The sequence below is a fragment of the Natronogracilivirga saccharolytica genome (assembly GCF_017921895.1).
Lineage (GTDB): Bacteria > Bacteroidota > Rhodothermia > Balneolales > Natronogracilivirgulaceae > Natronogracilivirga > Natronogracilivirga saccharolytica.
Window position 1 is genome coordinate 173,015 of sequence record NZ_JAFIDN010000006.1, and the last position, 49,716, is coordinate 222,730.

A 49,716-nucleotide genomic window follows, 5' to 3' on the forward strand; every position below is an offset into this window, starting at 1 on the left:
AAGCCTGCTGATCGACATTCCGGTCACTGTACAGCGACTGAACCATGGCATCCTTGAACATCGTGTGGAACCAGTCGTCACCGGATGAGCGCAATATCAGCCGCTTGTATTTGTCCGGAGGCTGATCGGAGCCGGTTTTCGTGTTGCCGGGAAACAGAGGCCAGGTAATATCGGGATTCCAGTCATAATCGCTGCGGGAATAGATTCGTATGGATTTCTGCGGGTATCGCCGTGTTGCGCCGCCGTGAATTCGGATACCGATATTTTGTGAAAATCCGTACGTGCCGGAATCATTGTCCGGCGTGCCGTCAATAAACGTTAGATGTGCCGGCCGTTCCCATTCCCGGCCCCGTTCGTTATAATTGCCGCTGCCAACCGGGTTATCCGGATCGTATTTGTCACCGGGTACAAACAATCCCGTTTCGTCACTGAAAAGATGGACCGAGTCGGTCACGATGGACAGAACCGGGAAGCTGTAGCGGTCAGCACCAGCGGGATCCACAAACCATGTCCCTGAAACCGGATCGCTTTGGCGGTACCCGTCCCGCACGGCAATGGCCCGGACAACATTCCCTTTGAAGACCGGTCCGTCAGGTGGCTGCCAGTGTGCCGGAGCTTCCGGCGGCCCCGGACTTGTTGGTATGGTTGACAAACGGTTTGGCTCCCCTTCCCGTGATTCAATGAGGATGGAGTCGCCGTATACCGGCGAGTCTGTTGTCGGTTCCGATCCGTCGAGTGTGTAATGAATGCGCGCATGCGGATCCTCGGTTTCTATCGACAAATGAAACGCGTCTGTATAAAATCCCGGATCCCGGGAAAAAGCGGGACCGGATGTGATTCCCTCATACGGTGATGTCGTGTTTGGTGCCCCCGGAGTTGGCTCAGGGAATAGAAACCAGTTTTCGGTTCCGTCCGGGTAACGGCCGAAAGAATAGTCAGACGGGATCGGGGTCGGCTCCAGTTCGTCGATGACGGGAGTGTTGCGGCCGGGAAGATTCGTGAAATAGCTCAGTATAACCTCTTCGCCTTCAGATTGTATGCTGAATCCGGCATGAAGCGGCGCTTCGGGATCACGCCGATCCTTGCCGGATGCCCAGACCAGCAGAAATTCATCCGGACCGATGTGGCTTCCTTCAGGGAAGACCCACCGGTAAAGGTTATCATAATCGTCGGAGAGGCCAAAGCCGCCAAGCCAGACGGTATCGGAACCCGGGTTGTACAGCTCCACCCAGTCCTCATAATCGCCGTCCTCATCTGCGATAGTTTCGTTGTTGGAAGCCTGGACCTCATTGATTACGACGGGTATCATGTTCGACTCTGGCTCTTCTTGCGGAGTCTGCGATTCTGCACGGGCGGACAGAAACGTGAAAAAAAACGGGATCAGCAGGGAGATGAGGGCTGCGCGGGGCATCGGGGAGATCGTCATCCCGAAAACTAACGAGTTATAAGCCGCATATCAACAATTTCGCCGGGCATCAGGTCCAGCTCCCGGTTGATGCGGATGCGCACCGGCAGACCGGTGGTTTCGAATGGTTGTTCGGGAAACAGCTGGCTTAACTCTTCAATCGTCTCCATTTGCACACCGACCTGATCCACCACCATTATAGCCTCTTCACGATCGCGGGTCTGTTTTCTGACCAGCACCTCCATTCCGGGCTCCGGTTTCACAAATACCGGATGACGAACATGGCCAATAATATAATCCGGAGTGGGTGACTGGATGTTCATAACGATATCGCCCTGTTCTACGAATTCGCCGTTACTTTTCAGCACCTCGGAAACCTGTCCGCTCACCGGCGCCTCCAGCGTAACAGGCATCATTTCGGCTTCAATTTTTTCGATAGTCCGCTGGTGTACCTTGATTGCCGCTGCACGCGGATCATCTTCTTTCCAAAGTTCGGGGACTCTGTCAAGGTCAATAGCCTCAAGGCGTTCATCCAGCCGGTCAACCAGCTGCGCAATCACTTCAACCTCCTGCTCCAGTGACCGGAATTCGGTCCTGGCCTCATCCACAGCTTCGTCGGTAGTCAGACCAAGCTCATCGAGCCGCTCCACTCTCTGCAGTTCCCGTTCGGCCTGCTGCTTCTGTATGGTGGCCATAGCCAGGCGTGCGCGGTTTTCCATCAGATCCATCTGCATGGATTCATAGTTCAGAATGTTTCGCTGCTGATCGGCGAAGGGATCCATGGACAGGCGCGTCAGCTCAAGTTCGGCCAGGACGACGGCGAGCTCGGCTTCCATGATCTTTGGATCGGTTGTTATAAGCCTGCCGACCGGATCACCGGCTGAAACGGAATCAAAATCCTGTACTGTAATTTCCGATAGCGCGCCGGCCTGCGGGCTGCGAACTTCTGCCTGTTGCCCGACAACGCGTCCGACCATGGTAGTGGCGTCCATACGGTCTTGCCAGAGCCAGGCAACTACACCGGCTACGACTACAAAAACTGCGAAGGGGATGATGCGAACCCGGATTTCTCTCCAGCGTTGGGATGGAGGCACCGGTATTTTTTCGTGATTATTTGCCATGGTGGTAATGCGGTCAGACTTCCGATTCTTCTTCGGCTTTCATTGTGGTTACACGGGAAACAGCGGTATTGGCCTGCAGCTCATTAAGCAGATCCTGGATGCGGGACGGATCGCGGAGCAGCAGCCTGTAGGACAGGTCGGCCCCTTCGTCATCTCTCACGGAGCGCTGGCTTGCCATATGCACCTTCAGGGAGTGGCGCTCCAGCAACTGCTGCAGTTCGCTGAGTTTTTTCAGTGATTCGGACCAGTGCAGATTCAGTATGAGATCATAGCGTTGCCGGCTCCCGAAAGATGTAAACCAGATATAGATCAGCACGGATGAAGCAATTAACGTCCCGATCAGTGCGGTTGAAAATTTCTGGGTCCCGCAGGCCATGCCGATAACGATCAGGCTGAGAATATAGACCGTATCAAGAGTATCACGTACGATATTACGAAAGCGTACGATGGCAAAGACGGCCATCAGACTGAATGCGGTGACCAGGTTGTTGTCCAGCACCATCATGACCAGTGCAACGGTAATAGGTATGAGTATAAGTGAACTCACATACGTGCGGGAGTATGAGAGTCCGGAATGGGTGTACATGTACACCCAGGCCAGAAGCTGTCCGCACAAAAAGGCGAGCAACAGCGCCATGATGAGCGCCGAAAAGTCGGTAGGGAGCGGCGCTACATCGCCGAGGTAAATCCAGTCTGACATAATTACGGTTTAAAACTTTATGCGGGCGATGTGTTACACATACGCCCTGAAAAATTGTTGTTCTCCCATGTTCTCGATGCCGTCCACGTACTTCGCTGCGCTGCCGGCACGCAATCCGAACACCTGTACCAGGTCTTTGAACCAGTTGGGAAAACGATTAGTGAATTTGAGTTCCAGTACCAGGTTGTTACCGAAGACATATCTCGGGTTTTTCAACCGGGATGAAAATGTGATTTGATTTTCCGGCTCGCTGCGGACCTTGCGGTCGATGGTAACCCTGATCTTGTTGGAACCGTCGGCAACCCAGGCCTCGCGGTAGTAGGCCACATGAACTTTGGGCCCGGCATTCAGATGGTAAACAAGCCGGGTGAAATCGTGCAGCGCATCAAGCTGTTCTGCTGTCGGATTCACCAGGCTGTCCCTGTCCGGAATGAACCCCCGCGTCATATCATAAGCGGCTTCCCGGTGGACAATAGCCCGTTTTTTTGCAATTACCTTGTCATGCCGCCGCTTTATCTCAAAATAAACCGGTGAATCATCTGTTTTTTCGTAAAATCGAATCCGCAGCTTGTAACGGTTCCGGTCACCATTAATGGTTTCCTGATAGGTACGCAGATCGGGCGAGTCCAGATAGAGACTGTGCACGGGATACGAAAGATTGGGTTGCGTCGCTCCGTAGCTGTCCAGGTCCAGATACGACGAAACAAAGTCACGTATCCCGAGTGCAACATCTTCATTTATGATGTACTTGTGCTCGAAACGTTGTCTTTGCAGTCTGTCGACACCCATGATTTCCTGCGCTATACTATCTCTGTGTTTATATAAGTAAATAATATCAAAGCAATATGCTGTATAAAAACCGTTGCTAAGCAACCACAGCAAAAGTAAACTTTAAGAGCCCGATCCGATGCAACCTTCATGACGGTGTTGCCCTTATGAAAAATTGTTGCATAATCAAGCATTAAAAAATAACAAAAAAATAACATAGACTCCATAACTCACGATAACCAAAAATATGTACCCTTGAAATCAGACTCTTGCTGCAGATTTGCGTCGGCCTGCATGCTTTGGCTGCCTTCTTTTTCCTGATAACGGCTTGCTTTATCTGTTAACTATTTACTTTATCATGATATTTGTCAGGGAATCGGGCTTCAGAATTTCTGACCGGATTTATTTATATTGAAAGGTTATACCGTCTTAATACGGAAGACGGTCTTACCTCCGGCACGATTCCGGATCATTTTGCGTTTATGTGATACGAAATCACATATCTGTGCTGATCTGGACTGATCAAATTACTCATACTTAAGACTTCTACTATGCGACGAACTGTCGGCGTTGTTGCGCTTTTAATACTGGTCATTGCTGGTTTTAAACTGGCCTCCTCCACGGAAAGCAGCCAGCCGGAATCTGCTGATGCTACGGAGATTCTGCAAAATGCTGTATTCACCGACCTTGACGGAGGTGAGGTGACCATCCATGATTTTGAGGGAAAAACCGTGCTCATCGACATCTGGGAAACCTGGTGTACACCGTGCATCCGAAGCATGCCCACACTGCAGGAGCTGATGGATGACTATCCGGACGATTTTGTCGTTCTTGCCGTTTCACCCGGTTATATGGACTCCGAAGAGCAGGTCAGGGAGTTTGTCGCAAACAATGACTATGATTTTGCATTTGTATTCGGGGAACAGCTGGCAGAGGATTTTAATGTGCAAAGCATTCCCTACAAAGTTTATGTGAGCCCGGGCGGCGAGTACATTGAGTCCGTCCTTGGTACGCAGGGACCGGAACTCGATTATGAGAAAACACGCGAAATTATTGAAAAACATCTATAAACCTAATACTGAGATTTTATGACGACGACTGTAAAAGAGAAGAAGTTGCCTTACAAAGTTGCAGATATTTCCCTGCACGAATACGGCCGGAAGGAGATCCGGCTTGCAGAAGCCGAAATGCCCGGCCTTATGGCCCTGAGGGAGGAATTTGGCCCGCAGAAACCATTGAAAGGAGCACGCATTGCCGGATGTCTGCACATGACGATCCAGACCGCAGTGCTCATCGAAACACTCGTTGAACTCGGCGCAGATGTCCAGTGGTCATCATGCAACATTTACTCGACCCAGGACCATGCAGCGGCAGCAATAGCCAAAGCCGGGGTACCGGTGTACGCATGGAAGGGCATGACCGAGGAAGAGTACGACTGGTGCATTGAACAGACCCTTTACTTCAGGGATGGCCAGCCGCTCAATTTGATTCTGGATGATGGCGGCGACCTCACCAATATGGTTCTGGACAATTACCCCGAACTGGCAAGCAAACTCAACGGTATTTCCGAAGAGACCACGACAGGTGTACTGAGACTGTATGATCGCATGAAGGCCGGAACGCTGCCTGTGCCGGCTATTAATGTCAACGACTCCGTAACCAAGTCCAAGTTTGACAATAAATACGGTTGCAAAGAATCCTGTGTGGATGCCATCCGTCGTGCCACCGATGTGATGATGGCCGGCAAAGTCGCCGTTGTAGCAGGTTACGGTGATGTCGGCAAAGGCTCGGCTGCCTCCCTGCGCGGTGCTGGAGCCCGCGTTATCGTCACTGAAATAGATCCGATCTGTGCACTGCAGGCTGCCATGGACGGCTACGAAGTCAAAAAGATGGCCGATGCCGTGGAAGAGGCCGATGTGGTCATTACCGCAACCGGCAACAAGGATATCCTGACCGATGTTCACTTCCGGAGCATGAAAGACAAAGCTATTGTCGGAAACATCGGTCACTTTGACAACGAAATCGACGTCAAATGGCTGAAAGACAATGCCGAAGAGATCAACATCAAGCCCCAGGTTGACCTGTTCCGTTTTGATGACGGACGCGAAATCATCCTTCTGTCACAGGGCCGGCTCATGAATCTGGGCAACGCTACCGGTCATCCGAGTTTCGTGATGAGCAACAGCTTCACCAATCAAACACTGGCTCAGATGGCACTCTGGCAGCGTCCCGATGACTTCGAAGTTGGTGTGCATGTCCTGCCGAAAGACCTGGATGAAAAAGTAGCGCGTCTCCACCTGAAGAAAATCGGCGTGGAGCTTGACGAACTGAATGATGGGCAGGCGCAATACATCGGAGTCCCGAAAGAGGGCCCGTACAAATCCGAAATGTACCGTTACTAAGAATACACTGACGGCAATTTGCAATAAGGGCTGACCGGGGGAGACACATTCCGGCTCAGCCCTTTATTGTGTTATTCTCAAAAACCTCTTATCTTTGAATTCTCGGCAAAAATGCGCACGTAGCTCAGCTGGATAGAGCGTCTGACTACGGATCAGAAGGTCGGGGGTTCGAATCCTCCCGTGCGTACCCGAATACAAAGCCCTGTGTTGCAATACATTATAGCAATGCAGGGCTTTTGTTATTTTGGGACGAAAAATGACATTTTTTTAACCTTGATATTCTGAACAAGCTGATTGGATTTTGCAACTTCCCGGATTGTGACACTTGCATGTTAATCGATACATTTTAAAGACCCGTTGACGGTACTTGGGGTGGTGCTGCTTGCCGGATAAGCATGCATGAAATAAAATACAGGGGAGTCAGCCTTTTGCAAAGGTGTGCCTTGTAATACGATATTTTGCAGGATTCATGAGTCCTGGCTAAGAGCAATGCGTGTTACACTCCCAGTTCAACCGTAATGAGTCCACATACGAATCACTTTTACAATTTTTTCTTTCTCGAGTACCTGGTAGACCAATCGGTGCCGGATATTTATACGCCTGGAGTACGCCCCCTCTAATTTCCCAATAAGTTTTTCATAAGGAGGATATTCTTCAAAAGGATTCTCTTTAATTATTTCCAATAACTCTTTAATCTTGGGCTTTAACCCTGAAGAAGCCGCTTTTCCGGCATCTTTTTTTGCTTGTTTTGTGTAAACGAGTTTGTATTTACTCACCAGTCAAGCTCTTCATCGGTTTCTTCAACAGGGGTCTGCAGTCCTTCAATTATGGATTCCTGCATTCCAGGAATGGAAGACAGATAGAGTGTTTCCTGAATCGAACGCCAGTCATCCTCGCTGATAAGTACCGCATTGGTTCTCTTACCTGTAATTTGAATTGGCTCATGAGTTTCAGAAGCCTCATCCAATAGCCGGTAAATCTCTTTACGAGCCTGGGTCGCAGTTAATGTCTTCATAATAGTGTGGACTTAATTATGTTATCCATCATAATCAATAACGTACGTTAATCCGTACTTGTTGTCAAGCTTTAGAAGTAAGGTAGCAAAATGACCCATCCGGGCTGTCCCATCACCTCATGATGATAGTAGTCCTTATCCGCCTTACGGGGTTATCACCATCTTGCCCCTGGTATGCAGTAATTCGACCTGCTCCAGCGCCTTGCCCGCTTCTTCCAGGCGGAATGCCTTTGTCACCGGCGCTTTCAGTTCGCCGTTGTCCGCCAATTCACTTATCTGCTCCAGCTGACGCGCATTCGGCTCAACAAACACATACTGAAACCGGATGTCGGACCGCCTGTCCGGGTTGCTGTTCGTGATGGATACGAGCCTGCCATTTTTTATCAGCGTATCCATACTCTGCGCCAGTGCCTCGCCTCTTGAGCAGTCAAAGATCATATCCACACCGGCCGGGACAATTTTCTCCACAGCTTCCCCTACGTGTCCCTCTTTATAGTCCACCGTATCATCAGCACCAAGCTCCTTCAGGTAGTCGTGGTTTTTGCTGCTTGCCACACCGATCACCCGCGCCCCATTCCATTTCGCAAACTGGACCGCGAACGTGCCTACGCCTCCGGATGCTCCGAGGATCAGAACCGTATCTCCTTTCTGCACCTTGCCGGCATCAAACAGTGACTGCCAGGCCGTAAGTCCGGCCAGCGGAATACCCCCGGCTTCTTCCGTGGTGAGATTTGTCGGGCTGTGCGCCAGGTAGCTTTCGGGCAGCGAGATGTATTCGGCAAAGGCTCCGTGCTGAATCAACGGTCTCCGCGCATATGCATATACCGCGTCTCCTTCGCTGAAACGCCGTGCAGCATGTCCGCGCGCTTCCACAACCCCCGCCACATCCCATCCTGGAATCAGCGGAAATTCCGAAGGAATAAAATCTTTCAGCATTCCACGGACTATTGCGCTGTCAACCGGGTTCACGCCTGCCGATTTCACACGGACAAGTACTTCTCCCTCCCCGGGTTCCGGCCGGTCCAGTTCTCCGGTTGTAACCGAATCCGGTCCGCCAAACGCTGCTATGTAGGACGCCTTCATTTTTTTACTCATAATCGTCTTGTTTAATGTTGATCGTTAATGGATATCGTTTATGGCATCTATCGGTAAAACAGTTGCCGGAGAGCATACGTTTCGAGACGGCATTGATCGATCATATCCCGACGCAATCGACCGCAACACCGAACTCGCACCGCTTGATTGGGTGCGGCAGCTGCCCTGGATTTTTTTGATGTCGGATAAACAGCCAAATAAACTGAGGTATCGGTGTGTACTGCCCCTGCTCCGAGATGCACCATAACTGGAATGGCGGATGATTGCCATAGCCAAACGTTTGATCATCCGGGTTCAGGGAACGCAATATTTTCTATGGCCGTCCAATAGACCTTGGGCCGGTGAGTGCCGGAATCGTTCCGGACACGTCAACCGTTGAGCCTCTATATATGTTTGGTGCAGTCACATGAACTGTAAAACCGATTCTGAAAATTGTTTGCAGTACAAAACTGTTAAAAGACAGCGGAATCGCTTAGGCCGGAAAGGATTCTTTACTGGTCAGGGATGAATATTGCCTGTTGACAATGGAGGCCATATATATGTTACAGAGCTGATTAAGGATGGGCTTCTAATTTCAGGAATCTTATTTTTGGATATTATTTACTGCGAACCGAATGTTTTTGCCTTCTTTGCCGGAAATAGTCCAGAATTTCTTTGGCAGACTTTCCCTTCGTATCGGCCGCGATCCGATCACGCTCTTTACGGACTGTTTTTACACAATCAAATTTTTTTTCAGTTGTCGTCTTCATAATCAAAAGATTCACGAGGGTTTCTTATTTCCAACGTTTGATATCCGAATTTAAGATTGACCGAATTATACCCTTGAATTCGCTCAATGTTTACAATGTGCTTGAAATTCCAACTTACGAGCAAATCTGCTTTTTGGATTGTTGCAATCGCAATGTGGAAGCAATCGGCCATACTTGATGGACCTACAACGTTCTCGGCGATGTAATTTTTTGCCAGTTTTACGGCTTCTTCACCCAGATTTACATGTTGCAACCTATTGTCAGGAATAGAGTTGACAAAACTGGTAATGTCATCGGGTGCAGAAGAGAGCTCATCGTCGATAACATCTGAATACAGGAGGATAATGTCAGTTTGAAACACACGATCAAAAAATTTATCTGTCCAAAAAGCAAATTCATCATCGAATTTGCCTCCAAAAACGGATGTATCAAGGTAAAAAGTTCTCATAGACTCAATATAGCCACTGAGTGTCTGGAGACAAATATTAGATTACTATATCCCGTGATAAGGAGTACTTCCCTATTGGCATTACATCAAAACTGCAAATCAATGAAGCTCTCCAACGGCCAGTGTTTTACCGGAAGGCGGTAATTATGAACAGAAAAGACTGGCGAAAATCAGTCCGCCTGTCCGGTTGAAACACAATGTTACGTTTCGGTACCAGAAAATTCCCAAGGATTAATGATATGAACTCCAGATGGTTTCATATCACTGACATTTCTTGTCACCACACTTAAATCATGGACCAGAGCCGTTGCTGCAATTAAGCCGTCAATAGCCGGTAGAGGTGTACCCTTGGTTTCAGAGAATGCCTGAATCTCGCCCCATTTTTTTACCTCAGCCATAGTAACGTCAAGAACCCGATTTCGAAACCTTTGCTTAAAATCATTATTGACCCAGTTAACAAGTGTGGTCTTTTTCTTTGATGCCGATAGTTTTTCGATGCCCTTAATCAACTCCCCGAAAGTAATAACACTTAAATACATTTCGGTTTCATCGTTGTCGGAAAACCAGGTTTTTACATTTGGCTCTGGCTGATTTTTTGTGAGTTCAGAGATGCAGCAGGTGTCAATCAGGAAGCTCATAACGAAACATCGCGTGAAGAGGATTTGTCCCTTCTGGTATCAAGTTCGACAGAGTTGAGAGGGGACGACTGCAAAAAATTGACAAGTGAGTTTCCGGGACGGTCCAGTTTGCGATAGTCCTCAATGGAAAGGACGACCACAGAGTCTTTTCCGTGTTTACTGACAAACTGAGGTCCATCTTCGGAAGCTTTGCGAACCAACTCGCTGAACCTGTTTTTGGCGTCTTGTAAGTGCCACTTTTTGATTTTCATGCCATTTATATATGTCTAGACTGTCTAGTTTGAAATATACCTATAAAACTTGAACCATGACAAATTATTGTCGATCACGGTATGCAGCGATCAGAAACTTAACTGGTTATTATATGTCAAAACAGTTCATACGGAAATCTTAATATTTCATTCCAGCCTAAAGTGCTGAAGTTATTTTTACTATTAAAAGAAAACTATGAAAAAGATCGCTTACGCTGCATTTGCATGCTTAGTTTCTGTATTCGTATTGACCAGCTGCGGGATATTTGGTTCGGACGACGATGATTCCATCAATGGTAATAATGGCAATTGGCCCAGGGATACCGAAACCGAGGTGGTCGATGTCACCAATCCTGAAACAGGACGCATCTGGATGGATCGCAATCTGGGTGCTTCGCGCGTGGCGACCTCTCCCGTCGACCCCGAGGGTTATGGCGACAGATACCAGTGGGGCCGCCCGGCCGACGGGCACCAGGAGACCCCCTTTTCAACTATTTCCGCATTAAGCCGCTTTGACCAGCCTGGCCACGGGCATTTTATCACAAGCAGCAGTGAGTATAATTTGGATTGGCGCAAAAGCAATGGTTCGATCTTCTCTACCGGTGCCCCTTATGGCCACTATTGGTCGAGTACCGTATCCGATAGCCACGCACAGTCACTGGAATTCAGTGTGCCTGCCCACGTACGAGATTTCGGCCGGGTGTCGGGTCTCTCTGTCCGCTGCATCAAGGACGAATGAGCCTTAGAATTCCTTTTTCTCAACAGGCTTCAAAACTACGATCAGGAAGGTTGCGACCGGACCAATGAGCAGCGATATCAGCCACCAGGCCAATCCGCTCCGTCCTTTGCTTTGTGCCAAACCGGCGTTGATAAGCGAAAGTGTTCCCCATCCTGCGGCGTATGGTGTCGGATCATTCATAATTTCGGATTGATTCGGTTATTAGTTGATTGAATGTTGATTGAATCCGGGTTATTAAGATGATTAGCCGGTGCCCGGCGGGGTGAACGATTGTGCTACGCGAAAACGGCGGACAAAACCGCAATAACACATCCGCATAAATATCAAACATATACCGGAATAACAAAAGGAATTGCTGAGACAGCTTACGGAATGCTTTGAATCTTTTCCAGGCGATCTTCGAGCCTTGAGGTTTCGGGATACAGTGTGATTGCGAGTTCAAATATCTTTTGCGCTGTCTCCGGCTGTCCCCTCTCCAGATAAAAATCGCCGAGCCGGATGAACTCACTCAGACTGAAGTCGCATTCATCGCCGCGCTCTTCTCTCAGTTCACTGTAAAATAATATGGCTTCTTCGATTCCACTTTGCTCAATCACACTTCCCAATACATGGGAAACCGGTTCTCTCACTTCAACAGATGCAGAAAGCCCGAACAGCAAATCACGCAGTGCAAAATAGGTTCGCGAGGTACACTGTTTGGTATTGTCCAGAATGATCAATGTATAGTCGCTGAACGCGAAGTATGTCAGCTGAGAAGAAAATCCGTGTATATTGCCGGAGTGACTCACCACCAGATCATTTTTAGACCCGATACGCTGGCTTCCGATGAAAACACCGTATCCGTAGTCCTCTTTCTGGGGTGTAACCATATTTTGCAGATATTCCTGATCCTCGAGCAACAGGCCGTCAAACAGCGCCCTCGTCCATTTGAAAAGATCTTTCGCTGTTGAGTACATCATACCCGCCGAAAAGCCGGCGCTTGAGTGGAAAAAAGGTGCACGCTCATATCCGGCCGGTGTTCTTTCATAACCCTCCGCAAGCCGTTCTATGATTTTTCCCGTAGCAGCGTACCCGGTGTCCTCCAGTCCTGCCGGCTCCAGAATGTATTTTTGCAGCGCTTCTTCATAGGTAAGGCCGCTGGCCTGCTCAATGATGAGTCCGAGCAGGTAATATCCGGAGTTACCGTAGTTCCAGTCCGTACCCGGTTCAAACTCAAGTTCCAGTTCAGAAAAGTGTTTTACAAACTCATAGCGGTCATGTTCATGAATCGCTTTTTCTTCCAGGAACCCGGGCAGCTCCAGGTAATCGGGAATACCCGCTGTCTGAACCAGCAGTTGTTCGATGGTGATGCGATTACCGGGCCCGGCGGGATAATCCGGCAGGAAATCGGTAATGACGTCATCAAGAGCAAGCTTGTCAGCTTCAACAAGGCACAGGACCAGATTGGCAGTAAATGATTTGGTGATGGAAGCTATTTTAAACCTTGTATCTGTGGTGTTCGGGATATCCCACTCGAAGCTGGCCGTCCCGAATGCTTCGTGATAGATGATATCATCGCCGTCTGCCGCCAGGACCACGCCGTTAAACAGGCCAAAGTCATGCAGACGGGAGAGTGTTTCATCGATCGCATCCGCCGGATCATTTGTCAGGCCATGGGCCGGACTGATGGAGCACAGGATCAATCCGGAAGCAAAAACGATTCGATATAGGAACCGATTAATCATACTCTGAAAATGGGACTGTATGTAATTATGACCGGCTTTGAAAAATTTCAGCATTCCGGCCGGACAAAAATCGGATGCCGGTAAATATTAGTTGATCTGTATTGGTCGATCATCCCGTCCGCCAGTGCAAAACTAAGAACCACATGTTAATAAAGTATGTAGTTATATGTTTTTCCTCAAGACGCGGCCAGCCGTGCTGCGCCCAGATGGGGTGACCCAGACCCGGCATCATGTGAAGTGAGAGATTTGATGTCAGACAGAAGCCAAGGTATATCCATACAGATTACCCTTGCTCAAACGTTTATACGTAAATTACGATATCAGGCTGCCGGACACGTATTCCATCGGCTTACCGGATGCACCGTTTTCCGTAAAACTTTTTACATGGGGGGATAAACAATGAAATCGCGTACGGTTATTATTACCGGGGCCAATTCGGGAATCGGAAAGGCCGCCGCCATCAGATTTGCATCCGAAGGACATACCGTCATTATGGCGTGCCGGGACTCTGAGCGAAGCCGGCTGGCTTTCAAAGAGGTACGGCAAACTTCCGGCAGTGAGAACGTCTTTCCCGAATTTGTGGATATGGGCTCGTTCGGGTCGATCCGGTCATTTTGTTCATCCTTCAAGAAGACGTACGGCTCCCTGGATATACTTATTCACAACGCCGCCTACGTCAGCCACGGCGCGCCCTATCAACTTTCTCAGGATGGAATAGAGATAACATTCGCCACAAACACGGCTGGCCCGTTCCTGATGACCATGATCCTCAAGGAGCTGCTGGCCGGATCCGACGACCCGCGCATTCTGCATGCCGGAAGCAATATCATCAAACATTTTTTTAATCCCAAAAAGGAGCTTGATTTTTCCGATTTGCAGGGAGAAGCGGGCAAAAACCGCAATCACAGTGTCTATATCACCTATCGTAACTCCAAGATGGCACTGCTGATGCTCACCCGCAGAATGGCCGGTGAATTCAAAGAGTCCGGAATCAAGGTGAATTACCTTCAGATCAACGGAGCAACGATGTCAAAGGAAACGCTCAACAAAATGAAACCCAATTGGAGAGCAATCGCCCGGATCCAGAACCTGTTTTTCCGTCCGCCTGAGTTCACGGCAAATTGCTATTATGAGATCTGCACTTCCGAAGCATTCAGAAATGTAACCGGACAGGCGATCAATCACCGCCTGGAAATCATGCAACCCGCAGCGGAAAAACCGGGATTACTCATGGATATCAGGCAGTCTTTGGGTGCAGGCTATATCCCCTTTTATGCCCGGCGGGATGAGGTGATTGCCAAAGTCTGGGACAAATGCATGGAACTGACGGAAATGGCACTTACGGAACAGGCAGAGCCGGAACCTGATGTCCCTTAAACATTAGCTCGAATCTGAATCATTCAACTTTCATGATTAATCCCGCCATCAATGTCCACGTACCCTTCTTCTCAAGAACGCCAAAGCGATGCGGCATTATCCGTAGCCGACGCCGGTTTCATCTGCACTCCTTTCGAGCTGGTGATAAACCCGATGGAACGTCTGCTGCTCATCAACATTGAAAACGATCCGGATTCACTCTATATCGGGTTTGAGCCGCAGGTGTTTGACGATGAAATCAACGGCAGCGGTATCCTGGTCATCGCATGGCGAACTGACGGACGGGTGGATGTGTACCATCAGCCCCAATTGCAGCCCGATCCCGCCAGATATGACATCGCCGGAAAAGGACTTGCACACATGATTGAGCATCCGCTGGAAGGGGCTTATCTGGAGGTGGATGACCGCGGCGCACAGACGTGGTTTGCTTTTGAGGATATCGACGGGCGTCCGGTTGAAGTCACTGTTTCGGAGGCTCATCCCGCCAGGCGGAAACCGTTCGGACTGCTTGCACCGATGGGTGATGCGGCAGAAAGCCCATCAGCCATGCCGCTGGTGCTGCTGCACGATTTTTATTTCGTCCGCCGCTCACATACCCGGATCAGCGTCAGGATCGGCGGTCGTCACCATCGGCCGGATACACTCCCCATGCCGCTTGACTTTCGCCGGATGTATTTTGCGCGGTACAGTGCCGATCCGCTTATTGTAACCATGAACCCCGCTTTCAATGGAAAGCTTAATCCACTGAAAGTTTCTGATAATGGGTATGCCAATACGGGCGACACCCGTTATGAGTTGATTCAAGCAGGTGGAAAAACCGGGATCAAAAGCATCAGCCGGTGCCACAAGCATCATAAAGTGAGTCTGAATTTTACTCCTGCGTTTCCGGATGTGTTGTCACTTGCTGACAGCACTGAGTCCGGGGGCGACTTTGAGATCCACGGGCATCCTTCCACCGGAAAAGTCGGCGGTGTTTATACGGTCGGGAAACGGGACGGAGTAACCCGCATCAGCATGACCCCTTCCCGGGGATGGATACCGAATGAGAGCAAGTGGTCTCTCCGGTTTCTTTATACTGTTGGCAAGGTGTTCAAATCCTGGCCGAAGACGTATACCTGGACGGCAACGCTCACGTCGGATAAGTCCGGGCAACTGCAGATGGTCTCTGCATGGCAGCGAAAATGAGGGGCAAATCAGGTGCTGAAGATTTCCTGTTCAGCCGGGCCGGATAAAATACGGTTTAGCAATAAATGCATTTGATTCAACGACTATGCGTCCTGAACGATGTCCGGTCAGGGGTATTTCAACAGTACAGTCCAGCACTTCCAATAGTTTCATTCAAATCACGTTTTTAAAATAGATATATGAATCATTCTGCCCTTTGGTGTAATGACCGGACCCTATGTGCACCTCATATGTAAGTCCTGCATTATCCCGTCTCTTTACAGGCTTTAGATCCAAGATGTAAATATTGTTGCACAGCTTTTCCCAGGGAATTTTTGACGCAGCCTCTAATCAGGAAACCCGGTGTACAGAAAATTACCGCCACTTGCTGCGCCGCCGAAAAGCGGACTGATTGGCACTTATGCCAAACCTGTCCGGGATGATGTCTTCCCGGGATGGATTCTCTATACATTATCGTCTGTAACATTCCGTAGATCTGTCTTCACTTTCCTGGCGCTGCTGATCCTGACAATATTCTGGACAATTCTGCCTGCCGGGCCCGCATCCTCCCGGACACGCAACACTCTTTTCGGCTGGGATGAGTGGGTCCGCATGATGATCCATGACCCTTCACACAGTTACGGAGGCGTGTTCTATGACCGGGGGCTTTACCGATATGTGACACCCCTTATGCCCAAAGAGCACGATCTGGACCTGCATACCTATGAATTTACTACTGTTGACCTCTACGAATGGTATTACTCCGGAGAGGACGGGTTTCGCGCTTATACAGGAAGCATGAACCTTGGCAAGTTCCTCACCAGTTATGATTTACGGAACCGGCTGGAACTATCTGACCGGATGGACATGAATATTCACGTTCATCGCCGCTCTGATATGCGGTCAGACCGGGGATTGCTCTGGCTTGGCTTCGATTACAATTTGCGAAATGGACGAACCTTGGGCATCCGGCAAACCCTGACCGAAGAAAAAAGCGATCTTGATGTAGCGCTGTTTTACCGGCACGGAAGACCGGGGTATGGCTTTATACAGCTGGAATCCAATATACTGGATTACGGCAACAATGCCATCTATGCTCTAAGCAAAAGCCGAGACCGTGATTTTGATGAGAGCCGCAAGTACCATCGCCGGCCGGTACTGTTTTCTTTCAGGGCTTCCTCTCCCGAGTGGTCAGGATGGCGCGGTGAGGCCATGGCAGGTATCCTGACCCGGTCGCAGACTCAGGTCGGGGCACAAAGCAGGGTTGATATCAATACCCGTGACCGGCAAAAAAGTCATTACGCCGGGACGCTTCTCGAATGGTCCGCAGACTGGATAACTGCTGCTCTTACATGGCAGTACAAATATTCATGGTTTGCCCGTGAGAACTATACAGACAACTACACGGAACCCATCGATTATGGAAACAGTCAAGTTCAGAGCCGCTTCGGGGTATTTCTGGGTTTACAAACAGGACGAGTTCAATTTCAAAACTGGGTTTTCCGTGCCAATGTCCGGGACAATCAAAAGGACGAGCATCGCGAAGTGTTCTGGCAATGGGGTCAATTCAACTACCAGATCTATCCTTTTGTTTTCCGGGAAAACCGGATCATGATGAAAAACCGTATTCTCTACATGCCGGAAATGAGAGGATTTCTTGGTGGCATTGAATGGAATGCGGATTACCGTGATTTTACAAGTGACACATTCATAAGTGAAGAATTTGGCATCATTTCCGGCTTCGCATATCAGGAAAACTATCCCTGGTCACTCGTCGAAACCAATGAGCGTGTAACACTGCTGTTCGGCTATCGGTTTTCACCACGTGCCTGCCTCTTCATGGGATTGTCGTACGACGTTGACGGGGACATGTACATCGGCCGGCTGAACATGAAGTCTGATTCACGTTCTCACTTTGATGGTGGTTTCGGCCGGCTGATGATGACCTGGTAAATGCGTTAATATTGATTTATCCAGTCACGATCATTCACTGATAAAACTGAGCGTCCGTGTGTGGTTTATGTACCCGAAGGGTTTTCCCTTTTTTGAAAAGAAATGTGATTTATACGTATCTTTCCAGGCATCAAGAATGTTTTCATAAAAAAAATAAACCTCACTTGATCAGGGATTCCGGTTTTTACTAAAGCAAAACATCACATTTTTTATATACATTGACCGACTCCGATAAGTATTCAAATAATCACAGCACCTCTTCCAGATATCCCGTTTTAAACCTGGACGCCTATTCCCCTGAGGAGGTCGCCAACCAGGTGGTGCATGTAGGTGTAAAAAAAGTTCGTTTCCCGACAGTTGCCACTATGATGCTCGGTTTGCTGGGCGGCAGTTTTATTTCTCTTGGTGCGCTTTATCACATTATTGTTCTTGCCAGTCCTTCCATAGACAACAGCACCGCCGCCATTGTCAGCCCCTTCCTCTACTCCATGGGCTATATCATTGCGTTTATCACGGGTGCCGAAATTTTCACGACCAACAATCTGGCTGTAATGAGTCTGGCCTCCGGAAAAATCCGGCTTATGGAACTGGTGAGAAACTGGTCTGTCGTTCTGATTGCCAATATATTGGGAGCTTCCGGAGTAGTCCTTCTTTTTTTCTTTTCCGGACAGAGCTACCTTTTTGACGGACAACTGGCAAAAGAAACCCTTGTTCAAAGCTCTGAAAAGCTCTCTTTTAGTGTTCCTCAAATGTTCATTCAGGGGCTTTTCGGAAACATGCTCATTTGTGCCGGAGCATGGCTTGCCATGGCCGGAAGATCCGTCACAGATAAGTTCATTGCACTTATCTTCCCCCTTTCAGCGGTCACAGCCATCGGTTTTCAGCATGCAACAGGCAATATGTTTTACTTTTTTCTCTCATTCCTTTTTTTACAGGACGGTCAGGGGGAAGTCTATGAGATCACTTTCACGTACTTTCAGGTAATAACCAGTCTCACTGTAGTTGCCATCGGAAATATCGTCGGAGGCGGACTGTTTATCGCCATGAGTTACTATTTTGTCTACGTATACTGCAAGTGGTAACCCTTACTACCTTTGGGGACTGCGAAACACCCTGCCCCGCAACACAGTTACGTCAAAAGGCGAAATGCTCACAACTTTCTTACCCCGGGAACCTGCAAAGATATAACTATCTGGGAAACACCACTAGTGCCATTTGCCTCCGTTAACCGGCCTTTGACCTGAAGACAAACTTTTCGAGCTCAACCAGAATGAAGGTCAGCACTCCGGCCGCCAGGGCCCATAGCCAATAGATTCCATTAACTGAATCGGTACTGAACCAGGTATTCATGAATGGAGCGTAGACAAATCCCAGCTGAAGTACGGCAAGTACTCCAATTGCCGGAAAAAGTGCCTTGTTATTGAAAAATCCGGATCCAAATGCAAAGTTGTGCAGACTTCTGCAACTGAGCAGATAAAACAGCTGACCAAGGACGAGCACATTGATCGCGGCGGTCCGGGCCAGTTCATTTTCCGCTCCGTTCAGATACAGGTAGTAAAACGTACCAAGCGTTAAACCGCCAACGATGACCGATACAAAAAGCAACCGCCATACGAAATACAGGTCAATGATCGGAGCGTCCGGATGTCTTGGTTTGCGTTTCATAATACCCGCCTCTGCCGGCTCAAACGGCAATGCCAGTGCCAGGGTAACCGCTGTTACCATATTGACCCACAATATCTGAACCGGTGTTACGGGCAGAGTGATACCCAGAAGAATAGCTGTTATGATCAGTAGCGCCTGAGCCCCGTTAGTAGGTAGAAGAAAAAGGATCGCTTTCTTCAGATTGTCATATATAGCACGGCCCTCTTCCACCGCCCGCGCTATAGATGCAAAATTATCATCAGCCAGAACCATTTCGGCTGCTTCCCTGGTAACTTCAGTTCCTTTTATTCCCATCGCAACACCCACGCTTGACCGTTTCAGTGCGGGGGCATCATTAACACCGTCTCCGGTCATTGCCACTACATGGTCCCTTTTTTGCAGTGCTTTCACGATGCGAAGCTTGTGTTCCGGGGTGGTGCGGGCATATACGTCATAATCGGTTACCATATCCACCAGTTCTTCATCGGAGGTCTCTTCCATATCCTGCCCTGTTATCGCCTCCTTCCCTTCACATATTCCCAGCTGCTCACCAATTGCCCGCGCAGTAATGGCATGATCACCGGTAATCATTTTTACCCGGATTCCCGCCTCTTTGCACTTTTTCACAGCTTCAACCGCTTCAGGCCGGGGAGGATCAATTATCCCGACAAATCCGAGCAGCAGGATGTTATCCTCAAGCTCCTCCCGTGAGATTTCCGTGACCGAATCATCCACCTTTTTTGCAGCCAGCGCAATTACACGCTCTCCTTTTGCAGCAATATCGTCGGTAAGGGACTGCATTTCCTCCTGATTAAAGGATGTTTCTCCGTCTGAGGTCCATACTGCTGATGACATCTCAAGAATTCGCTCGGGTGCACCCTTGACAAAAATCATGCGTTCATCGCCATTTTGATGGAGCGTGGCCATGTACTTGTGATCTGACTCAAAGGGGATGGAGTCCAGATGCTCAAAATCTTCCGTGCTGATTCCCGACTTTTTGGCGAGTGTGAGCAACGCCCCGTCAGTAGGATCTCCGTTTACTGTCCACTCCCCGTCTTTCTCTTCTGTAGTAGCTTCATTACACAACCACGATGTCTGCAGCAGGCGTCCCAGCAATTTATTCTTTTTTATCTCCTCTTCTTCCAGGGCATCTTCTTCACCCTCCTTTTTTATCGCACCTTCGGGTTTGTACCCGGAACCTTCTACCTGATAAAACCCTCCATCAACATAGATGGTTTTTGCGGTCATCTCATTTTTTGTGAGCGTTCCGGTTTTGTCCGAGCAGATGACCGTGACGGCACCTAATGTTTCAACGGACGGAAGTTTTCGGATGATCGCATTTCTTGAAGCCATTGTCTGGACCCCAAGTGCCAGTGTGATTGTCACAATGGCCGGCAGTCCCTCGGGTATGGATGCTACTGCAAGGCCAATCAGAGCAAGAAACAGCTCCATTATCTCAAAATCATGGAAAATATATCCTACCGCGAACATAACGACTACCATGAGAAGTATGGCAACCGACAGTTTTTTCCCGAAGCTTTTTATCTGACGGAGCAGGGGTGTGGTGAGCTCTTCAACCTCGCTCATCATCTGATTTATTTTGCCGATCTCTGTGTCGCCGCCCGTTTCAACTACAACCCCAGCCGCCCTTCCATAAGTCGCCATGGTACTGTTGAATCCCATGGAAGCCTGATCTGCTACTACCGCATCTTCACTAACCGGGTCTGCCGTTTTTGTTACCGGTTCTGATTCTCCGGTCAACGCCGACTCTTCCACCTGAAAATCATTTGTTTCAGTAAATCTGAGATCTGCGGGAATCTTGTCGCCGGATTCCAGCAGTACCACATCACCGGGCACCAGTTCTTCGGCTTCAACAGTCTTTTCCTTGCCGTCCCGTATCACTTTTGCTTCAAGGGACAGCATCTTCTTCAGGTTTTCCAGTGCCTGCTCAGCTTTTCCTTCCTGCACGAAACCGATAACCGCATTGATCAAAACAACAGCCAGAATAACCCAGGTGTCGATCCAGTGACCCATCAGCGCCGTCATTACAGCAGCGACAATAAGGATGTAGATCAGCACATCATGAAACTGCATGATAAGGCGCATCACCGGTCCCCTCTTTTTTTGTTCCGGAAGCTTGTTGGGGCCGTATTTTTCGAGTCTTTTGCTTGCTTCTTCGGAAGTGAGTCCCTTTTTTGGATCCGTATCAAGTGCTGATACCGCCTCCTCCTTGTCCAAACTGTGCCAGTTTCCGGCTTTCTTATTTTCCTTTGACGTCATGCTAAGGTAATGTGGTAATCTGTTGGTAGAAAATAACTAAGTGTCCATATGCCAAAGATGTATAACATCAGAGATGTTACATCTGTTCAGATAGTGAATATGTTTAAAATACGCATTCAGTGAAAGCCGGCACAATTTTCTGATCCATTCATTTTATTCAGGTGTTTAGTTTTTGTCTTGTGTTGCCACATGACCGAAGGTCACTAAGTGAAATGCCATGACAGTTTTATTCATACGCCTGTGTGCCAGGGCTTATGCTCTGCCATGGGTATTTCTCAACGACTCTGTTGTGTTATCTATGGCAATTCCTGCAGACCGCAATAGATAGACGTACCTCTCCGGTCACAAATAAAAAAAAGGCGAAACCAGTAACATATCCGTCCCGGAATCGCCTTCAAATTTTGCTTTTTTCTTAAGATAAAGAGGAGATTATTTTGTCATCAGCAATCGAAAATCATAATCGGCAATCATCGGTGTTGATGAAATCTTCATCCCAGCAAACCTGTTCACCGCCATGGTAAGCAGGACTCTGAATGTATCCGTAACCGTCTTCATTATTCCAGACTACTTCTGATTCTCCGGACTCGAAGACATCCCAGAGTGTAAGTGTGCTCATATTGCCATCCCTTTCATAGAGATAGCGGGCATCTTCCTCTTCGTAACCAAGATCAACCATTGTGGTTACTCCGTCCTCAAGGACATAATCCACGTTAAAGACGGGCTCATCTTCAAAGAAATCGTAGAGCTGCCAGGAGCCGCCCGAACCATCAAGATTGATCTGGGAGGCAATAAGCAGGGCATTATCCAGATCCTCGTCTGTTCCTTCCGTAGTGTATCGGAGTTCCCAGTGGCGTACGTCATTTCTGTCTTCGGCAGTAACGGTCATGGTCATTGATTCCCCTTCAGCTGACATACTCCACTCCCAGCACCACTTGTCGTCACACATATCGGGTTCTCCCCAGGCTTCCTGCTGGAAAAATGCCTGTGGAAGCTGCCCCATGGTTTGAAACCACACCTGAGCAAACTGGGCGTACAATGCCGCCTGTTCAAAAGCCGGCATATCTTCATTAATCATGACGTCCAGTGCATCATCAGTGGATTTCTCTCTGACAGAAAATCCTCCTGCATTGAAATTTTCAGCATTTTCAAATACGGAAAAATCCATTTCCACATCTTCAACGGTAGGCGGTTCCGGGGCTTCATCGAGATCCGGACCGGTGGGACTGTCATCGTCGCAGCTCCAGACCAGAAAGAGCAGCATGAAACTACTGAGCAAAACGATACTTTTGTGTAACATATTAAGCTTCTGTTTTTTGAGTTTTTCTGATTTAGGCGTTAAAAAATCTAAACGACAAACTTCAAAAAAACTATCCAAAAAACCAAGTATATAACGTTAAGATCTAATAATGTCAACGACCTGAGGGGCTGGGAACCTCTTACTGACCGTATGCCTGCTTTGTATTATCGCAGAATTGACCGATGGATCTTCAAGGCCCGGAAAGGTCTGTTCATCAGACGCGAAGGTCATGACAACAGTTCATCGGCATAAGCAAAAAGAGCCGGTGTGCCCCCCGTATGCCAGAACAGTACGGTCTCGTCACGGGTGAATTGCCCTCGGGTTATCATGTCGATAAGACCGCTCATTGCCCGGCCTGAATAAACTGGATCAAGCAGTATTCCTTCATGACGGGCCGTCAGTGCAATGGCCTGTCGCTCCGGATCTCCGACGACACCATAACCGCTGCCCAGGTAATCACTCCGGGAAACCACATCGCTGCCTGAAAAACCGCCCTGCACTCCCAGAAATTCAGCCGTCTGCTCTGTGAGTTCTAACACCCGCTCCGAAAAAGTCCGGTCATCGCTTCCGTTTTTGTCAATTTCAACTCCGGTTATTTCGAAATCCCTGCCCAGAACCTTTTTCCCCACGATCAGTCCGGCCTGTGTTGCACCTGAACTGGAAGCAAATATGATATGGTCAACGTGTGCATCAACATCCGCAAGCTGGGTATCCAATTCTTTAAGTGCTTCCGAAAAAGCGGCCGCCCCAAGTTCATTGGACCCGCCGTACGGAATGACATAGGGTTTGTATCCCCCGTATTTTAATTCTTCAACAACTTCCGGCACGGTTTCGCCTTTTCTGAAATCTCCCGAAAAATGGATTTGAGCTCCTAAAAGCTGATCCAGCAAATAGTTTCCCGCTGCCTGTGAAGGTTTGGATCCGCCCAGTACAAGATGACAATCCAGACCGCAAACAGCCGCGGCAGCTGCCGTCTGCCGGCAATGATTGGATTGTATCGCACCTGCAGTAACCACGACATCATAATTCCCGGACAGCGCATCTGCCATCAGAAACTCAAGCTTTCTCGTCTTGTTGCCTCCCATAGCAAGTCCGGTCAAGTCGTCCCGCTTCATCAACAGCCGGGGCCCGTCCAGATATCGGGACAACCGGTCAAGTTCTGTGACAGGGGTCGGGAAGTGACCCAGCATTTTTCTGGGTAATGAATGGTGTGCCATTGCATGCAGCTTCGTGGATAAGTAGTTCTGCATGTGCAATTTAAAGAAACAAAATGTTGCTGTCATGCATAATCACTGATAATAGAAATCAGTTCGCACCCGCACAAAATTGCCGGGGATTTCCCGCAGTCAGTATTAAACCGGGAAGGTGAAAAATTACAGCCCGCACCGACCGGAAATCGCAGTTGCAGGTATCTCAAAAATTAATTAAGATATAATAGTCTTAAATCTATTTCGTATTACTACCGGCAGCTCCATGGCTGCACCCCGCAAACCGGTATCAAACAACTAAAACAGAATTATTATGCTCACAGAAGAAGCCATCCTCGATGTTCGCGATATGACGTGTGAAACACGCTGCCCGATGCTGCTTGAAACTTTTTCTAATCTCAATCCGGGTGAGTCATTCGTAATTGTACACACATTTGAGCCTGTTCCGCTTAAAAACAAGCTTGAAACCGCTTCTGAGTTCGGGGTAGGATGGGAACGGCTCGAACTGGGCCCCGACTTCTGCAAAGTCAGAATCAGCAAAACCGTGACGTAATCATGTTTGTTTATATTCCAGCTCGACCGGGCTTTTCCCCGCCTTTTGTCTCAGTCCGTTCATTGCATTCAAAATGTGCTTTTGCGACACCAATTTATGGACAAGCTGACTTTTCCCCGGGAAATTGGTCAGCAACAAACCTGCTATAATAGTCAGGATTCCCTGTCCGGGCAGAATGAGCATGATCACCCCTGCCGCGATAAGCACCAGACCCAATCCGTTTTTTATCAGCGTGAGTAACAGGGCAAGTACCGGATGACCGGCTGTTATGAGCGGCACCGGACGCAGATGCCGGATGAAATAATCATCAGGAATCCGGATGATCATCCAGGGTATCACCACCATCGATGATATGATCACAGCCACCGAAAATCCTGCCATCGACCACAATACCACTTTGTGTTGTCTGAGCCATTCCAACAAGTCCTGTAATTGTGCCAGCTCTTCCATGCCACTGTGGATATATCATATGGTGTTTACCCGGATTTCATCTCCTTTATAGCTGCTATGACAACTTCACTGTCGACTGAAACGTCCACATCACTATCAACATAAGCGATATTGCCATCCTCATCAATGATGAAGGTCCAGCGGTCTGTTGTGACCTCACGGGTCAGCTCTTTTTCTTCGCCTTCCACTTCGATGGTGAAAGTACCGCCTTCTCTGACAGGTACGCCAAAAGCCTCGGCAATGCTTCCGTCAGAGTCGGATAAAAGCGGATAGTTCAGGTTATTGGCCCGCCGGAACAGATCGAGGTTTTCAACGCGATCACCGCTGATACCAACGACACTGGCACCCAGCTCGCGCAGTTCTGCGTAATGGTCCCGAAAACTGCACGCCTGATCGGTACATCCACCGGTCATTGCAGCCGGAAAAAAGAAAACCACAAGTATCTCACCGAAGTGATCAGAGGCTTCCCATTTCTCACCTTCATGATTCACAGCAGAAAAATCCGGAGCCGGATCACCTGGGTTGAGTCCGGAAACCTGAGCCTGCACTGATGAACTGTTCCAAACAAAAAGTACTGCTGCAACCGTCACAGCACAGATGAGCCGATTCGAAACAGCGAAATACGGGTTTTGGGAATCTGATTTCATATTCTGGTTTATTTATTCTTAGCATTAACCATTGTAACATCCGGACAACCGGAGCAAAACCACCAAAATGCCTGCATGCATAATGCACTTTCAGTATGCACCTACAGGCACATTAGCAATAAAACCATCAAATTGCATAAATCGTTGCGTGCATCTTCCTGATTTTTACTGTGCTGCCGGCCTCTGTAACATCAGCCCCGGGATCACTCCTCCTGTCCGTCCGGACTGCCGCTTTACTCCTTCGGTTGCTCACGGACAAAGGTTTCTGCAGATATGACGGTCATACCTTCAAGCCGTTCCGGATTCCGCTTCCGGTCATTGACAACATCCCGGATATATATCTCCACTACCTGACCGGGAAACAACGAGGCAATTTCCCTGTAAATCTCGGGGTCACGTTCCCCCGAATCACCCACCAGTATAAACTTCCGATCCGGGAAATCACTCAATATGTCACTTATCTGCCTGAGTTTTTGGTTGTGCGTCACCATTTCATCTGTTATCAGCTCCCTCAATTGCCTCCAGGTCACGCGGCTGCCGAAGTTCTTGGGCGTGTATTTCATATGAAAGGTTCCGGGCGGAAAACCCGCTTCATGAATCAAAAACCGGTACAGGGGTCTGTAAAACTGCCAGGGCGTGCCTGATACGTAATGGAATGCCGCATCATGCCATTCACCGTAGCGGCCGGACATGCCCGGCGCTGCCTGATACTCTTCGAAAAATGTTTTTCGGACCACAAAGTCACGCCCCATCGGCATGCCGGTTATTTTTATGGTGTCATCGATATCAGAAATTACAGAAAGACCTTTGGATGCTGTCAGCCTCACTTTTCAAGTCCCCTGATGATCATCCGAAATGACCACGATATCCAGCCAGCCATCTTCTGCCTCCTGTGCCTGCATGATTTGCCTGGCATGCGCTTTTGCAAGTGTCAGAAACCCCTCAGTAATCCCGTTGCGATTTGATTCCGGATAACCGCCCTCATCATCACGTATCCGAAACTCTTTCTTTTCCAGATCACCACGAAATATAAACACGACGCTCTGACCGGACTTGCTGTCCGCAAGAAAATCCGTAATCCGGTGCCTGAACACCACTCGCTCCTCTCTGCCTATGTCTCTCACCACGTCATAGAGCCGCGGCAGCATGCGGTCCAAGTACTGCCTCTGCTCCAAAAAATATACCCTCATGGGGATAACCCACTGGTCGCCATCAGAATACCCATAGGTGTTATATATGATGACCTCCTGCTTGTCTTCCATTGAACCGGATTCAGACCTGCACTGACTTGCACCAGCCAGAACTGCGCCGCAGATCAGTACGGTGATGATCATGTTAACCGGCACTTTCATATTCCCTCACTCTTTTTGTGAATACTGTTAATTTACCTCAAAAATGAGTCATACACTACTCAGCACTTCAGACCGATTCACTTTTACTTTATCCCCGTATCGGCATATCTTAGGAGAATACATCTTTCAACTAAATTTACCACTTTGGGCTTTATAGATTTTTTACTGCTTCTGCTCATCGCCGGAATTTGCGGCTCGATCGGACAGGCCATCGCCGGATTCAGCCGGGGTGGCTGCATTGTGTCCATCGTTGTCGGTTTCATCGGAGCGCTTCTCGGTTCCTGGATGAGCGGCCAAATGGGACTTCCGGAATTATTCAATATCCGTATCGGCGATACAAACTTTCCGGTCATCTGGTCCATCATCGGTTCTGTGGTATTTGTAGTGATTGTTGGTCTGCTTTCTCCAAGAAAATGGTAACCGGCCTGTACCTGATGAACAGCTGCAGCACCGTTCATCCCATCCCTTCTCAGTTTCTTTTCCAATCCCGGATGCATCATGATACATCTGTACAAAACCCCCGTTTTGTGTCTCGTCCTGCTGATTGCCGCAGGTTCACTGCAGGCCAGGCAACCTGACGATTCCGAATCAAACCCGCTGGAGCGCAGCGGACGCAATGCTGTTTATGTGGAAATGCTGGGCAATGCGATCAACCTGCTCAGCATCAACTATGAACGCTCACTGCAGGACAACCTCCACGCGCGTATCGGCTTCTCCTACTTCGGCTTTTCGGATGAACTGCGGTACGAAGACCGCGGCGATGATCTGTTTGTCGATGTCTTCTCGATACCGGCTTCGGTCAGCTACACACTGTTCGAAGGGGTGCGGCAGCTGGAACTCGGACTCGGACTCACCTATGTCGGTTTCAGTTTCAATGGCGGACCCTATGATCTCGGCTATGAGGATGTCGAGCTCGGCAACCGCTACCGGGGACTTGCCCTCACATCGATCATCAGCTACCGGGTTTCCGTCAGTGACTATCTGTTTCGAATCGGCCTCTACCCTTACTATATGATTACGATAGACAGTGAGCTCACCGGTTTTTTTCATGAACTGGATGATCGCGGCGCCATTAATCTCAATGATTTTCTCGACCTGAGGGGATTCCAGTGGATGCCCGGACTCAGCTTCGGCAGATCGTTCTAATCCAGCGTCATGATCCGATTCGTCTCACTTACCCGATTCTCTGCAACGATATTTCGCTCCGCTGCGATTGCGCTGATATTTATGGCTGCCGTTCTGCTGCTGGCCGTCACTGCAACAACCTCACCGGGAACAGGATTAGCGCTTAACATCAACGCACATGCTAACGGTACGAACAGTGGCTCCAACAACGCACTATCCGCCACCCCAAAGGTTTACATCAACGAAATCCTTGCCACCAACCACAACGATATAGAGGATGAGGACGGAGACAACGTCCCCTGGATTGAGCTGTACAATGCTGAGTCCGAGCCCGTGAACCTGCATCAGGTCGGCCTTTCCGACGATCCCGACCGCCCCTGGCGATGGCAGTTCCCCGACGTCACCATCGAACCGGGTGAATTCATGCTGATTTTTGCTTCCGGGAAGGACCGCAGAGACCCCGACCGCCAGCTCCACGCCAATTTCCGGGTCAGCCGTGACGGCGAACAGATTTCACTGACGGATATCAACGGAAATACCATCGACCTGGTGCCGCCCATCCCTATGGAACCCGATATTTCATACGGGCGGCTGCCCGACGGCTCCGACCATTTTCAGTTTTTCCGCTTCCCGACGCCGGGACAATCCAACGAATCTGACGGTTTCCTTGAAGACATCGACCCGCCCGGGTTTTCCCGTTCCGGCGGATTCTACCATTCCGGATTCGATCTGGAACTGACCGCCGGCCCGGGTGATGCCGAGATCAGATACACGCTTGACGGCTCGCTTCCCGACACAACCAGTCCCCGCTACACCGGGCCCATCCGCATAACCGACCGCAGTTCCGAGCCGAACAATCTCTCGATGATCAAGACCTCGCCGCCGGGCATCGTGCCCACTACCGGATTCCGCTGGATCGAGCCGCTGGAAAATATTTTCAAAGGCACCGTAGTCAGGGCGCGGGTATTCCGGGAAGGCGCCCGACCCTCACCGGTCGTCACACACTCCTACTTCATCGACGACCAGGGACCCGACCGCTATCATCTTCCGGTGGTATCCGTTGTCACTGATTCGCTGCATCTGTTTGATTACGAACGCGGCATTTATGTGCCTGGAAAGGTCTACGACGACCGGGCAGAAGGAGCGGATGACAGCCACCTGATTGGGAATTTCAGTGAACGCGGCCGTGAATGGGAGCGTCCGGCCACTTTTGAGCTGTTCGATGAGCACGGAAACCTGGAACATGTACAGGATATCGGAATACGGATTCACGGTGGCGCCTCGCGGTCGCTCTCCATGAAATCACTGCGTTTTTATGCGCGCAGTGATTACGGCGAGAACAGAATCAACCACCGGATTTTTCCCGACCTGCCTTATGACAGTTACAACCGTCTGATCCTGCGCAATTCCGGACAGGACTTTTTTGTGCGATCAACAATGTTCCGGGACGCCTTCCTGCAGGAGCTGGTGCGGGATTTCAATTTCGACACGCAGGCGTACCGGCCGGTTATCGTATTCATTAACGGTGAGTACTGGGGTATTCAGAATTTCAGGGAGCGGTACGACACCGACTACCTGGCCCGGAATTACAATGTGGATGCCGGACGCATTGACATGCTTGAAGACAATGCCGAAATCCAGGAAGGCAGCAACGAGCACTACAATGAGATGCTCGACTATATCCGGGAAAACGACATCACCCGGGACCATCATTACGAACACATTACCACGATGATCGATGTCGACAATTTTCTGGACTACATCAGCACCCAGGCGTTTATCCGCAATATCGACTGGCCCGGCAACAACAATGACTACTGGCGGTTGCAGACTGAGTATGACCCGGATGCACCGCCCGGACACGACGGCCGCTGGCGCTGGATGCTTGTGGATACCGATGCCGCATTCGGAGGGCTGAACCCGTTCCGGGTAACCAGTTATGATATGATGAACCACATGACCAACCCGAATTACGGTAACTGGCCCAACCCAGCCTGGTCCACATTTCTTATCCGGGAGCTGCTTGAAAACGAAACCTTCCGCAACGACTTCATCAACCGCTCGGTGGATTACATGAACTCCGTATTCCATCCCGAACATGTCATTTCGCTCATCGACAAGTTCGAGGCCAACCTGGAGCCGGTCATCGAAGAACACATAATGAGGTGGGGTCAGATTGAATCAAAGGAACGATGGCGGTTTTACATCGACCGGATGCGGAAGTTTGCCGAAGAGCGCCCGCAGTATCACTTCGAACACATCGCGAAGTATTTTGACCTGAAAGGAACTGCTGAGCTGACCATCGATGTCTCCAGCCTGAAAAAAGGCCGGGTTCAGATCAACAGTCTGAAAATCGACGAACATCTCGAGGGTCCCGCTTCCTCTGAAAACACGTATCCCTGGAAAGGGACTTATTTCCGGGAATTTCCGGTCACGCTCGTCGCCCATCCCTACGACGGATACCGGTTCTCTCACTGGGAAGGCAAGGGTGTCAGCGACGGATATCCCGAAGACACGCTGCAGGTCAGACCGAGGGGCAATATGGAAATCAAAGCCGTATTTGTCCCGGGCGAAAGAAGCAAGGATCGTTACCCGGAACCTCACCAGCTCTCAAATGATGCATACTTCCTGGAAACGTGGGATGCGGATGAAGAGCCGGGCTCCTATCCGGAAAACATGGTTTTCATGTACATGGAAAACCATGACCCGCGTGATGATGATGAAGTGGCAGGATTCACCTCCGGACCTTATAACTCTTCTATCGGCAGCAGAATAAACGGGCTGGGCTCCAATGGTTTCTCTTTTCTGAACACATCTGAACCGGATATTGACGGTTATCCCGGAAGGCGTTTGGGAGCGGCATCGCTGGCCCTGGACACGAGGGAGATGAAGAACATCAGGGTGAGCTGGACCGGCGGCACGGTTGAACCGGGATCAAAGCGGTATGGCCTGCGGCTTCAATACCGGATAAACGGCGAAGGATCTTTTCAGGATGTCACCGATGAGCACGGTGACCCGGTCACCTATGAAGGAAACGACGAATCCGGCCACAGCCTTGATTTTGAACTTGTCGAACTTCCGGGAATTCTGGAAAACAAACCCTATGCCGAAATCGCCTGGCGATACTATTATACCGGTGATGACAGGGATGAGGACGGTCACGACCGGGACGAACTCCGGGTTGGCGGCATTCATGTGAAGGGCGATCCGCTTCTGATGCACGATGGCGAACCTGTCCGGGATCATGGCATCCTCCCCAATTATCCGAATCCATTCAATAATTCCACAACTATTCAGTTTACTCTGCCCGAAGAATCCAGGGTGAGTATCACTATTTATGATGTCAACGGCAGGCGTGTGAAAACACTCCGCGACAACGTCCGGCTTTCTGCCGGATACCACAGCTTCCAGGTGGATGCCTCCCGCCTGGCAAGCGGCATGTATATCTACAGAGTTGAAACGCCTGATTGGACCGGGCACGAGAAAATGACAATTATCCGGTAAAGCTTTTTCTCTAATACAAAATTTCTCTATAATTAGCGGAAATTTCATATCTGACACCTGCAACATTTACTTTCATGTCCGGATTCCATCCGCAAAAAGTATTTATTTCGGCATGCTTTGGAATGCTCATCTATGGCATCGTCATGACGGTGCTGGGTTCTATTCTTCCGTCGGTGATTCTCAAGTTTGATCTGGACAAGGCCGATGCCGGGTCTCTTTTTGTGATGCTCAGTTTCGGAATTGTCGGTGGATCCCTTGTTTTTGGTCCGCTTGTAGACCGTTTCGGATACAAGCCGCTGCTGACCGCAAGTGCCGGTCTGATCATTCTGACGTTTCAGGGTATTGCCCACGCACCATCGGTTTACCTGCTCTATGCTGCCATCTTTTGTACCGGTTTTGCCGGCGGAGCCATCAACGGCGGGACCAACGCCCTTGTTTCCGATATCAGTGAAGGTCGCCGCGGTTCACGACTTACCTATCTCGGTGTATTTTTCGGAATCGGGGCTTTTGGCGTGCCACTCCTGCTCGGCTCCCTGCTCGACCGCTTCTCCTACGAAGCAATTATTTCAACGGTCGGCGCCATGATCGTGCTGCCACTGCTGCTGTTTTTGGTACTGCAATTCCCGCGCCCCAAACACAACCGCGGCTTTCCACTGACCGAAAGCGCCGGCCTGTTCCGGCAGCGGCCCCTTATTCTATTTGGATTTGTGCTGTTCTTTCAGGGCGGACTCGAGATGTCCATGGGCGGTTGGTCAGCCACCTATTTTCTCGAGGTTCACGAAGTTGCCTCCCGCTATTCCGTGCTGCTTCTGTCACTTTTCTGGTTCGGCCTGACACTGGCACGATTTTTCCAGGGCCGGATACTTCTGAGCATGTCCGGATCGACGGTGCTTGATATCAGTTTTGCGCTGTCCCTGGCCGGATCACTTGTATTGCTGCTTTCCGGCCACACCGGGATCGCCGTGGCCGGTCTGTTTGTAGTCGGCATCGGCTTTGCCGCCATCTTTCCGGTAATTCTCTCCTTTGTTGGTGAAATGTATGCCCGGCTTTCCGGAACCGCATTCAGCATCGTCTTTGTCATTGCCCTCGGGGGTGGCATGAGTGTCCCATGGCTCATTGGCATTCTGGCTGACCGGATCGGGCTGCAGACGGCAATGATGATTATCCCCTTTTGCGTTGCCGGCGGATTTATAGTATATCGCGTTGCGATGAGATATCAGAACCGGTCAGAAGTTGTATCAGCCGGAGAAACGGCATGATGTTTTGGCATTTCTGTTTTTAATCATGCCACTTTAGATTCAGGTCATCGATTACTCACGATTCAGGGTGTACGAATACCCTGGTTGTCCGGACTCTGGATGTTCTGATACCCGGGTTGATCGGACCCCGGGTGTTTGGATCCCGAAGTGTTCACGACCCCGGGTGTTCGGATCCTCAGGTGTTCACGTCCCCGGGTGTTCGGATCCTCAGGTGTTCACGTCCCCGGGTGTTCAGTACCCTGTCCGGCCATGGATATTTCATCAGAAAATGACGATAATCCGGTAGTATTCTGTAACCTGTTGCGCTGAATGTTACTGACATCCGCCACCACAACTCCCTGCCACCATGACTTTGTCCCCGCTGGATAGCAAAACCATAATTGAACCGTTCCGCATCCGGTCTGTTGAGCCGATTCAATTTACCGATATGGAGGAGCGGAAACGGCTTTTGAAAGAGGCGCGATGGAATCCATTTTTGCTGAAGGCCGAAGATGTGCTCATAGACCTGTTAACCGACAGCGGGACCGGGGCGATGTCTTCCCGCCAATGGTCGGCCATGATTGAAAGCGACGAATCGTATGCCGGTTCCTCATCCTACTACAAATTCGACTCAGCTGTCCGGGACATCACCGGTTTCAGGCATGTCATCCCGACACATCAGGGCCGCGCTGCTGAAAATATTTTGTTCAGCCTGATGGTGTCCGCCGGTCAGAGTGTCATTCCCAACAACACCCATTTTGATACGACCCGTGCCCATGTGGAGCACAAGGGTGGTGAGGCCCGGGATTTGCTGATCGCCGAGGGCTACCGTCCGCAGACCGATCATCCATTCAAGGGGAACATGGATACCGATAAACTGGAGTCGACGATACGTGACGTCGGGGCAGACCGCATCCCGGTCATCATGCTTACGGTTACCAACAATTCCGGAGGCGGTCAGCCGGTCAGCATGGCAAACATCCGTGAGGTATCCCGCATTGCCCGGAAGTACGGCATCCCCTTTTTTCTGGATGCCTGCCGGTTTGCGGAAAACTGCTGGTTCATCAAAACAAGAGAACCCGGTTTCGAACATTCGTCGCCCATTGAGATTGCCAGGGAGCTGTTCAGCTACGCCGACGGCTGCACCATGAGCGCAAAAAAGGACGGCATGTCAAATATTGGCGGTTTTCTGGCACTAAATGATGATGACATGGCCCGGCAGTGCCGCAGCCTCAGCATTTTGACGGAGGGGTTTCCGACGTATGGCGGCATGGCCGGTTATGATATGGAAGCCGTTGCCGCTGGCTTGCATGAAGCGCTCGATGAGGGATATCTGCGCTATCGCATCCGGTCCACCGCCTATCTCGGTGAAAAGCTCACGGATGCGGGAATCGCCATCATCCGGCCAACAGGCGGGCATGCGGTTTACATCGATGCCCGGGAGATGCTGCCACACATCCCGTCGCTGCAATATCCGGCCTGGAGTCTTACCAACGCTCTTTATCTGACCGGCGGCATCCGGGCTGTGGAGATCGGAAGTGTGATGTTCGGATTGCAGCCGGACGGCACCGAACGCGAAGCGCCGATGGAGCTGGTGCGGCTGGCCATTCCCCGGCGCGTCTACACGCAGAGCCATATTGATTATCTGGCAGAGGTGGTCATTCACACGTACCGGCAGCGGGAACATCTTTGCGGTTATCGCATTACTGATGCTCCGAGTGTGCTGCGCCATTTTTCGGCTGAGCTGGAGCCGCTGGAAGGTGATCAGTGATCAGTAAAACAGTGTATCATGTTTTATAAAACAGTGTATCATGTTTTATGCGTGTATTTCCGGATCCCTTTTGTGTCGCCAGATATGATTGCTTGATCGGAATGTAATCATGTCATGTGCATGTATATCTTGGTATAGATCCGGGTACCTGTTATTTCGCCAGATACGATTTAATGACCGGAAGTCAATCATGTGTTCGTATACCCTGATGCCAGTCCTGTCATGAGTATTTCATGCAGAATCAATCCCGTGCCTGCCGTGCTGATCCCGGGCGGCTGCGGTTGCCCGATTCATCGACGGCAAGAACGCGGTACCACAGACCCGCTTCCCCGTCAGGATCAACCAATTCGGTATCTTCGGTTATTTCGTCGGTAATTTCTTCATATACCCCGTTGGATAACGTCGCCCGCTTTACCACATAACCATCAAGATCCCGCGCCGGTGAACGCTCCCAGGTAACACGCACGCCATCATCCGTTTCATTGGCCTGTACATTCCGAACCGACGGCGGAGGATTTTGATCCCGGACATGCAGTTCTTCGGCATGAACCGGTTCGCTTTCGTTTCCGACCGAATCCACCGCTGTGGCGTGGTAATTGTAGACCAGTCCGGTCTGAATATCTTCATCCTGAAGAAACCGTCGTCCGCGAGGACGTTCCGTCACGGTTGTATCACCCGTTTCCGAGACTCTGTAGACATTATAGGAAGTAACCGATGTCGATGCAGAGGCACTCCAGCTTAGCTGCGCCCGGTTTCCGCTACCCAGATCCGCCTGCAGCGTGGCCGGCGGTTCGGGTGGAGTCAGTACCGGCATTTGCTTGACGATAAACACGGTATCACTGCGCAATCCCTGCCTGTTGGCGGCAACGACTCCGTATTCATAGTACCGGCCTTCTTCAAATCCTTCACCGGCCACCCCCTGATCTACCAGCCTCGTATCGGTCAGCTGCCCCTCGTTGATCTGGGAGAAGGCTTCATCACTTTCTCCTTCATGACTGTAGGGGCGTCGCAGCACAACATAGGTGTTGAACAGCGTATCCTGTTCCGGATTCTGCCAGTCCAGCTCAATTACCATTTCCTCTTCATCCACTGAAGCGGAAAGATCTGCCGGAGTAGGGGGATAATGGACAGCAATGATGTTTTCGATTGCCGGATTGCCCGGTTCGCTACGTATGCCTGATTCTGACTCGGCAATGACGAAGTAGTGATAATGATAGCCGGATTCCAGGGTGCGGTCTGTAAACCGCGGATCATCAACATCGATCAGTTCATCGTTCAGATATGTGGTGTCTTCGGTCTGGGTATTGATGCGCCTTACATGATATCCGGCAACTCCCGCATCCGAACTCACAGGCCATGTTAGCTCCACCGTTCCGTCAACAACAGTGGAAAAAACTTCCAGGATGGACTCCGGCTGCCGCTTATCCACCAGCGACACCTCAACCGGGTCGGCAAGGATTCTGTTTTCACCAGTGATATCAAATGCAGCTACAGCAAACTCTGCGGTTTCGATCTCACGGTCTACAGGGAACCGGTACTCAAATTCCGTTTGTCCTTCCAGACGCAGACGTGACTCTTTCGTTACTTTTTCGAAATACTCCTCATTTTCGGGCTTCATATAAACCTCAAAACGTATCACGACCTCATCGTCCGTTCCTGTTCCGTGAGCGGGATACTCCCAGCGGACGGAGACATCCCTGCCCTGGCGCTTGATTTCTTCCATTTCGGGCGGGTCGATTGACAGGGGTTCGAGAACAAGCTCCTCTTCCAGTTCCCGTCCGGTCGGTTCACCCCGCTGGTTGACCATCTCAAAACGGTATCGCACAGATTCTTCCTTGACAGGATCCTCATCCACATACAGCATACCCATAGCCCGGGCAACTTCGGGGAACGTAAATGCAAGCAAACCGCGGTCAAATGCATTTCCCCGCAGAAAGAAAAATACCTCCTGAGGGGTATCTGCATCTTCGAGTGCCGACTCTATATCGGAATACATATCACCTGTCATTCTGCGGAATTCATTGCCGCTGCTTGCCGGGTACACAGGTTCTTCGGTCAGTCTGACCTCTTCCCCGTCGTGTTCACGGTAAACATGATAACCATGTCCAAGTGGCAGCACCATATCCTCATCATGATAGATGTACGCATCATCGTCGGGAGTGAGCACACCAATTAGCGTCGGATCTTCATCCGGTGCGATCTGTGCCCGGGCCGGAATAACCACAAGGCCGCTCAGAATAAGCGAAACAAACATGATTTTGATCATATGGCTTTTCGCCCGGTTTTCAATACGTATTTTTGAGAATAACAGGTGCATAAAGATTCTGCTAAAAATTAAATTGAGTTGGCTGATACTGCTGATATCCCTGGAACTGCACGTTCAGTTCAAGGGTCGGCACATCTTCCCAAACGATGGTCTGAAGCCCGGCGGCATTGGTAACCCGGGCATATACCCTGACATCAGAAATCTCATGCTCGTCCGGAATGGAATAGTTCCTGTTGAATGTAAGATTCCATGTCTGCGGAGTCGAAGGACTGTATATGGTATGCCAGCCTTCAATCACACTTGATGTGCCGTCAGATATTTCGTTAATAAACAGCTCCACCGACTCCACTCCCGAGACCGGATCCTGAACATCCGAAAGTGAAACATCCAGTGAGCCGTCTGATGCTATGGAGAGTTCCATCTCCGGTTCATCAGGTGGATTACTGTCGATAATGAACGGCCCGGTCGCAATCATTTTTGACCTGGTACCCTGATTATTTACACCTCTGACCGTTATATAGATATCCTCTCCTTCTGGAAGTTCGTCCTTGTCGAAAGATACATAAGGCGCTTCATCAGAGAGATGACCAGGAACGGCGTGCACGACATCAAAATCCATATCGTCATCATCCGGCCATCCGCGGATATCCGTTCCTCCCGGCGAAGACCCTACGGCAAACTGATGGCCTTTCATGCCGGATTCGGCATCATAAGAACGTTTGGTTATGTAGGCACGGATCTCATTGGAAGCTTTGTATCCGTTGACAGACGGCTGGCTCGGCGGGTTGGGATCATGAGGATAGGACGGGCCAATCGTGTAGACTTCGCTGGTCAGTCCGGCATTGTTAACAGCCCGCACATGAACATGCAATTTGTCAGTAAAGTCGAAATCCAGCGATTCATGCGCCCCCTGCCCGCTCACGATGGACACCTCGTTATCTTCGGTGGTGAATCCCTTTTCGCTGAACTTGGCATCACTATAGCTGTCACTTTCCGTCACGAGATATTCATAATGTTTTATTCCCGAAAGATCGTCCTCTGATTCGCTCCATGCTACGGAGGGCAGCTCAGGTACGGCATCCGTGTTTGTAATTTCACCCAGCTGCTGAATGAAGTCGAGGGAATAATCCGGCGGATTATCAATCACCGGGTTCTCATCAACGGAAGGCTGGAAGAAGGATTGTGTAAACGTCAAGACTAGATCACCGCTTGGCCCGGGATCAGTAGGAGGTGTATCATCATATATCACCGGCCGCTCCTTTGTAACACCGATACCCTGATCATTAAGATTCCAGGCGCCAACGGAGAGGAAGTACATTTCTCCCAGCTCCATATTTATGATACGGGTTTCTGCTTCCACCATTTCGGTCCAGTTGCCGGGTACATCCGGATAGGTCTGTTGGTCACCAACCAGATCCGTCTGTTCCAGCACGTCATCTTCACCGCTGAGATGGCCGACCTGATAATCATAGTTAGCAATACTCATTTCCGGCTCATTGACCAGAACACGCATGGAAATGACTTCCGGATCACTGGTGAAATAAGCTTCTTCGCTGGTACTTGCATATTCGAAGCCTCCCAGACCGTCGGGCTGGATCATGGAAGATTCATATTCTCCTTTACCGTAATAATAAGCCAGATCTACCATCATATCCTCAGGCGGGCTGGTCTGGTCAGGTGAGGGCAGAATATTGTCGGACGGACTTGTATCATCACCGTACGCACCGACCTTCATGTCAAAAGTTGCACTTCGCCGGGCCGTGATACCTCCGGCACCGCGAACCCGTATCCCGACATCTACAGACCGGGTATGGGCCTCGGAATCGGGGCTGGAGATTCCATCCTCAGACCAGAGAACGACATCATCCGCGTCATCTGCGCGAACGTAAGAGTGATAACGGAAATCATCCGGGTTTCCGATGGTAAGATAGCTCCGTTCGGCTGCGGTCGCCTCCTGGCCGTAATCATTGTCCTGAAGATCCAGACTGACCTCGGCAATACCGCTTGGATGTGTAGCTTCCCAGCTGATGACCGCACCGCCAATAAAAGTCCCCTGTTCATGGGAATTATCAACCGAAATGTCGGTTAACTCCGGGGGCTCCAGTTCCTCAAGAATATCGGCGCGCAACTGGTCATATTCATCCAGACGTCCGACTTCCACTTCTGCCTCTCCGCCTTCAGCTTCTGCTTCATCGAACATCTCGACATAGTTATCGACGATGTGATAAAGATTGCCGAGCATATTGGCTCTGAGATTGTAAAAGTCATCTATCATTTCTGTATTCACTTCCATGATATCAACAACGGATTGACGGAAGCTTTCGTAATCGTCAGTGAACTCTCCGTTTACGAACTCAACATGTTCTTCGACCACTCTTTCATATCCCAGTACATAGATATTGTACCACAGATCCATGATATTTACTTCCAGTGAATCGAAATTCACATTATCTTCGCCGAGCTTGTCGTATACCTGGGTTTGAGCATCATAACCGCTGAAGTCATAGGGGGTGCCGGGATCCCTCGGATCATCGGCCAGAGACTCAATCATCCGCACCCGCTCAGCCATTGTTTCACGGGCATCCTCGAAATCTTCCTGGTTTGTGTTCCTCGCGTTATGAGCATTTATTATCGTAGGTAACAGTTCGTCTTCTATAGCAAGCTCAAAAGCGCCCTGACGTCTGCCAAACTCAAAGGCAATCCACCGGGAGTAATTAACAGTTTGCCACTGTTCATCGGCAAGAGTAGCGTAATACTTGTCAACGGCTGTAAGTGTTTCCGCGAAGTACTCGGAAACCTGATTGACGGTTGCCGACTCATCGCTTTCAGCGCCGATTCCTTCCGCAGCGACATCGATTTCAAGCAGATTATTCATCTGTTCAAGGTTGTGCCGTATGGAATCAACAGCGGCATGTATCTGCTCTTCAAGCTGGGCAATCTCCTCAGACAGATTGTTTGCACTTTCCGCCTGACTTGCAGCATCGTCTTCGTTTACCTCAAAGTCCGGCGTATTTCCTTCAGACATGGATTCACCGGGGTCATTGGTGATCTGTGCCGGGTCTTGTGCCAAAGCACTGATAGCATCGCTGCGCATCTCAGCAGCTTCTGATTCAAACTCCACTGCACTGACTACGATCTGTTCCAGCTCATTTACTGTCTGCTCACTTATATCCTCCAGGTCATCCAGTTTCAGCTGCAATGCATCTTCTGCGTTTTGTATCGGACCTGTTACTTCCGAACCAGTCGGTTCTCTGATGAGAATATGATTATCCGGATCATGGAAATGAATTGATTGTGTAAGGATATCGGGTATATCCTGATTATTAATATCGGCAGCCCTCTGCTCATTGGCCACCTTGGCCAGGTTCCAGAAAAAGCGTCCGACATTACCCTCCTTGATATAATGATATCCGGCCTGCGCCAGTGTTTCCTCGTCAAAATCCACACCCGGTACAGCCGGCCGGTCTAGTTCGGACTGCACACCGTCTATGGCATCTGTGACCATTTGCTCAAATTCATCTGCCTGGTCCTGGGCCTGTGTAAACAGGTTCTGATCCGGATCGGGGTTCCGCCCCCCGTCTACATCAATGCCGTCTTCCGTACTGACACTGACCCAGGCGTCTGATTCCCTGCTCTTGATAACCCGGTAACTTATCACACCATAACCATAAAACTCGTAATGATCCCGTACGCGGGACACTACTGCTTTCAATGTAGCGTCACCACTGATCAAACCCCATAAAATACTGGCTTCACCACTAACCGTAGCATAAGCACCAAAGGGCATCTCTGCTTCATCGTATCTGAGATACCACACCGATCCGGTCACCGAGGCCTCGGCGCTGACTATTCCTGCATCAAAACCGGCATGTACGCCCGCCTCGATCATGAAACCGTCATTACTTGCCAGAAGTCGATTGCCGGGACTACCCATCAAACCGCCAAACAGATCGATACTATATTCTCCAAGAAGTCCCCACTGTACTCCTTCTTCTCCGTCGACAAGCATGAAGCTTATGGATCCTTCCGCTTCAATAACACGGACCATATCCATTTCCACTTCAAGATCCACATGGATGGTGAAGTCATCGATCCGGTCGACACTGGCAAAGAAGGTGGCTCCCACCATCATGGGAGAACCGTCCAGGCCGAGCACGTGGCCGTCGGCATCTATGGCAAAACTGAGATTGGTAATTTCGATGAATGTCGAACCGGATACAACATGCCGGTCACCAACACCAAACATGTCCAGTTCGGCAAGCAGCATTACTACAAACTTGATTTCGACGTCATCGTCGAAGTCGGCATTTTCGGTAGGACGTCCGGATGATGCACGTTCCAGGTCACCCGGCGGATCGGGCCGAAACTGATCAACATGATCCATGACAATATTCACGTGATCCTCCACCGGGCGGTAGAAAAAGCCGCCGCCAAAACCGGACATGGCCACCACGCCCGGAACGAGATCGAAAGCCACATCAGACCTCACACCAACGAAAAAACCGAAAGACAGATCATCATCCCGGTTCTGAATACCTCCGGCAATTAATGCTTCCAGGCCGCCTCCAATATCCAGATTGGCGGCAACAAAAAAGTTTGTTTCCCCCCCTGTCTGCTCATAAAGCAGGCTGGCGCTTGCCTGGAACGCCTCATCAAGTGCCAGATTCATATTTCGAATGGCAAACGAGATTTCGCCGTCGGTCGTCTCATAGAACACGAGTTCATCGATACCTCCGCCAAAACCTCCGTCATCGGTATTGGCCTCACCGCCAAGCGAAAGCTTGAGGGCCGACCCGTTGTCGTCATCACCGTTGCCTGAATGAAAATGAAGCAGCTGTACAACTTCGATTTCATCAACTTCTTCTTCAGCATTCTCCATATCTTCGGGATCGGGGTCGTCACCGAATGGCGATGGCACGTCGATCATGATGCCGGAATCGTCGGACTCATACTCAAAGACACCCAGCTCCAGGGTGGCAAATTTCATCACGGTGAAGCTGGCTCCGCTGTAGAAGTTTCCTCTGTTTTCAAAACCTCCGGAATTGATGACAATATTCTCAAATGAAGCGGAACCGGAAAACCCGGGAACATCAACACCGGCATCGCCGTTTAGTGTGACCTCGAAGATTTCATCGTTGGACGAAGCCACATCCGCCTCTATGGAAACCTCGAAAATGGTGTGGTCAAAGGTAAAGCCGGCATTACCCGTAATATTGTATACCAGCATCTGGGAACGGTTGCCCTTGAGGGAAATACCCGGATTTTCTTCTATACTGCCTTCCTCACCAAGCCAAATGCGCTCTTCACCCATGAACGAAACATTGCCGATTACAGCCATATGCGTGTTGGCAATATCGTGAATATCGACATCAAACAGGACGTCGGTCATGGTCAGGGTAATGTCTGAAGTAATGTCAACCGACACCTCTTCGTCATCATCCAGATGCGGATCAAACGGGGAGTCATCGGGTATCTCGACATCCGTAAAGACCTGCTTGTCGCTGTCTCTGCCAATGGCAAAGATCATGTTTCCGTATTGATCAACCGGATCGGGAATAATAAAGCCGAACTGTCCGGACAACCGAAGGCCCTCCTCCTGCGTGCGGCTCAATCCGACAGATTCCAGAATCAGATATTCACCAAGCAGCTCTATTTCTTCGACAGCCACATCTCCGATGGTAAAATCCCCCTGGGTATCCACATACAGATCTTCAAACGTCATCTCTTCATCGAGAAACTCGAGCTCACCGGATGATATGGATGCGCTGAGTGTGCGGCCGCTGATGGTAAGTGACGGGTCGGTGAAGCTTCCGGCGAGTGCTCCCTCGAAGAACTCAAACTCCTGCTCATCCAGGCCAAGTGTCGCCTCACCGATATCAAATACCAGTCCCGGGGAGGCCTGAAGATTGTCCACACCGATCTGCATTTCCTTTACGGAGAAACTCAGAGACTCCCCGATCATATCTTCGAAAGAAACCTGTCCGTTAATTTCCACTACAAACTCATCCTGATCGGCGCTGATATCGAACGGGTCATGCTCGTCAAAAACCAGCTGCGCCAGACCCATATCGGCCTCGGGCAGTTCGCCGATGGCATCCACATCGAAATACCATCCGTCCTCTCCGTATCCGCCGCTGTAGAAGAACGGGAAAGGCGTCTCATCTTCTGTTTCCAGTAACGTGGTTTCGACCACCCCGGACATCTCAAGCTGAGCAGGTGAGTTGAAACTCAGCTCTGCCCCGTAGAGTCCCACCATGAACTGGCTTTCCTCGGTTTCCCCGCTCAGGGTAGATCCGATTTCGCGCTGAACAACAGGCTCGAGGCTTTCATCCCAGCTGCCGGCAAATTCACCAAAGGTGATCACAGCCTCTTCAAATCCGCCGCTGCCTATGGTCGTTTCGGCGGATGCAACATGATCTCCGAACGCTTCGGGCAGATCCACAGTAATGACGGATGTCAGACGAACTTGACCGTCGGTATCCAGTGCGATGGAGTCAAGTGATACGGGCGCGTCGATATAGGGCTCCAGGCTCATTGGTGAAGCAAGCGTGATATCCCCGCCGTTGGGCATGTACTGGTCGTCGGTACTCAGTGTAAAATAGGCGTCAACATACGGCTCCCCTTCGACGGCATCTTCCAGTGCCGGAAAGTGAACCGAAAGCGGCTCATCACCGGTTTCAAGAGTGTATCCGCCGTCATCATTGCTTTCCACGGAAATGACCGGATCACCGTCATCATCGGTGATCACCGCATAGGCAATGTCTTTGGAAGGCAGCCCCAGAGTATCGGGAAGCATCGCTATGAGCATTTCGCCAAAGTTGAAACCGCCGGTATCATATACTGCGAGCAGATCTTCCCGGTCGCTGTCGGTATAAAACCGTGCCTGACCATCATTCACAGCCGGAGTATCCGTACTGTAAGTGAATCCGTCTTCAAAAGCGGCGTGAAGTGTCAGATATTCCTCACCGTCGAAAACCAGGGATGCTCCGCCTTCACCCGTAAAGCCGAGGCCGTCGGCATCCAGCGTTGCCGTTCCGTCTGCAGAGAAGACAAGGGCATCATTCTCCGGCGTTGCGGCATCTTCATAGTCGATGACCGACACAAACGAAGAAGTCTGCCCGACACCCACTTTCAGCCCGAATCCGGATGAAATCTCCGCCTGACCAGACTGGATGGCAAATTCCGGAAAACCAAACGCCAGCTCGTCAAATACCACATCGATCTGGACATCGCCGGCCTCCAGATATCCGGATGCATCAATCACAAATCCCTCCTGGGAAAGTTCGGCCTGATTCACCTCGAAATCCATGAATGAAGGTTCGGATCCGGGAAGTGACATCAGGAAGGGCTGGTCGATGTCAATGGAACCGTCCAGAATCTGCCCGGAAAGCAGGTCGAGCTCAACCGTTCCGTCCGCGGTAACCACATTTTCCGGACCTTCCAGTTCGGCGGACAGTCCGCCGTCAAAAATCACCTGCTGCTCATCGTCTTCATAGGAAAAGACCAGTGAGCCACTTGTGCCGGAGAGGGTTACCGGTCCGGCAGTGAGCGATCCGCAGGGCTCGAGACCGTCAATTTCTCCCTGCAGCCCTTCACCGGCTACCAGTGAAAGATCATAAGTGACTTCCATTTCACATCCGGCTTCTTCATCCTCAAAGAACGGGATGTCGTCAATGGTACCGGCCAGCGAAAAGTCCACATCCTGGGTTGTCTCACCGTCTTCTTCTGTTGTATCGAGTGCTCCGGATATGGCGGTGATCAGAAGCTGCGGAGGGTCAAGGCCCGGCGGGCCTGCCGGAATGGAAATTCCGTCATCAGGTTCAACAGGCTCCATACTTCCGCTGAGGAAACCGTCGGAAATGGTCACATCATAGAAGGTAAATCCATCGGGCGGGTTCAGCGCGCCGCCGGCAAAATCGGGCAGGTGCAATTCAAAATCGAGGTACGGTATGGCATCGGGGAGCTCCCCTTCAAACCAGTTGAATGTGATCGGATCTTCCGTGCGCAATGCGAGCGGCTGAAACTCGAATCCGGCAAGTCCGAATGACGGCAGATCCAGTCCGTCCATGGTACCGTCATTGATTTCCTGCGGCGGGATGGAAAAGCCCTGGGTCCCGATCTGAAGTCCGTCCATGGGAAGGGTGAACGGCTCGGCACCGGCCAGGTCAAACTCGAAATCGGCATCCACATTCATAGTGAAATCCCAGCCGTCACCACTGCTGTAATAGGACTCGGGTACCGAAGTGATGCTGTTCAGATTGATGGTGAATCCGGGCAGCTCCAGGCGTACAGGCTCATCGGGTTCAAAGCTGTCAAACGAAGTACGCACCGGCTCCTGACCGGGCTGCAAATTGAAAACGGCGCCGAACAGGGATTCCGCTTCGTCACCAAACCGGAACTCCGTATCTACATCGATGTCATAGTTGACATTGCTCGTTTCCGGAAGTGAAAATGCCACGCTTCCCTGAACAGATTCGATGCCAATCTGCAGCCAGTCGTTGTCGCCGATCATGGGAATATCCGATCCGACATCGACCATATCAAAATCGGCCGACAGCATGCCGCTGGAAGAAATTTTCAGCAGCGTACCGGCATCTTCCGTGATCGTGTGACCGAACAGTCTCAGGTCTCCGGCAAGCTGCAAGTATCCGCCGTCATCGTCGAGTTCGTCCGTGCGGCCGTAGCTGATCCGGGACAGATCGAAAGGAAAGTCGATATTTTCGGCAAGGTCGGCCAGCGCGTCGTCTTCATCGATGGTTACACTTGCATTTCCGGTATCCACCTGGAAGTTTCCGGGTGTGGCGGTTATGGTGAACTCGTCAAATTCAACGCCGGCTATGACGGGCGGGTCGGATTCATCCAATGCCGGCATGACCATATCGACCGATTCCCCGGGAACGGTTTGCAAGGTAATCAGCCCGGGCTCGGGTTCTTCAATGTCAACCAGCAGCTCGCCGTCGTCATCGCGCAGCTTCAGATAGGCAACACTGGTACTGGGAATGGGTAATTTGTCGGGCAGCATCTCTTCGGCGAAGCCGGATACAAGCGGATAGAGTCCGTTGCCGTCCACATAGGCGATGCGGGTATCATTGTAATACAGATTTACCCGTCCTGACCCGACACGGAACGGGTTGAGCTGAAATGCAAATTCGTCACTGAATGAAAGAGTCAGATCGCCGTATTCGAGATCGGCAACCTGCAGTGCACCGGAGGCGTCACCGGAAGTGGATATACCGGAGCTGTCGATTACAACATCGGCTCCCAGTTCCATATAGAATGACTCATCGGGTACATCCGGCATGGAATCATCATCGTCATCGATCGGCATGGCCGAGAATTCGGGCGCGTCGATTCCGTCTTCGAATGAAACCATCAGCGCAAAGTTGCGGTCGAGATAAATAGAACCGGAACTGATCGTACGCTCTTCGATTTTCTGCACCACATCGTCGAAGGTCACTCCGATCTCATCATCACCGACAATAATCTCATGACGGCCGTCAATATGCAGACCATCCAGATCAATACTTGCTTCGCTGATACCGAAAGAGAAAACGGGGTTTTCTGACGGAATATCGAGTTCAAACGGATCCTCAATCAGAAATTCGAGTTCATCAAATTCCCCTTCCATGATATTATAGGCCAGCTGGCCGTCCACCTGATGATTTTCGGAGAACATCAGTGAAGCTGCGGCTTCAAAACGGGCCTGTTGCTCACCGCCATCATCATCGAGTATCAGATCAGCCTGATTCAGAGTGGCATCCATGGGACCGACCGGCATGTCACAGCCTGACTGGTCGAGGGAGAGTTTTCCGACCATGATTCCGTCCTGAAATGCCAGGGAACCCATATCGTCGGTTCCGGTCGGATCCTCCGGACACACAACAGGATGCCCGGGCTCATAGTGCCCGGATACAGAAAAGTCGGCGCTGGCCGTAAGCGGATCCTCTGACCCCGATTCATACTCCGACTGGATCGAACCATCCAGAGAACTGAACACCACTTTGTGATCAGCCGGCAGGGTAAACTCACAGTCGGAAAGTGTGGTCAGGGAAAGATCAGCCGCGAGTAAACCGGAACTTACCCGGCCATTGTCAATGACCAGGGCAGCACCTGCGAGACATCCGGGCAGTGCGCCGGATCCCTCTGACAGGGCAGCTTCGGCATCGAACGTCAGGTTCCAGTCGCCCGGGTCATCACCGTCCCAATCCAGCCAGGGAAACGTGAACGATTCCAGTGCAAGCTGCTGCAGTGTCACAAGCAGACCATCGTGATCGTATTCGGGAAGATTTTGATCCGTTGAAAAAGAGGGGATTTCAATCCCGGAATCGGTCAGGCGGATGTCATCATCAGGGGTGAATCCCCACTCTTCAAAGAGCGGGAAAAGCACATCCGCATCCAGCACGAGCGAGAACTCCCACTGTCCGGAACCATGATCATAGGCAAATGTTTCCATCTCCATTCCGTCAACATCAAGCCGCCCGAAACCAAGATCCACTTCGTTTCCTCGACTGGTACAGGTCTGTCTGATCACTTCCAATTCACCGGGTCCGTCGGTACCGATGCCGGCAGCAAAACGAATTCCGCACGGATCAGTCCCGTCGAAACCGAGATCAAGCTGGAGATGGCTGATTAGATCTGCATCAGAGATCGTGCCGTCGCGCTGAAGTTCAAGATTTCCGTTTGACTCCATCAGCGTGAGCTGCAGGTTGTCGGAGTCCCCGGGCAAGGGAAGCGACCGGGGCTGGTCGCAGGACCATCCGGTCGAAATGTCTTCCGAGCGCAGGTTCAGGTTGGTAATGGTGCAGGGAGATTCGCTGCCCCAGAAGGAGACCGCCCCCTCTCCGTAAATGGATCCCTGCCGCAGATGAATCTGAATCGCATTGACCTCAACGAAAATGTCATCACTCTCGAAGGAGATAAGGTCACTGCCCTCCACCGTCAGAAGTCCATCCGGACCACGGCGGGTAAGATTTATGTTACCCTGGGTGAAGAATGACCCGTAATCCGGATCCTCAAATTGTGCAACGGCATCGAAACCGGCTCCTACCTGGAAAACGAGCTCTTCAAGTGTCACATTATCGAGTCCCGGAATCACATAATCAGCAACTTCTCCGGTGGAAAGGTGTACTTGTCCGGCAGATATAACCGGGTTGTCCAGACTTGCCTGCTGGATGGAAAGCCCCTGAACACGCGCAGGTACCGTCACCGGCTCCGGCATGTAATCCATTCTCAGCTCCACATCGGCCGGACCGTTAAGCTCGTACTGACCACCGATGTCCTCAAATTCCAGATCCTGGGGGTTGACGATATAGGCCACATCAGGCACCAGCTCGATTTCTTCGAGATCGGCAATTTCTGTATCGACTTCTCTTTCCTCGTGATACGTGAAATAGTATATCTCGCTCTCGCCGTCGTTTCGGATGGGCATTTCGTCATTCACTTCATAGGCAGTAATCTGCCAGGCATAGCTGCGCCCCCGTTCCAGCGGGTACTGGTCCGGCGTATAGGTAAATGTGGTGATATCTGTGAGTGTCTCCTCAACCAGCGGCCGGTTGGCATCAATGGCTTCTTCCGGACTCTGCCCGTCAAATAACTCTACAATTCGTAATTCATATTCCAGTGAAACGTTGGTGCGGGTGAGCACGGGTGTCCAGCTGAACAGCGGTGTTTCCATGGTAATGTTCGAACCATTGGCCGGTGTTACCAGCTGAGGCGGCTGCGGATGGGTAACTGTGAACGTGGCCCTTCCGTCCATGAAATTCACACCGGTCTGACCGTCGGCCGGCTCTGCGGATATTTCGATGCGATAGTCACCTTCAGGGAGGGCTCCGGTCTGAAGTATTGTACTCTGCAGATCCGAATCCAGGTCCGATATGATATCTTCCTGGGACCGTTCGAAAGTCAGATCGTCAAATACAGGCGAGAGGATATGCATTCCGGGGTCGAAGCTGGCAGGTTCCGAAAATTCCTGTACCAGAAGATCCCTGTTCTTGTACAGACGCACTTCAAAAATCAGATCAACGGGAGTGGTTCCTGTGCTGACATAGTTAAGCTGTACCTGATAGGTACCGGCCCGCACATCATTTTCAAGGTCGCTGATAAACGGCGACGGCAGGACTCCCGGAATATTTACGATATCGATTTGAACCGACTCCTGGGCTTGCGCCGTGGAAAATCCGGTCAACATCACGAATAACAGCAGAATGATGCCGTAAACCGCTGGTGTACTGCTGATTCGGTTCTTTCCTGCATTTTCGTATCGCTTTTTCATCTGCAACCTTTCAAAATTATTTCTGTTTTGTGATACTTTCTTTTTCAACTGAACCTGTTTCCTGATCTGATTCCTGACCTGATTCCTGCTATGTAATTTCTGTGCTTGCTTTTGTTTCTTCGGGATAATGGAAAAAAGATCCTGCGACTGTGTTGTCTGTATCTCTCAAAACCGGTAGCTGAAGCCAAGCCGGGTTTCCAGTTCGGAGAAGCCGCTGCCCGCCCCCTGGCTGATCATGTTGTTGTTGGTGCGCACCGACAGGTCCAGACTGGCCGCATCCATGAGACGGTAGGATGCCCGCGCATTGCCGTTGATCTGCCAGGAGACGTTGCGGACCTGCACGTTGCCTCCGCCGCTGCCCGCCGGGCTGCCGCCCGCACCGCCCTGAACCGAACCGCCGCCTCCGGAATCCCCGGGCTCCTCTCCGCCATTGTCCGGCACCTCCGGATCTCCGGCCACTTCCCGGGTCACCTGGTTGCGCGAAACGCCCATATTCACATTCGTATTCAACCTCCCGTCAAAAAACGTGTAGCCCATGCCACCGTTCAATCCCGCATTCTG

34 protein-coding genes, 1 tRNA gene and 1 pseudogene (1 of these 36 running past the window's edge) are annotated in these 49,716 nt (G+C 50.5%); 14 read left to right on the forward strand and 22 right to left on the reverse strand.

Features of this window, described 5'->3' with window-relative positions:
• The 4 genes from NATSA_RS09335 to NATSA_RS09350 form a co-directional block, all read right to left on the reverse strand.
• Positions 1–1,309 carry the 5' end (the start) of a CotH kinase family protein gene (locus NATSA_RS09335; RefSeq protein ID WP_210511968.1) on the reverse strand. The gene continues 1,466 nt to the left of window position 1, outside the view, so the window shows 1,309 of its 2,775 coding nt (coding positions 1–1,309); it begins with the start codon at positions 1,307–1,309; the stop codon falls past the left edge of the window.
• Between the two features lie 125 nt (positions 1,310–1,434).
• Positions 1,435–2,526, reverse strand: a complete 1,092-nt coding sequence (locus NATSA_RS09340) for an HlyD family secretion protein (RefSeq protein WP_210511970.1) — start codon at positions 2,524–2,526, stop codon at positions 1,435–1,437.
• 13 nt (positions 2,527–2,539) lie between these two features.
• Entirely contained in the window at positions 2,540–3,226 is a 687-nt protein-coding gene (locus tag NATSA_RS09345; RefSeq protein WP_210511972.1) for a DUF4956 domain-containing protein, read from the reverse strand.
• 33 nt (positions 3,227–3,259) lie between these two features.
• Positions 3,260–4,015: a polyphosphate polymerase domain-containing protein gene (locus tag NATSA_RS09350; protein WP_210511974.1), complete on the reverse strand. Its 756-nt coding sequence runs from the start codon at positions 4,013–4,015 to the stop codon at positions 3,260–3,262.
• A 530-nt stretch (positions 4,016–4,545) separates the two neighbouring features.
• On the opposite strand from NATSA_RS09350, the gene NATSA_RS09355 reads away from it, so the two are divergent.
• From NATSA_RS09355 to NATSA_RS09365, 3 genes are all read left to right on the forward strand, one after another.
• Positions 4,546–5,064, forward strand: a complete 519-nt coding sequence (locus NATSA_RS09355; RefSeq protein WP_210511975.1) for a TlpA family protein disulfide reductase — start codon at positions 4,546–4,548, stop codon at positions 5,062–5,064.
• A gap of 18 nt (positions 5,065–5,082) precedes the next feature.
• Positions 5,083–6,396: an adenosylhomocysteinase gene (gene ahcY / locus NATSA_RS09360; RefSeq protein WP_210511977.1), complete on the forward strand. Its 1,314-nt coding sequence runs from the start codon at positions 5,083–5,085 to the stop codon at positions 6,394–6,396.
• A gap of 113 nt (positions 6,397–6,509) precedes the next feature.
• Positions 6,510–6,583: transfer RNA gene (locus NATSA_RS09365), tRNA-Arg, on the forward strand.
• A gap of 322 nt (positions 6,584–6,905) precedes the next feature.
• On the opposite strand, the gene NATSA_RS09370 is transcribed toward NATSA_RS09365, so the two are convergent.
• The 6 genes from NATSA_RS09370 to NATSA_RS09395 all read right to left on the reverse strand — a co-directional run bounded on the left by NATSA_RS09370 (position 6,906) and on the right by NATSA_RS09395 (position 10,592).
• Entirely contained in the window at positions 6,906–7,172 is a 267-nt protein-coding gene (locus NATSA_RS09370) for a Txe/YoeB family addiction module toxin (protein WP_210511979.1), read from the reverse strand.
• Positions 7,169–7,411, reverse strand: coding sequence for a type II toxin-antitoxin system Phd/YefM family antitoxin (locus tag NATSA_RS09375; RefSeq protein WP_069133237.1), 243 nt, complete (start codon positions 7,409–7,411; stop codon positions 7,169–7,171). The genes NATSA_RS09370 and NATSA_RS09375 overlap by 4 nt, the downstream gene beginning before the upstream one ends.
• A 144-nt stretch (positions 7,412–7,555) precedes the next feature.
• Positions 7,556–8,506 (reverse strand): NADP-dependent oxidoreductase, encoded by a 951-nt coding sequence (locus NATSA_RS09380; protein ID WP_210511981.1) that lies wholly within the window; start codon positions 8,504–8,506, stop codon positions 7,556–7,558.
• 732 nt (positions 8,507–9,238) lie between these two features.
• The gene (locus NATSA_RS09385) at positions 9,239–9,703 is read right to left on the reverse strand and encodes a PIN domain-containing protein (RefSeq protein ID WP_210511983.1); all 465 of its coding nucleotides are present in this window, start codon (positions 9,701–9,703) and stop codon (positions 9,239–9,241) included.
• Between the two features lie 200 nt (positions 9,704–9,903).
• Positions 9,904–10,341: a type II toxin-antitoxin system VapC family toxin gene (locus tag NATSA_RS09390; protein ID WP_210511985.1), complete on the reverse strand. Its 438-nt coding sequence runs from the start codon at positions 10,339–10,341 to the stop codon at positions 9,904–9,906.
• A complete protein-coding gene (locus tag NATSA_RS09395; RefSeq protein WP_210511986.1) occupies positions 10,338–10,592 on the reverse strand; it encodes a type II toxin-antitoxin system Phd/YefM family antitoxin in 255 nt (84 codons plus the stop codon). Before NATSA_RS09395 ends, NATSA_RS09390 begins: the two co-directional genes overlap by 4 nt.
• Before the next feature lie 196 nt (positions 10,593–10,788).
• On the opposite strand from NATSA_RS09395, the gene NATSA_RS09400 reads away from it, so the two are divergent.
• On the forward strand, positions 10,789–11,331 hold the full coding sequence (locus tag NATSA_RS09400) for a fibrobacter succinogenes major paralogous domain-containing protein (RefSeq protein WP_210511988.1): 543 nt from the start codon (positions 10,789–10,791) through the stop codon (positions 11,329–11,331).
• Positions 11,332–11,334: 3 nt separating this feature from the next.
• Here the strand turns inward: NATSA_RS09400 and NATSA_RS09405 are convergent, their stop codons facing one another.
• Entirely contained in the window at positions 11,335–11,511 is a 177-nt protein-coding gene (locus tag NATSA_RS09405) for a hypothetical protein (RefSeq protein ID WP_210511990.1), read from the reverse strand.
• Between the two features lie 185 nt (positions 11,512–11,696).
• Positions 11,697–13,055: a serine hydrolase domain-containing protein gene (locus NATSA_RS09410; protein ID WP_210511991.1), complete on the reverse strand. Its 1,359-nt coding sequence runs from the start codon at positions 13,053–13,055 to the stop codon at positions 11,697–11,699.
• Positions 13,056–13,454: 399 nt separating this feature from the next.
• Here NATSA_RS09410 and NATSA_RS09415 point away from each other — a divergent pair, with 399 nt between their 5' ends.
• The 4 genes from NATSA_RS09415 (at position 13,455) to NATSA_RS09430 (ending at position 18,631) form a co-directional block, all read left to right on the forward strand.
• On the forward strand, positions 13,455–14,432 hold the full coding sequence (locus tag NATSA_RS09415; RefSeq protein ID WP_210511993.1) for an SDR family NAD(P)-dependent oxidoreductase: 978 nt from the start codon (positions 13,455–13,457) through the stop codon (positions 14,430–14,432).
• Positions 14,433–14,483: 51 nt separating this feature from the next.
• Entirely contained in the window at positions 14,484–15,617 is a 1,134-nt protein-coding gene (locus NATSA_RS09420) for a hypothetical protein (RefSeq protein WP_210511994.1), read from the forward strand.
• Between the two features lie 342 nt (positions 15,618–15,959).
• Positions 15,960–17,549 carry a hypothetical protein gene (locus tag NATSA_RS09425; RefSeq protein WP_210511995.1) on the forward strand — a complete coding sequence of 530 codons (1,590 nt, stop codon included), beginning with the start codon at positions 15,960–15,962 and terminating at the stop codon, positions 17,547–17,549.
• 218 nt (positions 17,550–17,767) lie between these two features.
• Positions 17,768–18,631 carry a formate/nitrite transporter family protein gene (locus NATSA_RS09430; protein ID WP_210511996.1) on the forward strand — a complete coding sequence of 288 codons (864 nt, stop codon included), beginning with the start codon at positions 17,768–17,770 and terminating at the stop codon, positions 18,629–18,631.
• 142 nt (positions 18,632–18,773) lie between these two features.
• Here the strand turns inward: NATSA_RS09430 and NATSA_RS09435 are convergent, their stop codons facing one another.
• From NATSA_RS09435 to NATSA_RS09445, 3 genes are all read right to left on the reverse strand, one after another.
• Positions 18,774–21,473, reverse strand: coding sequence for a cation-translocating P-type ATPase (locus NATSA_RS09435; RefSeq protein ID WP_210511998.1), 2,700 nt, complete (start codon positions 21,471–21,473; stop codon positions 18,774–18,776).
• A gap of 454 nt (positions 21,474–21,927) precedes the next feature.
• Entirely contained in the window at positions 21,928–22,770 is an 843-nt protein-coding gene (locus tag NATSA_RS09440) for a hypothetical protein (protein ID WP_210511999.1), read from the reverse strand.
• A gap of 227 nt (positions 22,771–22,997) precedes the next feature.
• A complete protein-coding gene (locus NATSA_RS09445; RefSeq protein ID WP_210512001.1) occupies positions 22,998–23,987 on the reverse strand; it encodes a D-cysteine desulfhydrase family protein in 990 nt (329 codons plus the stop codon).
• A gap of 304 nt (positions 23,988–24,291) precedes the next feature.
• Between NATSA_RS09445 and NATSA_RS09450 the strand changes: the two genes are divergently transcribed.
• Positions 24,292–24,531 (forward strand): DUF2249 domain-containing protein, encoded by a 240-nt coding sequence (locus NATSA_RS09450; RefSeq protein ID WP_210512003.1) that lies wholly within the window; start codon positions 24,292–24,294, stop codon positions 24,529–24,531.
• Here NATSA_RS09450 and NATSA_RS09455 read toward each other — a convergent pair whose 3' ends face one another.
• The 4 genes from NATSA_RS09455 to NATSA_RS09470 form a co-directional block, all read right to left on the reverse strand.
• Entirely contained in the window at positions 24,532–24,981 is a 450-nt protein-coding gene (locus tag NATSA_RS09455; RefSeq protein ID WP_210512004.1) for a PGPGW domain-containing protein, read from the reverse strand.
• Between the two features lie 26 nt (positions 24,982–25,007).
• Positions 25,008–25,628, reverse strand: a complete 621-nt coding sequence (locus NATSA_RS09460) for a peroxiredoxin (RefSeq protein ID WP_210512006.1) — start codon at positions 25,626–25,628, stop codon at positions 25,008–25,010.
• Positions 25,629–25,861: 233 nt separating this feature from the next.
• Positions 25,862–26,455, reverse strand: a complete 594-nt coding sequence (locus NATSA_RS09465; RefSeq protein WP_210512008.1) for a phosphatidate phosphatase App1 family protein — start codon at positions 26,453–26,455, stop codon at positions 25,862–25,864.
• A gap of 3 nt (positions 26,456–26,458) precedes the next feature.
• Positions 26,459–26,890: a hypothetical protein gene (locus tag NATSA_RS09470; RefSeq protein ID WP_210512010.1), complete on the reverse strand. Its 432-nt coding sequence runs from the start codon at positions 26,888–26,890 to the stop codon at positions 26,459–26,461.
• Positions 26,891–27,124: 234 nt separating this feature from the next.
• On the opposite strand from NATSA_RS09470, the gene NATSA_RS09475 reads away from it, so the two are divergent.
• From NATSA_RS09475 to NATSA_RS09495, 5 genes are all read left to right on the forward strand, one after another.
• A complete protein-coding gene (locus NATSA_RS09475) occupies positions 27,125–27,400 on the forward strand; it encodes a GlsB/YeaQ/YmgE family stress response membrane protein (RefSeq protein WP_210512011.1) in 276 nt (91 codons plus the stop codon).
• Between the two features lie 78 nt (positions 27,401–27,478).
• Positions 27,479–28,126, forward strand: coding sequence for a hypothetical protein (locus NATSA_RS09480; RefSeq protein ID WP_210512013.1), 648 nt, complete (start codon positions 27,479–27,481; stop codon positions 28,124–28,126).
• A 9-nt stretch (positions 28,127–28,135) separates the two neighbouring features.
• The gene (locus NATSA_RS09485) at positions 28,136–31,609 is read left to right on the forward strand and encodes a CotH family protein (protein WP_210512015.1); all 3,474 of its coding nucleotides are present in this window, start codon (positions 28,136–28,138) and stop codon (positions 31,607–31,609) included.
• A gap of 74 nt (positions 31,610–31,683) precedes the next feature.
• Positions 31,684–32,868: an MFS transporter gene (locus NATSA_RS09490; protein WP_210512021.1), complete on the forward strand. Its 1,185-nt coding sequence runs from the start codon at positions 31,684–31,686 to the stop codon at positions 32,866–32,868.
• 346 nt (positions 32,869–33,214) lie between these two features.
• A complete protein-coding gene (locus NATSA_RS09495) occupies positions 33,215–34,618 on the forward strand; it encodes a tryptophanase (protein ID WP_210512023.1) in 1,404 nt (467 codons plus the stop codon).
• Positions 34,619–34,859: 241 nt separating this feature from the next.
• On the opposite strand, the gene NATSA_RS09500 is transcribed toward NATSA_RS09495, so the two are convergent.
• The 3 genes and pseudogenes from NATSA_RS09500 to NATSA_RS09510 all read right to left on the reverse strand — a co-directional run.
• Complete coding sequence (locus NATSA_RS09500; protein ID WP_210512024.1) at positions 34,860–36,884, reverse strand: fibronectin type III domain-containing protein; 2,025 nt, start codon at positions 36,882–36,884, stop codon at positions 34,860–34,862.
• A gap of 61 nt (positions 36,885–36,945) precedes the next feature.
• Positions 36,946–49,155, reverse strand: a complete 12,210-nt coding sequence (locus NATSA_RS09505) for a hypothetical protein (protein WP_210512026.1) — start codon at positions 49,153–49,155, stop codon at positions 36,946–36,948.
• Positions 49,156–49,320: 165 nt separating this feature from the next.
• Positions 49,321–49,716 (reverse strand): annotated as a pseudogene (locus tag NATSA_RS09510) (hypothetical protein); the annotation flags it as partial.

What these genes read in the sequence shown, in the direction of transcription:
- NATSA_RS09340 (WP_210511970.1), bottom strand. Translation starts at nt 2,526, where the DNA reads ATGGCAAATAATCACGAAAAAATACCGGTGCCTCCATCCCAACGCTGG.
- NATSA_RS09345 (WP_210511972.1), bottom strand. Translation starts at nt 3,226, where the DNA reads ATGTCAGACTGGATTTACCTCGGCGATGTAGCGCCGCTCCCTACCGAC.
- NATSA_RS09350 (WP_210511974.1), bottom strand. Translation starts at nt 4,015, where the DNA reads ATGGGTGTCGACAGACTGCAAAGACAACGTTTCGAGCACAAGTACATC.
- NATSA_RS09355 (WP_210511975.1), top strand. Translation starts at nt 4,546, where the DNA reads ATGCGACGAACTGTCGGCGTTGTTGCGCTTTTAATACTGGTCATTGCT.
- ahcY (WP_210511977.1), top strand. Translation starts at nt 5,083, where the DNA reads ATGACGACGACTGTAAAAGAGAAGAAGTTGCCTTACAAAGTTGCAGAT.
- NATSA_RS09375 (WP_069133237.1), bottom strand. Translation starts at nt 7,411, where the DNA reads ATGAAGACATTAACTGCGACCCAGGCTCGTAAAGAGATTTACCGGCTA.
- NATSA_RS09380 (WP_210511981.1), bottom strand. Translation starts at nt 8,506, where the DNA reads ATGAGTAAAAAAATGAAGGCGTCCTACATAGCAGCGTTTGGCGGACCG.
- NATSA_RS09385 (WP_210511983.1), bottom strand. Translation starts at nt 9,703, where the DNA reads ATGAGAACTTTTTACCTTGATACATCCGTTTTTGGAGGCAAATTCGAT.
- NATSA_RS09390 (WP_210511985.1), bottom strand. Translation starts at nt 10,341, where the DNA reads ATGAGCTTCCTGATTGACACCTGCTGCATCTCTGAACTCACAAAAAAT.
- NATSA_RS09395 (WP_210511986.1), bottom strand. Translation starts at nt 10,592, where the DNA reads ATGAAAATCAAAAAGTGGCACTTACAAGACGCCAAAAACAGGTTCAGC.
- NATSA_RS09400 (WP_210511988.1), top strand. Translation starts at nt 10,789, where the DNA reads ATGAAAAAGATCGCTTACGCTGCATTTGCATGCTTAGTTTCTGTATTC.
- NATSA_RS09405 (WP_210511990.1), bottom strand. Translation starts at nt 11,511, where the DNA reads ATGAATGATCCGACACCATACGCCGCAGGATGGGGAACACTTTCGCTT.
- NATSA_RS09410 (WP_210511991.1), bottom strand. Translation starts at nt 13,055, where the DNA reads ATGATTAATCGGTTCCTATATCGAATCGTTTTTGCTTCCGGATTGATC.
- NATSA_RS09415 (WP_210511993.1), top strand. Translation starts at nt 13,455, where the DNA reads ATGAAATCGCGTACGGTTATTATTACCGGGGCCAATTCGGGAATCGGA.
- NATSA_RS09420 (WP_210511994.1), top strand. Translation starts at nt 14,484, where the DNA reads ATGTCCACGTACCCTTCTTCTCAAGAACGCCAAAGCGATGCGGCATTA.
- NATSA_RS09435 (WP_210511998.1), bottom strand. Translation starts at nt 21,473, where the DNA reads ATGACGTCAAAGGAAAATAAGAAAGCCGGAAACTGGCACAGTTTGGAC.
- NATSA_RS09440 (WP_210511999.1), bottom strand. Translation starts at nt 22,770, where the DNA reads ATGTTACACAAAAGTATCGTTTTGCTCAGTAGTTTCATGCTGCTCTTT.
- NATSA_RS09445 (WP_210512001.1), bottom strand. Translation starts at nt 23,987, where the DNA reads ATGGCACACCATTCATTACCCAGAAAAATGCTGGGTCACTTCCCGACC.
- NATSA_RS09450 (WP_210512003.1), top strand. Translation starts at nt 24,292, where the DNA reads ATGCTCACAGAAGAAGCCATCCTCGATGTTCGCGATATGACGTGTGAA.
- NATSA_RS09455 (WP_210512004.1), bottom strand. Translation starts at nt 24,981, where the DNA reads ATGGAAGAGCTGGCACAATTACAGGACTTGTTGGAATGGCTCAGACAA.
- NATSA_RS09460 (WP_210512006.1), bottom strand. Translation starts at nt 25,628, where the DNA reads ATGAAATCAGATTCCCAAAACCCGTATTTCGCTGTTTCGAATCGGCTC.
- NATSA_RS09470 (WP_210512010.1), bottom strand. Translation starts at nt 26,890, where the DNA reads ATGGAAGACAAGCAGGAGGTCATCATATATAACACCTATGGGTATTCT.
- NATSA_RS09480 (WP_210512013.1), top strand. Translation starts at nt 27,479, where the DNA reads ATGATACATCTGTACAAAACCCCCGTTTTGTGTCTCGTCCTGCTGATT.
- NATSA_RS09485 (WP_210512015.1), top strand. Translation starts at nt 28,136, where the DNA reads ATGATCCGATTCGTCTCACTTACCCGATTCTCTGCAACGATATTTCGC.
- NATSA_RS09490 (WP_210512021.1), top strand. Translation starts at nt 31,684, where the DNA reads ATGTCCGGATTCCATCCGCAAAAAGTATTTATTTCGGCATGCTTTGGA.
- NATSA_RS09495 (WP_210512023.1), top strand. Translation starts at nt 33,215, where the DNA reads ATGACTTTGTCCCCGCTGGATAGCAAAACCATAATTGAACCGTTCCGC.
- NATSA_RS09500 (WP_210512024.1), bottom strand. Translation starts at nt 36,884, where the DNA reads ATGATCAAAATCATGTTTGTTTCGCTTATTCTGAGCGGCCTTGTGGTT.
- NATSA_RS09505 (WP_210512026.1), bottom strand. Translation starts at nt 49,155, where the DNA reads ATGAAAAAGCGATACGAAAATGCAGGAAAGAACCGAATCAGCAGTACA.